The sequence below is a fragment of the Vibrio methylphosphonaticus genome (genome assembly GCF_023634655.1).
Lineage (GTDB): Bacteria > Pseudomonadota > Gammaproteobacteria > Enterobacterales > Vibrionaceae > Vibrio > Vibrio methylphosphonaticus.
The window spans coordinates 1-57,671 of record NZ_JAMKMS010000009.1 but is presented as its reverse complement, the minus strand read 5'-3'; the positions used below and the strand labels follow the sequence as shown (position 1 = coordinate 57,671).

The following is a 57,671-nucleotide window of genomic DNA, read 5'->3' as shown; positions in this document are numbered from 1 at the left end:
TCTATTAGCTCAGTTGGCTGTTCATAAAGAGTTTCATGGCTCAGGGCTAGGAAAGGTCAGTTTGATTCGCGCTTTAAAGTACCTTTGGGAAGTTAATCACCATATGAAAGCTTATGCTATCGTCGTGGACTGCCTTACCGATCCCGCACAAGCATTTTATACGAAGTTTGGTTTTGAAGTCCTGTGTGAAAATAACGGTCGCATTCGAATGTTCTTACCAATGAAAACAGTAGAACAGCTTTTAGTCAATAGGTTACGCATATAATAAATAAGGCACAAGGTGTTGTGCGGCTGTGTTTAGGCGATAGTCAAATACATGGGTGTTGTCTTTTGGTCTTTCTAACTCTGACCCTTTTTCTTATTAGCGAGATTAGATGACCGTACTAATATTTACAGTAAATAAAGGCATGGCCATGAGATTTTACTACCGTCAATCTGAACTGCAAAATTTACAACGATGGACCGATACTGCCCACAGTCAATACAGTCAGCTTACCATGATGGTAGGTCGCCGACGCGTGGGTAAAACCACCTTGCTAAAGCAGGCATTTGCTGGAAAACACGTCGTATACCTGTTTGTTTCCAGAAAGGCGGAGCCATTGCTTCTGGCAAGATCAGCCGAAGTGATATTGAATCGATGCTTCAATATTCAGTTGGGCCACAACTCAAAAAGCTCGAGGAAGAGTTTGATATTATCGAACGAATTGTACCAATTTTGAGCAAACCTGTAGGTCGTATTGTCAAATACCAAATTAAAGATGCATTTCTTAACTTTTGGTTTCGGTACATCCATAAAAACCAAAGTAGTGTTGAAGTGGGTAACCTACGTTATGTTCAGCAGGTGATCGAGCAGGATTTTGAGCACAATACAGTGGAGTATGGTTAGAGCGACTGATGAAGTCTTTGCTTGCCGAGTCAGGAGAGTATAACCAGCTTGGTACATACTGGGAGAAGGGTAACCAGAATGAGATTGATATTGTGGCGGTGAACGACGCCAACAAGCAGGTGGTGTTTATTGAAGTGAAAAAGAACATCAAGCGCTATAGCCAGACCAAGCTTATCGCCAAGTCACAAAAGCTACTGAGTAAGTTTAAAGGGTATGAGGTGAGTTATCGGGGGATGAGTCTCGAGGATTTGAACCTTTTTGCATCTCGATAGAAGTTTTTTGGGAGCCAAGAAGTTTAAGAAGCCGCAATTGGTGATCTTGAACGCCTGTAATGAAGCTTTGACCATTAAATTCGAGTGTGTCGATGCCTTTGAACTTTAAGAATACCCAGCGTGCGGTCGGTTTTGCTGTTGTCTTGTTTTCCACCATGCTCGGGAAGAACTCTTCGGTATTAGCGAGTTGCTCACGGGTCTTGTGCTCTAAGCTGGCGTAGACGAGAAGGCTAAGCGTCATAATCATCAGCGTCAAATATATATGTCCTGTATTCTTTTTTCTGTATTTTTTCTGATGGATGCCACCGTTTCTTTTACTCACAAAATGGTCTACACTAAGTTACTTATTAAGTAATTTAGTGTAGACCAGTGACTAAGGTAGAAAAACTAATTTCAGCTATGGCTGAATCAAGTAAATTTGGCAAAGGCGTATTCAGTAAGGCTGAACTTGCCTACCTTCTCAATGTCGAACAAACACCCCGTTTTAACAAATTTCTGTACGACTGTGTTAAAAAAGGCACCATTAATCGGATCGCTAATGGTCTTTTTGAAAGCACAATCACCCCTCCAAATCCCCGAACTGCAATATATGAAGTCGCCCGTAAATTAAGGTCTGGTTACCTAAGTTATATAAGTTTAGAGAGTGAATTATCACGTACTGGAGAGATATCTCAAATCATTATGGATCGCCTGACTCTAATGACTCGGGGGCGAAGTGGGACATTTAAAACTCGCTACGGAGTGGTTGAGTTTACACATACTAAGCACAAAGTATCACAGCTTGAAAATGACCTATTCTTCGACGAAGAGGTGAAAATGTATCGAGCTATGCCTCATCGAGCATTAGCCGATTTAAAAAGCTGTAAACGAAACCTACAAATGATAAATCACTAACTGGGCTCTCTACTATGCTAAAACAAAAAATAGACGAAATTCTAAAACGTAACCCTGAGTTAGCACCCGTTATTGAAGTGATCGAAAAAGAGATACTTCATCATGATATTTTGCATGTCATGACAGAACACGGGGCACTACAAAGACTCACCTTCATTGGCGGTACCTCACTACGCCTTTGCTACAACAGTTCTCGGTTATCTGAAGACTTAGACTTTAATGGTGGTCATGATTTTAAGCCATCGATGTTTGATGGGCTTGAGGATGAAATACAGAGCTTTTTGCAAAAGAAATATGAAATACCTGTATACGTCAATAAACCTAGCCCAGACAAGCAAGGGAATACATCATCGTGGAAAATCAGCATCGAGAAAGAACCAAACCGTGCTGATCTGCCCAGACAGAAAATGCACATTGATGTCTGTGCTTTACCCTCTTTCGATTTGACAAATCGAGTGCCTATAAATCACTACGGAATCGACACACCAACAGAAGGTATGCTGATCCGTTGCCAAACAATGGACGAGATTTTAGCTGATAAATTCATTGCTTTAGCATACAGGGCAAGGCGAATTAAGCCCCGTGATGTGTGGGATATTGTGTGGCTAAATCAAAGAGGCATTGAGGTCAATAACCAGTTAATCAACAACAAACTAGAGGCCCGCGACAAAGAGCGTGATGACTTTTTGATTGCGCTGGGCAGGCAAATGAAAAACCTAACTGAAAATGATGCAGTTAAGGCAGACTTCAACAGCGAGATGAGTCGATTTGTACCTAAAACATTGCAAGCAAAAACGCTTGATGTACCTGAGTATTGGGACTATGTGAGAGAAACGATTAGTAGCATGGGTAAGAGAGTTTCACAACCAAGCTCACCAACAAATAAATTTGATATGAGCCTTTAGCTTGTTAAACATCATCTTCCGTCAAAATTTAGAGGTTACAATACTTCATTAAACACTTGGCTTAGCAGGCGCATCCGTTCAACCGCCACACTCTACGGTGTAACTCAATAAAACCTTTTTACATCTCGATAGAAGTTTTCATGGGAGCCAAGAGCCATAAGCTCTAAAGTGACCGTACCATCTTCGTAACTATAACCGAGCAAAGTGAGCTGCTTGACCATTTTAAACTTATGTACACGTAGGAAAGAGAGATCGCCTTTCTTTTGCTCACCCAAGTGCGGATCTTTCATTAGCTCCCTGATAGCATGATCGAGATCTTTTTTTTGATTTTTGTGTAGCTTCTTTACAGCTTTCTTAAAACTAGGCGTTTGGAGTACCGCTGTGATTTTAGTCAAAGCTGTAGGTCTCTGACTTACCAGCTTCTTTTTCTGCTTTCGCAATAATGGCTTGCTTTACAAACTCGTAAGGCAGATCGGGGTTGTCTTCCATCATTTCACCAATCTTCGCCCAATGCTCAATCTGCTTAGGTGTAGTTCGGTTGAGTGCTTTTGCCATAATCGCCGCTTTTTCAAAAAGCTCTTGATCAATGCGAACGCTTGCAGTTGCCATAATATAGCCTCATAAATAGATTCAACTTACCACCATTGTAGTAAGTTGCGACAAGCGTTACAAGTGGGGGGGGGGCATTCATTTACTATCAAGCTTAGCTGACGACTTACATCAGAGACTTGTCAGACAGTAGGTGAAGAGTCCTGCAATTTTTTGATGCTAGTATTAGTGGTACTAATTTAATAGTGGTAACGACACGAAATGATCGTTACCGCGAGATCATCGACTGCGTAAACAAGCCTGTTGGTGTCGTCAATACGGCGAGACCAAAAACCAGATAAGTTCTCTTTTAACGGTTCTGGTTTACCAATACCCTCAAATGGAGAGCGCTTAACATCATTGATGAGTTTATTGATTCGCTTGAGTGTTTTCTTATCTTGAGTTTGCCAATACAGGTAGTCATCCCAAGCATCATCAGTCCACGACAATAAACGTTGACTGCTACTCATCAATTAACTCTCGTGCTGTTGTTTTACCAGCACGGTACTGTTCTATCGAGCGGTTTAGGTGTTCAGCGTTTTTGGGAGAGCGTAGTAAGTGCACTGTCTCCATAAGGCTATTGTAGTAGTCCAAAGACATAACCACTGCATCTTCAGAGTCACGACGTGTAATCACTGTTGTATCAGCATCGTTAACAACACCGTCTAAAACGGCTTTAAGACCATTTCTAGCTTCAGTAAAAGATACGATTCTCATAAGAACCTCCACATGTACATTTAATGGGACAAGTATAGTCTTCACCACTCTACTTGTACAGTAAGTTGACCATGCGGAGTTTTTGGAAAAGAAAGGGTATCCAATATTTACTTTTCTTTAAGATTGACAGATAACTTCCATCGAAGACTTACCTGATACCCAAGAACGGTTGGTGTGCAACGCGTAGCTCTTGAGCTCTGTGGCAGAGCCAACTGCACAGCGAAATTTACCCCCAAAGCTTTCGGATAATGTAAACCATTCATCAGCACTCATATTTAGCCGCGTTAGCAGCATACTGTGCCTCGGTGGAATATAACCACGCTTGCGTTGCCGTACCACTTGGCCTAATTCTTCTACTAACGCTAGATAATCCAGCAAAGAAAATTCAATCCCAAAACAGGGCTGCACTTTTCTCTCATTACCTAAAAAACCAGCCAGGCCTTTTGTGGGTAAAGACGCGAGCTCGCCTTTGCCTTTGTCTTGCTGACACGCCACTGAGTGGATACGCTCATAAATAGAAGTAAACTCCGAAGCTTCAAGTGATTGATCCATGTCAGCCCGAACCGGGTTTAAATCCACGTACGCCATACAGCTAAGCAACGCTTTTTCATCCAGCAAGGCTTGAGACTTAAACCGCCCTTCCCAAAATCGACCTTTGCAGCCCTCTTCTTTATTGGCCTCTCGGGCGACATACTCATTGAGATTACGCATAAACCAAGAGATATCGGTCAATCGTTCACGCCATTCATCAATTAACTCAAGCGTTTTACGCGTTTCAGCTTTGGACTTTAACCCACCATTTAGCCAACGAGTGACTAGCAGCGGCGCTTTGTATAATGTTGTCCAACGCTGAGCCACCTCTTCATCACTCCAAGACCCCGCGGTAGCGGTATCAACATGCAGCACTAGGTGATAGTGATTAGACATAATGGCATACGCACACACATCAATCGCAAACACTTGGCTAAGCAAGCGCATACGCTCCACAATCCAAATACGGCGATGCTCAAAGCTTTGACCTGAATAGGTATCTTCGCCACATAAAAAAGCACGGCGTACACACCGTGAAATACAGTGATAGTACGCCGTGTCTTGAAGGGATACTTGAGTTGAACGCGCTTGAGTCATCATAACCACCAGTGAGCAAACTTTAAACAAATGAAGTAAGCCTAGTTGTGGAATGGAGACTCGTCAAATATATGGTTGTCCTGTATTTTGAATTTTTGTTTCTGTATTTTTTTGTTTTGAAATGACGCCACCGTAACCGTAAAACAAAACCCAACGATGGAATGAAAAATGCCATGTGTTGGGAATCGCTCTTAAATGCTTGTAACCATTCAGTTTGAAGTGTGGTGATGGGCTACATTTTCAAGCCTTTCAGCTAGCCAAACCTTGATGATTGACTGTCGTGTAACACCTACTCGACTTGCTTCACGGTCTAGTGACTCTAGCATCCAGGCAGGAAAATCAACATTGACTCGTTTCTGTTTTTGCATTGGACGTTTAACTTTAGATAAATCTAGATCACCTAAAATATCATCGTCACTTTCAAATTTGGCATCAAACTCATGCGCTTTCATATAAGTTCACCTCCGCTTTGCGTGAACGTCTGACTGAAATGATTCTAAGATTTAACCCACGATATGTAATGACACTAGACCAATGCTTGCCATTAAGCATACCGATAGCTAAATATCTTGGCTCATCGCTTGTATTTGCAGGGATTTCGATAAGATCAGAATCGTTCCACAAACCTTGGGCAGTATAGAAATCAATTCCATGTTTCTCAAAGTTTGGCCTGCTTTTATTTTCATCAAATTCAAATTTAACCACGAGTAAAAACTACACCCTTTTTACTCATTTGGCAAGTTGTACATTAGCTGAAGATTTTGGGAACGGCTAACGCTGATTAGACGGCTACGAACCAAGGCAGAGTAATTGTCGTTCAATACTCAGCTGATGGCTAAATCGCAAAAGTTGTTGGCGAAGTTGAAACAAATACATGGGTGTCCTGTATTTTTATTGAATCTGCCAACTTGGATTTAAGCGTATCCCCTCCATGCCCATAGACGAGGTTAATAAGATTTGCTCATTAGAGCATATGAAATGTGATATCTGCGTAAACGGTTAATAGATTGTAAGCAGCGGTTCTTTTTACAAGTAGACCCATTCTATTGCTTTACTTTAAGAATGACAGGCTACTTCCATCAGGGATTTACCCGATACCCAAGAACGATTTGTATGCAGCGCATAACTCTCGAGTTCTTGAGCTGATCCGACTGCACAGCGAAATTTACCCCCAAAGCTTTCCGAAAGCCTGAGCCATTCTTCGGCATTCATCTCTAACCGTTCAAGAAGTGTGTTTTTACTGGAATGAATATAACCGCGTTTATTCGGCCTCATCACCCGCCCTAACTCTTCGACCAACGCTAAGTAATCCAACAAAGAGAACTCAATGCCAAAGCAGGGCTGTGCTTTTCGCTCATTACCTACAAAGCCCGCTAACCCTTTCGCAGGTAAAGAAGCAACCTCACCTTGACCTTTATCTTGCTGACAAGCAACCGAATGAATACGCTCGTAGATGGAAGTAAATTCCGACTCTTCAAGCGATTGTGCCATATCGGCTCGAACTGGATTCAAATCCACATAAGCCATACAACTTAGCAGCGCTTTTTCATCCAATAAGGCTTGAGATTTAAAACGCCCTTCCCAAAATCGACCGGTACAGCCCTCTTCTTTATTGGCTTCACGGGCAACATGTTCATTAAGGTTGCGCATAAACCAAGAGATGTCTTGCAAACGCTCACGCCATTCATCAATAAGCTCAAGTGTTTTATTGATTTCAGCTTTAGATGTTAACTCACCACCAAGCCAACGACTCACAAGCAAAGGCGCCTTGTATAACGTCGCCCAACGCTGAGCGACCTCTTCATCAGTCCAAAACTCAGCATCAGCCGTATTAACATGCAGCACTAAGTGATAGTGATTGGACATAATGGCATAAGCACATACATCAATCGCGAACACTTGGCTAAGCAACCTCATACGCTCGACCAACCAAACACGGCGATGCTCAAAATTTTGCCCAGAATACTTATCCTCGCCGCATAAAAAAGCACGGCGCACACACCGTGAAATGCAGTGATAGTACGCCGTGTCTTGAAGGGAGACTTGAGTTGAGCGAGCTTGAGTCATCTGTCAGCCTCCTGAGGTTGAGGTATTTCAGTTAAGTTTTGCCCCAACAAATAGAGTGTATCGTAACTAAAATCTTGCTCGTTCGGCCATTCAACCGAACCAAACGCAACCGAAACCCGTTTGAAGTAGCTGACATCTTTGAGCTCTTGAAAGATACCTTTATCAAGATAGGGTGAAACATCAAAGAGCTTCATATCACTATTGTCAAAACTGATAATAAGCTTGTAATCATCCGTTGGTTGCACAGAAACTACGCTAGGATTCATCATTGCCTCCTACTTTAAAGGGTCGATTTTAAACACCGATTCACCATTGATAGCTAGCTCCCAGTCGGCCATTAATTCATCTTTGTGAATTTCAACCCACGCATCGACAAGCTTTTGCTTGTTCGAAGGGATTCCGCCCTCAAGAATACGCCCACTCGGTATTTCAACAATAACAGAATCCCCTTGATAGTGAACGTGTATGTGAGGTGCGCTATGCTGCTGGTTATCAAAGTAATACATTCGAATGATGATGCCATAGAACATTGAAATAGTTGGCATAGCATACCCTTATTGTAAATCGTGACTGATGATTTAAGCGTAGTCAGTGTTTAAGCAAGAGTCAAATACATGGGTGTCCTGTATTTTTCTCTTAATTCAATTTTCTACTGACTTGATTTAAATTGCTAACTAGACATCATTGAACACTTTCCTGCCACCCAGGCTCGGTTGGTATGCAGCGCATAGCTTTCTAGCTCTTTGGTTGTGCCCACGGCACAACGAAACTTTCCTCCGAAGCTTTCAGACAGTGTTAACCATTCCTCAGCACTCATATTTAACCGTCCAAGAATCGTATCACTACATGGAGAAATATAACCACGCTTGTTTGGCCGCACCACTTGGCCCAATTCTTCTACTAGCGCTAAATAATCCAACAAAGAGAACTCAATGCCACCCATTTTAGAAAACACTGAGGGCCGCACTTCTCGCTCATTACCTAAAAAGCCTACTAAGCCTTTCGCAGGTAAACTGGTAACCTCTCCTCGCCCAGCATCACCTTGACACGCTATCGAATGAATGCGCTCATAAATGGAAGTAAATTCAGAGTCTTCAAGGGATTGCGCCATATCAGCCCGAACAGGATTTAAATCCACATAAGCCATGCAGCTTAGCAGCGCTTTTTCATCCAACAACGCCTGAGACTTAAAGCGCCCCTCCCAGAAGCGGCCTTTACACCCTTCTTCTTTATTAGCCTCGCGGGCGACAAACTCGTTAAGGTTACGCATAAACCAAGAGATATCGGTTAAGCGCTCACGCCATTCGCCAATAAGCGCCAGAGTTTTGTTAATTTCAGCTTTGGACTTTAGCTCACAACCAAGCCAGCGGCTTACCAACAACGGCGCTTTGTATAACGTTGTCCATCGCTGCGCGACTTCTTGGTGGCTCCAAGACTCTGCCAAAGCCGTATTCACATGCAGCACTAAATGATAGTGATTGGACATAATGGCATACGCACACACATCAATGGCAAACACCTGACTTAGCAAGCGCATGCGTTCTACCAGCCATAGCCTGCGATGCTCAAAACTTTTTCCTGAGTAAGCATCTTCGCCACACAAAAAAGCACGGCGCACACACCGTGAAATACAGTGATAGTGCGCCGTGTCTTGAAGGGAAACTTGAGTTGAGCGAGCTTGCGTCATCCGAACCACCAAGGTGAACTAAATCTAAACCGATAAAGTAAGCCTAGTTGGGGATTGGGAGGGCGTCAAATATATGGGTGTCCTGTATATTCATTAATCATAAAAGACGTTGTCCATAATTCTAAATAGGTCTTATTCATTGACCTTTGATTCATACAAAAAGAGCAACGGAGTAATACGCCGCTGCTCTTTCATTAATAAGTTAAGTTTTGTACTTTGATTCTACAGCCGCAGTCAATGACCGTGTTACTTATCACCGTTAAACAAATCACGGGTATAAACTTTGCTTTCAACGTCAAGAAGCGCCTTGTCCATTCGGTTAGAGACAATCACGTCAGACCGAGATTTAAACTCAGCAAGATCAGTCAACACCTCTGAATGAAAGAATTCCCTCTCTTTAAGTACGGGTTCGTAGACCACCACTTCAATACCCTTCGCTTTAAGGCGCTTCATAATGCCCTGGATGCTTGACGCTCGGAAGTTATCTGAACCAGACTTCATGATTAGACGATAAATACCGACGGTTTTAGGGTTACGTTTCAGCACGCTATCAGCAATGAAATCTTTACGGGTTGTATTCGCATCCACGATGGCGCGAATAAGGTTATTCGGCACTTCTTGGTAATTGGCAAGCAATTGCTTGGTGTCCTTAGGTAGGCAGTAGCCACCATAACCAAACGATGGATTATTGTAATGACCACCAATACGAGGATCTAAACCGACGCCTTCTATAATTTGACGGCTATCTAAGCCGTGTGACTCTGCATAGGTATCCAACTCATTAAAGTATGCAACACGCATAGCAAGATAGGTGTTTGAAAACAGCTTAATGGCTTCGGCTTCTGTTGAATCCGTAAACAATACGTCGATATTTTCTTTCTCTGCGCCTTGCACCAACAGGTTAGCAAACACTTCTGCTCGTTCACTGCGCTCACCGACAATAATACGAGATGGGTGAAGGTTATCGAAAAGCGCCGTACCTTCACGCAAAAACTCTGGAGAGAAAATGATGTTCTGCGTATCAAACTTTTCACGTACTGATTGAGTAAAGCCGACGGGCACTGTCGATTTGATAATCATCGTCGCAGCTGGGTTCAACTCAAGTACATCAGCAATCACTGACTCTACGGACTTGGTGTTGAAATAGTTCGTTTCAGGATCGTAATCCGTTGGTGTTGCGATGATCACATAATCCGCATTATCGTATGCCTGTGCTTTATCGAGCGTGGCAGTAAAATTTAGCGTTTTTTCTTCTAAAAATGCTTCTATTTCTGCATCCACAATCGGGGACTGTTTATTGTTGAGCATCTCAACTTTTTCTGCGATCACATCCAGCGCCACCACTTCACAGTGCTGAGCAAGAAGCATCGCATTAGACAGGCCTACGTAGCCTGTGCCTGCAATGGTAATTTTCATTAATGAATTATCCAAACTGTTAAGGAATATAATTTGAAAAGAGAATTTCTCTTAAAAATTGAGAGCTCAATACGCCTCGAATCCTTTGTACTTGGGCATGTACATGAATTTCCCCTGCCCTGCCACGCTTACCTTGTTTGTTTTGCTTCCAATCGGTTATCGTTTCCTCATCAATCCAGAAGATCAGAGAGCCACGGTTGATTAGCGCTTTGTGGAACTATTTCCAGTTGGTTGTTTTGTAGCGAGGATTAGGCATGAGGCTACAACGATTAAAGGGTGTAGCCAGATCAGATCGTAGTTTCTTCATTTAGTTCCATTGATTTAAACAACAAAACTACACCAAGTCGAAAAATGGTAACTGTCACATCAGGTCTGAATTAGTAACATTATTTGAATTGATACTTCTTAACACTCGTCCAATCTACAGTATCAACAGCTTTATCAAGTGAAACAAATTCATTCTCATCCAAAATTAATTCCAATTTAGCTAAAGCACCATTCAGACCCACGTAACTCTTGAAGCGCCTAAGGAAATTAAGTCCTTCAAGCACGGGTTGCTCTGGATCAAAGTCCCTAGGGTGGAAGTAAGTCATTATATAATCATCATGCGAAAAACAATAGCGAAGAAACTTCTCAGGAAAAAGTCTGAAATACCCTCCACCCGAATAGATAAAGGAACGTCCTAAGAAAGATTTAGAATTAATAGGGAATAGCTTTAACTCCTTATTAAAAACTGAACCAATACATGGTTCACTACTTTCAAAGTCTGGTAATCCCCCATGGGAACGGTTCGCGGGAAAAATACTACTATCTACTTCAATCCCGTTTTCAACCAAAATTTCAAACGCCCAAGTATTGTTTTTAACAATTGAGAAACCAGGGGCACGATAAGCTTTAACTTTTTCACCCGAAATATTTTCTAGAATTGCGATTGATTTTCCTAAATCCTCTCCAAACTCTTGTCTAGATTGATTGTAAGCGAGCTGGTGCCCGTATGAATGTGTACCAATTTCATGTCCACTATCAATAATTCTATGAACTACTTCGGGGTGCTGTTCTGCTACCCATCCCAAAATAAAAAAAGTTGCTTTTTGATCCCTATCTTCAAGTGCATTCAGTATTCTATCTACACTGAGAGACAATCTTGATTCAAACTTTTTCCATTGATCTATTTCTTTCGTGGAAGGGTTATCAAGTATGTGGAACCAATCTTCTATATCAAAAGTTAGTACTTTCACTAGTAAAACCTCCCTCCTACTCTCCTAAATTCTTCAACATCTTTTGACGTTGGAAAACCATAATAAGACTGTTCAAAATCGGAATTAGGTATTGTATCAAGACTGTCCGCACTTATTTTATCAACAGCTTCAACTATAGCATCCATACCCAACTTTTTGCTGTATCTGATTAGCTTTTCTTGACTTAGTCCTTTCAGAGAAAACTTTTTTTGAACAAGGATAGGACCGCTGTCAATGCCTTCATCAACAAAGAACACTGAAACACCAGAATATTCTTCTTGGTTTTTCAGAACCCAGAAACTCGGCATCAACCCCCTATACTTAGGCAACAAGGCTGTGTGCAGGTTAAGGCAACCTTTCGGTGCCAAATTTATCAAAGGTATTTTAAAAATCTCGTTACCAGCAATAGAGATCAACAGGTCAGGACGGTTATCTCTCAATTTATTTAATGACTCTTGTGAGTTGATTGAACCATTTAAGACAATTTCTGGAACATTATGTTTACTTAATACACTGCGAATATTGTTGCTGGGATTAACTTTGGAAATTATATATCTTAAAGCATAACGAATGAAAAATTCAACGCCGAATATTCTTAATGTTTTCAATGCCTTCTGGGTGAGGCTTTCTTTTTTACCAAATGGAGAAACAGAGGATACAACACATCCTACTACTTGATGCTCTTTCCCTAATTCATTCAATAGGTAATTGATATTCGTCGAAAGGTAAAAAGGATCATCTTGGGTTATGATTATTATTCTCATTTTTTATCCTGAAAAATTAATGCTTGCGAGTATTTGATCACCTACCGTTTGGACAGAAAATTCATCTTTTAATAACCTATTGGCATTATCACCTAGTTTCTTTCTAAATTCTCTATCATGTAACAAAGCAAGCGCATTCTTGTAAAGAAGGTCATCCTCTCCATTAATTGTGATTAAGCCTGATTTATTCTCATTAATTATTTCCGTAAGATCATTATTAGGGTTTATACTACCTAATATCGGTATTGATTCGACCATATAACCGAGTAATTTACCAGGAAAATTGTGCGATGTATGTAGCGATGAAAGTGAAAACAGCCCAACATCTATTTCAGTTAACAACCTCTTAAACTCCATTTGATCTACCGATGGCAAATATGTGAAGTTATCCAAATTCCATTTATTTGCCAAGTCAAGTATTAGATCTACCTCATCACCTTGACCAACAAATAAAAAATGAGCATCTTTGTGAGGTTTCATTTTTCTAACTAACCTCATCAAATTTTCCATATCTTGATTATAACCTATATTCCCACCGTAAAAATAAATCGTTTTTCCGACTAGTTTTAAAAGATCCCTATGAGTCTTACATTCACCTTCTGAAGCATAGGGCGTCAAGTCAGACCAGTTCCTACAGACCATCGTTTGATATTTAGACTTGGTGGTATCATTAAATACTTTCTGATTACCCTTTGACATCAAACCGATAGTATCTGAACAATTGTAAGTTTGCTTTTCAAAAACTCTAAAATAACGTTCAATTACAGAGCCTTTCTTAAGGATACCGACATCAATAGCCCATTGTGGAAATTGGTCTCGAAGTACTAAGTATGCTTTGCACTCACAACGTTTTTTTATTTTCGAAACTAAACCACCTAAAAATATTGATGGCGAATAATATACAACCGCATCAAAACTATCTCTTCCAATATACTCAGACACTGAATACCAAGCGCGAAAAGATAGCAGCGACTCATTAATAGCGCGCTTAAATTTTGAATTACTTTTAATTAATCCACTTTTGTAACGCCAGACTTTTACACCATCAACTTCCAAAAACTCTATCTTCTCCCGTATATTAGCGGAAGGAGTTATAACAGTAACCTGGTGACCTATAGATAAATAATAACATGCTAATTCATGAAACATCTTAGCGCCGACTCTTGTGCTATCTGGCATATAGTCATCAATAACAAAGACTAGTCTCATTGATATTTCTTCCATACAACTCGATTAACATAATCAGTATAAGAATGAACGATTCGAACCACCTTATCCGACACATTTGGCATTGAGTAGTCATACACTTCTCTGAGCAAACGCTCTTCTCCACTCGGTTGTGACTCGAGTATCGCTAATCCTTGCAAAACGCGTTCAACCTCAAGACCCACCATCATAACAAAAGCCTCTTCCATGCCCTCTGGGCGCTCGTGTGCTTCACGAAGGTTCAATGCTGGGAAGTTCATAATTGAGGACTCTTCATTAATGGTGCCACTGTCAGACAAGACCGCCTTGGCGTTCTTTTGAAGGTGGTTATAATCATGGAAGCCGAGTGGCTTAAGAAGCTGAATGTTAGAGTGAAATTCCAACCCTTGCGCTTCAATGCGATTACGCGTGCGAGGATGCGTTGATACGATAACCGGCAAGTCATAGTGCGCTGCCACAGTGTTTAGCGTCTCCGCTAGTTTAAGTAATTGCTTCGGGGAATCTACGTTTTCTTCACGATGCGCACTGACCACGAAGAAGTGGCCTTTCTGCAACCCCAAACGCACTAATACGTCAGAACTATCAATCTTTGGCATGTAGTGGTTTAATACCTCAAACATCGGGCTGCCAGTCTTGATAACGCGGTCCGCAGGCAAACCTTCAGCAATCAGATAGTCACGCGCAATGGTACTGTAAGTGAGGTTAATGTCCGCCGTATGGTCAACAATCTTACGGTTAGTCTCTTCCGGTACGCGTTGGTCGAAGCAACGGTTACCCGCTTCCATATGAAAGATTGGCACTTTGCGACGTTTCGCCGGAATCACAGAGATACACGAGTTCGTATCACCTAAGACAAGCATAGCACTTGGTGCCACCTGCTCCAAGACCTCATCAACCTTGATAATCACCTGGCCAATGGTCTCAGCCGCATTCTTACCCGCAGCGTTCAAGAAGTAATCTGGTTTGCGAACGCCAAGGTCACTAAAGAACACTTCGTTCAATTCATAATCGTAGTTTTGACCAGTGTGAACCAAAATGTGCTCACAATGCTCGTCCAGTTTCGCCAATACACGTGACAATCTGATAATCTCTGGACGCGTGCCTACTACCGACATAATTTTAAATTTATTCATTCTTGTTCTCGTCTCGATTACAGTGGTCTCGTAATGGTATCCGGCGCGTTTCTGTCGAATATCTCGTTAGCCCACAGCATCACAATCAATTCTTCTTCGCCAATATTGGTAACGTCGTGACTCCAACCTGGCACTGTTTCCACCACAGTGGGTTCATCAGAGCTCACCGTGAGTTCATAACGCTCGCCAGTAACGACATGCTCAAACTTAAACACCGCCTCACCTTTAATCACCAAAAACTTCTCATTTTTAGAGTGGTGATAATGACCGCCGCGTGTAATTCCTTTATGGGCGGTAAAGAACGAGAGCTGACCCGAATCTTTGGTCTTCAGCATCTCGCAAAAGACCCCACGCTCATCACCATATTTTGGCAAGGTGTAATGGAACTTAGAAGGTACGAAGTAACTCAGGTAAGTAGAGTACAGCGCGCGAGTCAAACCTGAACCCACACACTCCGTAATCAGATTATTGCGACTGGCTTTGAATGCAGCAAGGAGGTCAGCCACCTCACCTACGGTTGTGTTGTATTCAACCGGGACTTGTTTGAATCCACTCTCTGACTGGGCATCAAGCAAATCCACCAGCGCCTGACACACATCGTCAATATACACCAAGGTCACAGGCAAACTTGGGTCATGAATATTGATGTCGATATCGTTCACAATGTTGTGACAGAACGTGGCCACGAACGAGTTATAGTTCGGTCGGCACCATTTACCAAACACGTTTGGGAAACGATAGATGAATGTGCTCGCCTCCATATCAAGACCATACGCCTCAATAAGCTCCTCTGCTTGCGCTTTACTCGCACCATACGCGTTGTTCAAACTCGCTTGAATCGAAGAACTCAGCATGATGGCAGTATTGCGACCGTTCGCTTTCAGTTGATTGACAACGTTCTCAGTAAAGTTCGTGTTGCCAGTGACGAACTCAGACTCATCTTTTGGACGGTTAATACCAGCAAGATGAAAAACAAAGTCGGCCGTCGAAAGTGCTCTCTCGATATCTACTTGAGGGGTATCTCGGTCAATCTGAGTGACAGAGTCGTACCCTTTTTCTGACAACATCACGCACAAGTTTTTACCAATAAAGCCTTTGGCACCGGTCACTACAATGTTCATTTATACACCCTCTGGTACCACTGTGCTACCCGCTTCAATCTCACGAATGAAATTAAGTTTACGAAGAAGTTCAACCATACCCTCAGTATCTAAGCGATCGGTATTGTGTGAGTTATAGTCTTCAACCGCAGACAGGTCCTCCTCACCCTCTTCGTTGAATTTTGAATAGTTCAGGTCTCTGTTGTCCGATGGAATACGATAGTATTGGCCTTGGTCTTCAGCCACAAACATCTCTTCACGACTGCACAGTGCTTCATACAACTTCTCCCCGTGACGAGTACCAATGACATTTACCGTATGCTCCGGTTTGTCGGCAATCTGAAGCAGCGCATCTACTAGGGTTCGGATGGTTGCTGCTGGCGCCTTTTGCACGAAGATATCACCGTTAGCGCCGTGCTCGAATGCATGAATCACTAAGTCAACCGCATCGTCTAATGTCATCATAAAACGCGTCATATTCGGGTCCGTGATGGTAATCGGCTCATAACTGAAAATCTGACGTAGAAACAGTGGAATTACCGAACCGCGCGACGCCATTACGTTACCATACCGCGTAGCACAAATAGTGGTGTTGGTGTGCTCTAGATTACGACTCTTGGCCGCGATAACTTTTTCCATCATCGCTTTAGAGATGCCCATTGCATTGATTGGATAGACGGCTTTATCAGTGCTTAGGCACACTACACGCTCTACATTGTTTTGAATCGCGGCTTCAAGCACGTTTTCTGTACCAAGCACGTTGGTTTTCACGGCTTCTAGTGGATAGAATTCGCAAGAAGGTACTTGCTTAAGTGCAGCTGCGTGATAGATGTAGTCGACACCACGCATCGCATTATTCACGCTTTGATAGTCTCGAACGTCACCGATATAAAACTTAAGCTTAAATGAGTTGTATTTCTTTCGCATATCATCTTGTTTTTTTTCGTCACGAGAGAAAATTCGGATTTCTGCGATATCAGTTTCAAGGAATCGGTCCAATACAGCATTCCCGAAGGAGCCAGTGCCACCTGTTATCAGTAATATTTTATTTTTAAACATAGTCTTTCCAAATAAAGAGTAAAACAGACTTATTCATTCCTACAGTAATCACCAAATCTTTGTGGTGATAAGCTTAAGACTTTTTCGTGTTTGTCAATTTCTTTGTGCGAGTCGAAGCGTTTCTTGATCAATCTCGCGGGCACACCGCCAACAATGGCATAATCTGGTACATCTGCTAATACTAAACTTCCCATAGCAATAATGGCCCCATTACCGATTGTGACCCCAGCCTTTACAGTACTGTTTGCACCTATCCAAACATCGTGACCAATTTTTGTCTTCTGTGTCTTTGGTCGACCCGAAAATATAGTAGGCATCTCGGGGATATTGTAATTGTGATCATTGCCAGCCACTGTAACATTAGGACCGAACATTACATAATTACCACATTCAACATGACTAGCAATGAAAGAGTTTTTGTTTATGAAAGAATATTCACCTAAAACAAAATCTTTGGAAATATAACATGGAAGCACGATTCTAGATGTATCTCCAATGTTATCAAGTCTCAGGTAGAAGCAGATAATCTTCTTTTGAAGCATACGAAATAAAGTTAAAGCTCCATCTGTTACACGATAAAAGTATTTATTTTTCATACGAGGACTCAGTGTAATTGCTCAAGTTCACGAAGTATTATTCTTGCTTGCGCTTCTGGGTTGTAATAGCACTCAATTGTGTTAACCGCGTGCTGGGAAATACTTTCTTTTTGTTCTATAGTGTTGTAAGACCATTTTTCAATAGTGCTCGTAAGTGATTCCAGTGAATTATATTCAAAGAAATCTCCGGTAATACCAGGTTGTATCGCTTCAAACTCTGGCATCTGCCTGCAAAAATTATTATGTGTAATAACAGGGGTCCCATAAGAAAGGCAATGTATAGCGGTCAATCCCACATTTCCAGGAGACACACAGAAGTCACTAGAATAAATAAGTAGTCCCAATTTATTCTCGTCATAACACTCACCTATAAATATAACCTGATCATTCAAATCTTTATATTTCACTAGGTCTTCAAGTTTTTCTTTCTCTGGCCCCGTACCAACAAAAATAAAGTTAATTAAAACCCCTCTATCTCTAAGCAAGGCAATACTATCAACAATCATACAGAGATTCTTTACCGACGTGAGCCTACCGACAAAAATACCAGTGCTTAAACTTTCATTACTTTCAAAAAGTTCATTAATAACCATTACTCTATCTTTACATGTAAGAGTATCACGTATCTCCTTGTGTTTATCGTAGTCTAGGCTATTATATATTACGGCAATCTTTTCTTTACTTAAACCAGACTCTATCATTAACGAACGAGCATAATCACCATATACTAGGAATAGGTCCGGTATCTTATTAAAATTCATTCTTAATAACTTTTTAATTCCTTTCTCATTACCGTAATACCCATGCCCCCAGTACAAAATCTTGACACCTTGGCTTCTAAAATATAAAGAAAAGATAACTGTAGATATATAGCTAAATTGCCCTAAAAATATTATATGCGTAGGTTTAATTCTCTTGATCGTTGAGTATAATTTTTTTTGCCACAACCACTTACCAAGCCAAATATTTTTCAAAGGGCAGAATGTTAAATTCTCTCCAAACTCCATTGTAACAAGCGCAGGTTCATTCGCTAGGTCATCCGCTGAGAAGTAAACTTCATATTTAGGTGACAGTAACTCGTTAATACTATTCAAAACAGGGGATCTATAATGAGCGAAGTAATGATAAACTATTAAAACTTTACCTCTCATAGTAACGACGCCTCACTGTACGAAAATTTATAAGTAAAATCAAAACAAACACAAAAGCATGAGGACAGCATGAAGCAAACCATGACTTTAACATTTGCCTGCCTGTTAATTTGGATTTTTTAAGTAATCTGTTATATGTTTTATTCTTTGAAATAGATATTGCCTCATGAAAACAACCTTCTCGTACAAGGTTGTATATAACCTTAAGGATATGCTCTGGAATATACTGCCTGTAATAGCTGGATTTTAATTTACATGAAAAATCTCTCGAAGTAATAAAATCGTTGACTCGAAGTAACGCAGAAATTGCTTGAGCACGTTCTAAGCCAACCTTAGAATTAACAGCAGAGTCAGTTCGAAAAACATAGTTGAACATCGCATCAGGAACAACAGATATGTTATTTATTGAAAACATATATTTATGATAAAACTCTAAGTCTTCACCATAATGAGTGCCTTCATCAAAACCTAACTCTAGTCGTTCAATAATATCTCGCCGAAATATTAAAACACACATATTCAAATAAATTTTTCCCACTATATATTCTATTATAACTTTAGGTGCCCTTACATCTATAACCTTGTTAATGAAAGAAATCTTTTTAGACCCCATCACCTTAGTGTAGCTAGTAATATACAGTTCCGTACTTTTATCATAGGCGTTCATGACATGTGAAAAAAAATCATACGATATATAATCATCACCATCCAAAAAATAGATAAGCTCTCCTTTCGCATGTTTTATTCCATTGTTTCTAGCTGCGGAAACCCCCTGATTTTCCTGAGATATTACTTTAATATTCAAACTTGAATTTTTTCTTCGATAGTTATTAATCACATTTAAAGTATCATCAGTCGAACCGTCATCAATAATGATAACTTCAAACACTTCTGGCAACAACACTTGATTCTTAATCGAGTCTAAAGCTCTCACTATAAAAAGTTCTATGTTGTAAGCCGGTATTATAATACTAAATTCCATCTATGGCCTTATAATTTCTTTCACAATTATTTGAGTCTTTCTCGCCAAAAAAAAATCTAGACCTATTTATATACTCCCTGTCGCTGATAGCTTGTTGAGATAGTGTCAATTTCAAATCCTCGATTAGCTCAAAAGAATCTACATGGACAGGCCCAAATCCATCCCTATAATAATCAAAGTAACCTTTAAGAAAATGCCTAGCGTTATATTCATTCTGATCAAACTGATAGTAAAAAACCGGTTTTTCCATATATGCAAAGTCAAAAGCGACACTAGAAAAATCAGTTATTAAGATCTTAGCCCTTATCATCAAATCTTGAACATCATAGTCTTGCTTATTTGCGACAATTACACGACTGTACTTTAAAGAAAAAAGATGGCTAAACTTATCTTGGAAAATGTCATGCAAATATAAGTAGACCGTCATGTCATGTTTTTCTAAGAGAACATCTAAATCTGAACTGTTTAGAAACCTATATATATTATTGTAATATTCAGATTTCAAAAACTCTTCTTCAGTATAATCTGAAATCCATGACCTCCATGTAGGCATAAAGAAGATAATATTTTCCTTTCCCGCTCCGATGGGAAGATTATCATGTCTCGCAAACCCAATTTTACGTGCAACCGTAGATGGATAATCCAACTCATTTTGCACGAATGCACACTCTTCTTCAGCAGCGCAAACAAAAAGATCAAACTTAAACCGATTATTATAAGCGTAGTGAACTTGCTTTTCTTTAGTAACACCATGCTGTATGAAAGCAGTTTTCTTTCTCAATAGTTTCATTCTATATGCATACCAGATTAAAATGAAGTCAGGGAAAGTACTTTTTTCAAATGGTAATATTAACTTTTCTGCCTCAAAAAAAAGAACATAATGCTTTAGACTATTAAATTCAATTACTTTCCCTAAAGCATCAACTTTAGTTTTTTGAGTTGATTTTCTTTCGATAACGTAATATATGTTTTTCTCTGGGTAATTATTACGAATATAACGAAATAAGTGATATCCATTATCTTTAGCTTCACTTCTTCGCTCTCCAATCAACCATAAATCGACATTATTTTTAGAAAAAGCCTTTCTAAAAATAAACACAATAAAAGCTACCAAGAACTTAATAAGGTTCTTCGTCAAGTCCATCTAAATCCTCTGTCTACGTTCTTTTTTATAAACCATGATATTTGTAGCACCTATAACTATAAACATCCAAAATGACATTTCCCATAGATATGAGCCTGTCACAAGTAATTTTGTATTAATCATTAATAATAATACAAAGAGCCAGCCACTGGAAGGTTCTATATACTTCAGGTTAAAATATATAAGCATTATGATAGATATAATGATGCCAACTCCACCAAAAATTCCAAACTCCAATACTAATTGAATAAAAATGTTGTGCGGATAGCGAAAGAGACCAAAGTTTCCTTGTAGTAGATCTTTGTAGTAACCATAAACGCCAACTCCAAATGGGTTGTTTTTTATGACTTCTAAGCTGATGGTATAAAGAGAATCGCGTCCTGTACTTATAGCTAAACTATCACTACTAACCATCTTCAGTAGTCGGTATAGACTTGTCGGTTGTAAGTCGAAGAGCTCCGTAATGCTAAGTATAAAAAGAAGCACATTCTCAAGATTAATTGCAATCACAGAGGTAGTAACTAAAACAGCAATAATAGTCACAACCGCAATTTTTGTAATCCCTTTCATATAGATGTATAAAGCAAAAGAGCCGAACACAAAGCACACAGACGCAAATCTACTTCCAAAAAAAACTATAAAAACTCCGGCTAAGACGGCCAATACTAACATCACTCTATCATCATGCATAATATATAACAATGAGAATACTAATGCCGATGTTAACATCCAATAACCATAAGTCATATAATTCATAACATCCCTATCTAAATACAACTGAGGTAGGAACAAAGCCATATATGCAAGTAGCATAAAGTTAAGTAGTGAAAAGCTTTTAAGATAATTTAATAGCGTTTGTTTACAGATAGGTATGGCTGATACTATTGACGTGACAAATCCGAAAGGGATTATCAGAGCCAAAGTATACGTTATAGTTTCCATTTCAGAATCTGTTATGAGTATATTAAAAGAAACCCAAACTACTAGAAACAATGGTACTATTAGTAGAACAGGACTAAATCTAAGTCCATTTAGTAAGACAGGTAATGATAATACAGCAAATATAACACTTACGGGTAAGTTAGGTAGAGGGAAGATCTTAAAAATCAACGATACCAATGAATTAAAAATGAAAATAGCGATCAAAAAGCTATTGTATTTAATAATGTTCAATTTTTTCGCCTTCAGTTAAACTATATCTCTACACTTATAAAAACATGACATTTAAACCTAAACATCGAGGTTACGCTAATCGCTCTATTTGTAGAATGATGACAAAAAACTGTAATTAGATAGTCTCGTCTCTAGTGGATCTCGTCCGCTCAAGCTTAATGCCACCTTTAAAAGCGATTTACTCTCTAATAGTTTGAACATACCTGCCTGAGCCTTGCAAATCCATTGCACAATAATATTTCATCATACAAAAACTACAGTAACAAGATACAGAGTCAAGAAAAGTGCTTGTAAAATTGGCCCCTCTTTGACTAAAGGACATTATTTACCTATCTGTTTAGATCGCTGGCTTGAATACAAGTTTTTGACAATCTCAATCTCAATCTCAGCCTATTTTCCTAGCAGGAGCACCTGCAACTATAGTCCCTTCCTCCAAGATCGACCTTATAACCACAGAATTGGCGCCTATAGTTGTATTATTTGCGATAGTAACATTACCAATTATTTTTGCACCTACACCAAGAGTAACATTGTCTCCTAAAACTGGGACTTTGTCATCTATTCCATTGTTACCAATACAATTATTTCCATGTAGATTACAACCACTACCTATTATTGCTTTGCCGTGAACGACAATACCACTAGAATGATATATTTTTAAACCTGGCTTAAAGCAACCATCGTAAATCTCTATATTAAGTCGCCTACCTAACCTATTATACTTCCTTCTTGATAAGATATACGCAACCTTGTGATATATGGAGTTTTTATTAGAATGATACTCTGCCCTTCTAAGACTTGATTGAAACCTAAATATTTCATAAGAAATTTCACTCGTAAACTTTCTAATAATCCTATTTTTAAGATTGGCGCTTATATATTTACATCCTTCTTGAAATAAAATAGATTTTAGTTCAGACTTAGATCTAATCATCACTTATCCCCGTATCATTTTCTGGACCATACGCTAGTAGTCAAAAACTCGTTCAATCTCGCTAATCAAACGACTTGTCTCAAACTGTTTACCTCTATCTCTAGCAGCTTTGGTCATCTCAGACAACAGAATTTCATCTACAAGCACCGATTTCACTCCTCGATACAAGCTATCTTCGCTATTTTCGACGATTAGACCTGCTTTGGTATTTCCAATTAACTCTTCCATCCCAGAACATTCAGTTGTAACTAGTGGGGTACCCAAAATTATAGACTCAGTTGTCGCTGTGCAAAATGCCTCATACAAAGAAGAGCATACAAACAAATCACAGCTTGCTATATACTTATATGGATTGCTATCATAACCTACTAATTTTATCGTTTCCTTTAAACCTTTTCTATTGATTAATTCATTTAATTTACTCTCTTGCGGGCCATCACCAACAACATATATTTTGAATTTGAGACCATCTTCCATAAGCTTTTCTGCTAGGTATACTAGCCTATGAAACGCTTTCTGTTCAACAAGTCGACCCACACTGCATATATTAAACTCCGAACCATCGATAAACGGTACTCGTTCTAATGATAATTCTCTAATTCTAGTTTCATCATTTAAATTGTATTTATATGCTACTTTACTTGGAGGGATTTTTGTTTTATTGATAAGGCCTTTACGAGCAGACTTTGCTACACAAACAATTTGGTCACATTGTTGAAATATATTGAGTCGTGTATAACTAATAAACCTTGCAATTATCCCTTCTTTATTTTTTAGTTCTTTTATTTCAGGGAACATATCAACAACAGCGAAGTCCGTGTGAATCCATGCAACTTTCTTTCCTTTAACTCCTTTAAGGAAATACATCATAGGCTCATGAAAAGAAATAACAACATCATATTCATTCAACCTCAACAAACGGCTTAGCATAGCTCCAGGAATTAGCATTAAACCATATTTGTAGAGTCTAGATATCACCTTCCCTTGTTTTCTTGGGCTCTTTTTGAATATATATCTAACATTGACTTCATTTGGAATTTCTTCATCCCATATTCCCTCATTTCGCAATAAAACAGTAACATCATACTTATTGAAGTTTATATTTTTAAGAAGCGTCAATAAAACACGTTCAACTCCTCCCATACAGAACTCAGGTTGCATAAACAATAGTTTCTTTTTCATAATTTAACTCTAGGGTTATATATAGGCACGATTTGATAGATAATAATAATATTGTAGATATAAACATACGAACTATAACATTTTCACTACAAAGCAATGAATTAATATGCGCCAAATCTATATAGTTCTATTTTTCACAAATTTCACAATTTTAAAGAAACTGGCATTTCTTATTATGATTGATAGCAGTATATATACTGACAATCCTAAAACGCAAGAAACTATTATTTTAGGCAGTGGACTACCTGGCAAATGAGAGTTCATAAGAAGACAAACCACTCCCATAATTAATGAACTTAATAAACTTGGCATAATATCCATGAACTGTTCCACTGTACTGTATTTTGACAATTTACCTGCGTAATGTGAGTCAATGATTGCATTAACGAATCCTAGCAATACCTGCGCGAAGATCATATATATCACTCCAAGCTTGAATGTACATATAAGTCCAATTACAAGGAGTGTTTTTTTTACAATTTCCATCTTTAGGTAAAGATCTGATCTCCCGAGAGATTTAATTAACTCAAGATTCAATCCTTGCAATGGTAGGAAAAAGCAAACAAATGTCATTAATTGCATATATGGGACTATAGGTAACCACTTTTCCGTTAATAAAATTTCAACAAGCGGTTCTGAGACAACAATTAGACCTATTGAAAGAGGACAGATAAAGAAATATATCATTTTAAGCATATTCCTTGCTGTATATTTCATCTTTTCTATATCATTATTAATCTTTGAAAACAATGGAAACATGATCGATGAAACTATACTAGAGGATGTATTTAAAACAACCCAAGGTAGTTGCTTACTACGACTGTAGAAAGCAAGATCTGTTGGTGTGTATACCTTACCTATACATAAAGTGTATAGGTTATTAAATACAGTACCAATAAGTCCGCTCAACATTAGTTTGAACCCAAACTCATATAACTCTCTAATAGAAGATAAATTCAAGACAAAAATAGGCTTCCAATGGCAAACTAACCATAGTAATAGTGATTTAATAGTGGCATTAATAATTTGCTGGCTTATTAGTGCCCAAACTCCATAATCTAAATACGCAAGAATAACACCAGTAGCACCTGAAATAAATATTGATATGGTATTTACTTTTAGAATCGCTTTGAAATTAATACTTTTAGTTAACAACGTTAAATGAATTTGACCTACGGCATTAATAACAATGATAATCGACAAACAACGAATAATATTAACCAATGAATTTTGGTCGTAGTAGTATGCTATATTAGGTGCCGTAGAATATAGTATAATATAGACAAAAATAGATATTATTATGTTTACAAAGAAAACCGAGCTTTCTTCTTCAATAGTTGTATTTTGTTTTTGAATTAAGGCAGAAGGCAACCCAACTACTATTAAGCATGAAAAAATTTGAATAAATACAGTGACTAGTGCTATTACTCCAAAATCTTTTGGTGCAAGTAGTCGAGCCAGTATGATAGATATTATTAGTTGAACCCCTTGAGTTCCTATTAATTCAAGACTTTTATAGAAAACCCCAGATATTACTTTTTTATTTAAATTTTCAGGCATTTTAGTTTATTAGTTTATTAGTTTATTAGCACGGAAGAATCATGAACATCCCCGTAAATAAAGGCTCGCCAGAATCTTCAAAAGGTACTCAGAATCCATCGCACACATCGCTCAGGGCAAGATTACGAAGTCCCTTGCCCTGCAAGAACTTGAGAACACGGAAACCGCATGAAGATCCCCGCTACGTAAGGCTTACAAGAACCTTACTTAGGTAGTTTTCGTCCATTGCACAGTTCATCCGTTTACGTTTGATGCCACCTTTAAACGTGGTCTCACTCTTTAATAGGTTCAAACACATCTGCCTGATCCTTGCAAAAGCCTCTGCTCGATCGTCCGCTCTAATACGAGAGTTATCCTCACAAAATGCGGTATCAAGGGACCAGTGCATCACCTCTACGCCCCAGTGAGAACGAGTTGCCTCAAGTAGCGTTTTAGCTTCTAATTCTTTAGAACATATGTAGTAGCGAATACTTACATCTTGCTCTGTCGCTACAGCCGTTTCTTGGCGAACTGAAGCGACGATACCCATGGACTTCAACTCAGGCCATTCATGTTCAATGTCACCCAAGACCGACAAATCTCGATTCACTAAAGCCACTCTCGTTTCCATTCTTCCGTGACTTTTTTCTTGAGTACTATAAGAACTGCCGTCGAAGTCTTGAAGCATGTCCATTCGAAAATAATCATCAAAGGCTTGCTCAAGCATTCCCTGATTGCCTTTGACCGCTAATAAATAGTCCGCTTCTTTATCGAGGATTCTCTGCGCTATTTTCTTTTGGCACCCCATTGCATCAATAGTAATCAAGCAGCCTTTTACGTCTAGCAAGTCAAGTAGCTTAGGGATCGCCGTAATTTCATTACTCTTACTATCAACCTTCTGCTGACCGATACTCATTCCGTTTGCAGTAGCAAAAGCATTCACCATGTGGATCGTTCCTTTACCCTTCAAGCGGTCATAAGAGCCACGTAATGTTTTACCGTCGATGGCAATAACTTCACCATCCGTCAGTGTATGGCAGTCCTTCATCCAGGCAATAAAGCTTCTTTGCAACGCTACCGGGCTAATCATACCCATCACACGAGACAGCGTATCTGCAGAAGGAATACCAGCTTCAAAATGACCATATCGTTTGAGGAAATCTAAGCGAGCATTGCCAAAATCGATAATACCATCCCAGCCATCATGACCCGACAAAACGCCACAAATTGTCAGCAAAATAATGTCTGATAATTTGTGTTCAACTTTGCTTTCTTGTCGGTAGTCTTTAATGATTTGGAAGTGCATAAATGGGTTGGTTAACTCGCTCATATTTGGGCTCCTATATTATCTAGGAGCCATTACAAAACAACGGAAATGATCTACAAGACGATCTTTAGTTTCATGTGATTACATTTAAAAACTGAGATTAACGAGGCATTAACAACAAATCTTTAGCACTCCGAAGCCCTTATATATCAACGACCTTCATGCGGTTTCCCTGCAAACTTTAGTGAGTCATACGCTTTTGGAGATCCTCGCTTTCGCGAGGATGACGATGTCATGGGAAGGTAGTGTTTGAAAATAGGCTGCTACGCCTATTTTTCATCACTCGTATACGCATAGTTATAATAGCCGTACCCGTAACCACTAGACGCTTTCTTCTCTATCGCATTAAAGATCACGCCTTTTACTTCAATTCCCGATTGTTCAAAGCGCCCTTGCGCGACTTCAATCTCTTTCAGAGTATTTTGGCCATAGCGTGCCACCATTAAGGTTGTGCCTGCTAAGGCGCCAACAATACTTGGGTCGGTGACAGCAAGCACTGGTGGGGTATCAATAATCACGAGATCATAATTTTCAGAGCTCCACTCAATAAAGTCTTGAAAGCGCGGGTGCATTAACAGCTCTGATGGGTTTGGCGGTACTTGACCACGGGTAATGACATGCAGGTTTTCAATATCTGTAGGTTTTACCACTTGATCGGTGGTAAGCTTGCCACTTAACAGTTCAGACAAGCCGTCATCCCACTTTAAGTTAAATTGCTTTTGCAAATAGCCCTTACGCATATCCGCATCCACCAGCAACACTTTTTGGCCAGTTTTCGCAGCTACTGCCGCGAAGTTAGTGGAGATGAAGGATTTACCAATACCTGGCGCTGGACCAGAAATCATTAGAATGTTATTTTTGGCTTCCATCATGGCAAAGTGCAAACTGGTACGCAGGCCACGTAGTGCTTCAATGGATAAATCGGCAGGGTTACTTTCTGCCAACAGTTTATCTTTACCTTTATGACGCTTTGCAAGTTGAGAGAGTTGCAGCTGCATATCCGACTTAGGTACGCTGGCATACACGGGTAGGCCAATCGCTTCAATCTCGTCTGGGGATTCCACACCTTTATGGAACGCTGCTTTTACTAATACAAACGCCACACTTAGCATACCCCCAAGTAGCGTTGCTAGTACTACAATCATTGATTTCTTTGGTTTCACTGCATTGGTGTGTGATTGTGCGGAATCGATAATGCGTACATTACCCACGGTGCCCGCTTTCATAATGCGCAGCTCTTGTACTTTATTAAGCAGCTGCACGTAAATTTGTTGATTTACTTCTACATCACGCGTCATACGTAATACTTCACGCTGCGTTTTTGGCAATTTTTGAATCTGTTTGTTTAGGCGCTCTCGCTCACCAAGCAAGGTTTCACGCTTTTCTAATAGCGAGCGGTAGGCCGGGTGATCTTTAGTGAAACGCTGGCTAACTTCACTTTCTTTGAAAGTCAGTTCATTAAGCTGTGCCTCTAGCTCCACCATCACTTTTAGCGTGGATTGTGCTTCTAATCCTAAATCGATCGACTCGTTGTCTTGGCGAAATTGATTAAGGGTATCTTCCGCAGCCGTTAAGCTAATTTTAATATCAGGTAAATGGCCTTGTAAAAACTCTAAGCTTTTTTCAGCTTCTGCCGACTGGCGTGCCACATTTTGCAAAAAGTAGTTTTGGCTTATGTCGTTAACAATGCGCTCGATAATAGGCTTATGCTCGCCTTCCATAGAAAGTTGCAGTATACCCGTTTGTTTGCCGCGCTCAGAAATTGCCAAAGCTGATTGCAGGGAGCCGATGGCGTCAATTCTTGCACGCTTACCTAACGTATACTCTTGCCCTTGCTTACCTTCTAGGTAAGTGACAAACACGCGGTAGCCATTGCCTTCTGCTAATGCTCCGGCTTTACCCGTTAGTAGTACGTTCTCTTGCGCATCACGCAGTTCAAAGCCTTGGTTGTTGTCATCGGTTTGAACCAGTAATAACGTTTTATCATCCAAGTAGTGCCAACGTTCAGATACATCTAAGCGGCCAACATCAATATACGCTTGCTCACCCATTAATCTTGCAAGGCCTTTTCCAATTTTAGGTAAATACTTAGGTTGTGCTACCGTAGTTAGGTTAAGTTTATCCACCGTTTGGCCTAACACCATGCGCGACTTAATTAATTCAATTTCTGTAGTCGCAGACGATTCTTGCGCAAACATGTCACCTAAGCCGTCACTAAGCAATGAAGACATACCACCGCTTTTTTGTTCTACCTGAATCAGCGCATCCGCTTTATAGATAGGCGTGGATAGCAACGCAAACGCGATACCGAAGCAGGTGAATACGAAGGTGGTGACGATGATGAGCCATTTGGCGTCTAGGAGGATGCCGAATAGTTTACCTAGATCGATTTCGTCGGAGGAGGAGGTAGACATTTGCGGTGTATTTTGGTTTTGCATTGGGGGATAGGTTCCGATTAAAGCGTTGAAAGTTTGGTCCTTGGTCCTTGGTCCTTGGTCCTTGGTCCTTGGAAGTTCTATTTGATTTCAGTGATATAGTCTGGTTCTTCTTCTTTTACTGAACCTCGACGAATCTTAATCATCTTAGCTAACATCGCTGAGATGTGTTTTGCTTCATTTATAAACATCTTCGCTTTATCTTTTTCAATATAATTTAATTCTGCTGCAATATAGAGTTGTGTGATCATTTCACCACATGACCCTTTCGCTATGTAAAGAAAACGGGCCGATTCTTTTATCGTCTCTCGTTCTTCACCTTCTGCAATATTAGAAGGTACAGATAGTGAACTTCGACATAACTGATCTTTTAATCCGTAGTTTCGACAAGACTCGAGTTGTCGGCAAATGTCTACACAAAGCCTTGAACTTTTCTTCCATACTTCTAAACGTTCGAAATCCATTTCTGGTCCTTGGTCCTACAGGTTGTGTTTTTAAAGTTATTTTTGTCCATCAAAAACAATCACAATAACGGTCATTATCGACTTACTTGAAGCCTTCACCACCTAGGATCTAGGGCCATCTTTTCCTAGGACCACTCTTATCTATAACTTCTTCACCCATTCCTTCGCGCTCTGCTCTATCAACTCATACGCATAATCGAACGCTTCGCGGCTTTGGCGGTAGGGATCGGGGATATCTTTTTGTCCTATCCATTGGCCGAAGAGCATGGTTTTACCGCGTGCTTCTGGGGCGATACTGGTTAGGGCTTCTAGGTGGCCTTTTTCCATGACTAGGATTAAGTCGTAGTCTTTGCACAACTCGCTTGTTAGCTGCTGTGAAGCGTGGTTTTCTACGTCTACACCGTGCTCGGCGGCCACTTGGATGGCGGTTTTGTCTGCGGGTTTACCGACTAGGCCGCTTTTAGCGCTCGCGATGCCTGCGGAGGCCACGGTTTTGTTGGGTAACAGTTGCGCCAGCATGCGCTCGCCTATAGGGGAGCGGCAGATGTTGCCTACGCAGACGACTAAGATTTTGTTAAACATTTTTAAAAGCGGTCCTGGTTAAAAGCGGTTCTGTGGTTCTGTGGTTCTGTGGTTCTGTGGTTCGAGCAAAAACCAAGCGCACAGCATGTCAAGCACTTACACCTCTCGACATGCCCTTCCCATAGGGCCATAGCACCACAGGTCCGCTCCTAAACACCCGCTCTTAGTTCCTAATTCCCCCACGCTCGGTATGAGTTGCCTGTATCAGCTATATTCTTCATGCCTGTTAGCGTTGGCAGTAGTTGGGTCATTAAGCGGTTCCAGCGCGCGAGTGGGGTCGCGGTGACGTAAACTACGTCGTAGGGCTGGAGTTCGAATTCGGTGCCTAGAAACAATGCGGTGGCGTCTTGCATGTTCAGCTGGTAGATGTTGGCAATTTTGTCTTGTTCATCAACATTAGTAGGACGAATCACGAAAATACCCGTTGCGGCTGCTGCCACTTCATTAATACCGCCTACCGTGCTTAGCGCTTCGGTTAGGCTCATACCGTTGCGATCCATTTTGAGTGTTTGTGGTTCGCCCACTTCACCCATAACAAAGATTTTTTGTGCATCGTTACGTGGTACATGGATGATGTCGCCCGGCTGCATTAGGCGGTTTTGAGTTAGGTCGCCTTTTTGCATCAATGCATATAGCGAAATATGTTCTTCTATTCCATTTCTGGTAAGCATAACATTACGCCAATCGGCATCTGACTCTAGGCCACCAGCCAAATTGATGGCATCTAATACGGTCATAGAGATATTTGTCACTGGCTGCTGACCTGGTTTATCAACTTCCCCGGTCACATACACCTTCTTTGAACGAAATGCTGCGACGTTGACATCTACTTGTGGGCTTTCAATAAACTGCTCTAAACGCTTAGCCATTTCGATGCGAATTTCTCGCACTGTTTTACCTTCAACGTGCATTAAACCAATATAAGGATAAAAAATTGTTCCGTCTGCATTAACCCAGTTACCAGCTTCAGAAGAACTACGATAGGAGCCTGCCGGAATAGTCAACTCAGGATGATCCCAAATAGTCACGTTCAAAATATCACCAGGACCTACACGGTACTGGTATTTAGCAATTTCTAAATCAAGCTCTGGGTTTGATTGGGCAACAGGCTCCGGAATTTTAAATGACGCCACGCGCTCTGGCGTGAGTGGGTAAACATTCACTAACTCAGATAAATCGGTGGTTTCGCCCTCGGCTTGAATGACGTTTTTGTCGCTCGTTGAAATGTGGCCGCCTGGTAAGGTGCAGCCAGCAAGTAGCAACGGGAAAAGTGCCGTGATGGTGAGTTTTTTAACGTTATTCATGTGGCGTAATTCGTTCCTGGGATGAGGTTCCTAGTTCCTGGGATATGAGCAAAAGCTCTTGATTCCTGGAAATATTGTCCTTTGGGGTCTATTGTTCTGGGGATGGTGTGTAGAATCAAGGGCTACGTGATATTTGCTTACCGTTTTGGGCAGAAAGTCATCCTGTTGGTCAGGAGATCATTGTGCTTTCAAAGACGCTACCGCCCGTTGGTGTTAAGCATATAACCCTATTATGCATCCGTTCTCATTGTGTCACTGTTTACGTTCACCACTTACGGTAACGAGCACAGTGCTGTCCTGTTAATGTAAGTCATAATCATGACGCCAATGTGTCATGTACTTACTCGCTGTAAAAAGCGTATAAATCGCTACTTCATTAAAGAAACTATCGATTTTTATCATTTTTATATGTTTTAGAATGGCGCGCGCGGGCGCACTTTCACATGAGCCCGTATTATCCACATTGAAAACGCCATTACAATCAATAAGTCACTGATTGCCTATCGTCTTAACCTATAGGTCTTACCTTATTTACATCCACAACACACCGTTTACAGCATGATATCTTTTTGTTGCTGGTTACTTTTCTTTTTTGTTCTTTCAAATTCTAAAAAGCAGGCAGTTTATGGCGCTTTCATTTTTGTAGGCAATTGTAAGAGGGTTAGGAAATCCTTGGTCCTTGGTCCTTGGTCCTTGGTCCTTGGTCCTTGGTCCTTGGTCCTTGGTCCTTGGTCCTTGGTCCTTGGTCCTTGGTCCTTGGTCCTACAGAATTGTGTTTTTTAAGCGATCTTTGTCAACTACGACAGAAAGCTTCCTGTGTCTTTTTCGCGAGCGCTGGCTAATTAGTAATAACCAATTTTACAACGCTACCGCCCTTCGGTGTTTTACACATAACCGTATTGCGTTTTATCTATAATTTTTGTTTAAAACTGGATGATGATATTGATGTTTTTAACTGACGTGTGGAGAGGGCACTCGACAATCTGCTTTCATATGTTTTAGAAAACGGTATTGTCTATCGAGAACGTCACTGTTCCGCACCGATGCTTAATGCATTCTTATCTTTGAGTCATATCCATATGGCTAGCTATTGTTTTATAAATGGATGTCGAATAGAAGTAAAATTTCGACACAAACTTGGATCAAGATCGCACTTTTTAATTTATCATCATACAGTACTGTATAACGTGAAAATTACGATAGGCGCATTAATCCGCCAAGTTAATAAAAAAAACCGTTTTACATAATTCACACTGGCATTTTATTTCATGGCGTCGGAAGAAGCGCTTTTCTAGTGCGGTACGCGAGAGTCTAACCAAGCGTTTTTCTTGCTCGCAAGCGGGGCAATAATTTACAAAAACCATTTTTATATCTGACCTTTACTCTCATTCAAATCGCATCTCTGTCTATTTTTTGACATTAAAAACCGCATCAAACAGTGCCTAACCCCATTAAGTATGCAATACTGTTTAAGGCGAGTATAGTTCAGCGTTGATAATGGCTGTTACTTTATTGAGTACGCGAAAGATAATGAGTAGATTAACTGACGTGTTAGATTTTAACTTCTAGGGGTTAATAAGCCATCCCATCATCTAGAAGTTAACCAAATTAATTGCGCTCGAGTCTGGCCTTTTCGGCTCTAGTGTTCTCTAAGTGCCCGGTTATTATTTCTGAATTGATATTACATTGGTAGTACATTTTTAGCACGAAAAGGGATCAATATCACACTTTGACACTGCACTGACTTTACCCGCGCGAATAACATTCACCCAAAAAATACCTACTACCACTAAGAAACACCACCCAAATAAAAGCCCAGTCAGCCCTGAATAATTGCTTACATTTAAGCATAAAACCTGCTTTCCCCAGAAACCGGGGACGCTTTAAATTCGTTCTTCTCTGCGCATCACCGTCGCTTTGGTATCAGAGTCTCGCCGACTCTGACACCGGGTATGGTGGGTGCTGGTATGGTGTATTGGAATCAGGGGGGTTTAATCTGTTGTTCTCTGCGCATTCACTGTCGCTTTGGTGTCAGAGTCTCGCCGACTCTGACACCGGGTATGGTGGGCGCTGGTATGGTGTATTGGAATCAGGGGGCTTTTAATTCGTTCTTCTCTGCGCATGCACTGTCGCTTTGGTGTCAGAGTCTCGCCGACTCTGACACCGGGTATGGTGGGTGCTGGTATGGTGTATTGGAATCAGGGGGAGGTTAATCTGTTCTTCTCTGCGCATTCACTGTCGCTTGGTATCAGAGTCTCGCCGACTCTGACACCGGTACCGTGCCCAGGACCTAGGACCGCTCTTAACCCGCTCTATTCCCGCTCTATTACCCCATTCGGTCTTTGCAACCACGGCGAACGCGCGTCGGTTAGATTGAACAACTGGTATTTACGGCTTAGCATCTGGCCGCCATCACGCGTGATGGGCTGCCATGAGATGTTGGCGCGGTTGGCGCTTGGTTTGACTGTCATGATATCGAAGGGGATCGAGACATAAAATCCTTTGGTGAAGCTGCCTTCGCCAAAATCTTCGGCGCTCATATTGGTGAAGCTAGCATAGGCGCCAGCGATCACGCCGCTATCAAACTGCTTAGAGAAATCTACGCGTGTACCTAAGTCACCAGCGAGGAATTTACCCACGCCCACTTTTAGTAAGGTGTTATCAATAAATTGCCATTGCGGCATGTAGTAACCGGTTAAGAAGCCTGTTGTGCCTTGCGGCAGTACTTTGTAGTAGCGGCCATCGCGTTCGCTGTATTGCTGCTCTTCGGTGAACACGCCAAACCAGCTATTGGGATCTCGCTGCGAAATAAGGTTAACATCCGCGCCAATGGCCCAGTTTTGATTCAGTGGGCGATATAACACCTCGCCACCCGCACCCGCAAACATACTTTCTAAGTAGCCACCATAGGCTTGACTGTAAAAGCCGCTGCCGAGTTCATCTAGCCAGGTTAACTGCAAATTATTCATGCGCACTGGGTTATCTGTGACGTACGAGCGGAATAGGGTTCGAACTCGTGGTACATCGGTGCCATCCGGTGGCACTTCGTAGTTAAAGCTGTCGTAGTTATCCACCACATTAAAGTGAATGCCACCAGACACGTTAATATTGCGAGTTAACCAGTACTCCGCGCCTACATCCACACCAATTTCAAACAGGTAGAAGTTCTCCGCCGAACCAAAAGATTGCGCCAACGTGGGTGACACGTGGTAATCGAAGGCATCAAAGCCGTCATACACGGTTTTCTTGCTGGTGCTGTCGCTTAAATCAATTTCTTCTCGCCCTGTGGCGGCGTCACTAAAGCTTTTATCAATACTTTGATTAATGGCGATGGTTTGGTAGGTTTTCGCATCAATAGTCGTGGACATCACTGGGATGTTTTCTGCGGTTTCGACAATATCATAACGCTCTACACTGCTTGGCAATGCATTACTTAGAATCGCGGCGGCGCGTTCTTGCGCTTCGGCTCTGTCTCGGTATTTACTTTGGCTGGCGGTAATAATGGCTTTATCGCCATCCACTTCAATGGTTGCATCTTTATAACCGGCGTTACTGGCTAGCTGGTCCGCCACTTTTTGCCAATCCACGTCTTCTACGCTTTTTGCAGCATCTGTGGGTCTGGGTTGTACTGCTGGCTCATCTAACCACACGGCTTTCATGTCGTTGAAGTTGGTGCGAAGGGTAAAGCCAAGCGCTAGCGAGTTACCGCGCTGATAGCTAACTCGAGCGTCGCCCCAGTCGCCCAAGCGATACAATGCCCCAACGTTCCACGGCGTAGCGGGAGTCATATTCACGCCAGCTCGCTGCACCGGGAAATCTTGCGAGTAGTCGTTGCTGTCATACTCTAACTTTAAGCGTAGAGGTTGCCATGGGGTTTGGTATTCTACACCACCAAACAATGCTGCAGGACCTTTAAACCAGCGCTCATAATCCACCATGCCGCCTTTCCCTTTTAGATCCGACGGGCGATTACAAAATTCATCACTGATCTTACAAAACGGGTTGGCAATGTTATTTCTGGTACCGAGGTACCCCCAGCCCATCCCTAAGGTAATATCTAGGCTGCCGTAGCGTTTCGTGGCGGCGACAAACTCGCCATCAAAGAGCCCGGTCCCCCCAAAGTCACGAAAACCAACCGAGGTTTCCGGCAGATAATCGCCCTCTTGCCACAGGCGAATTTTAAAATCGATGCCTTTGTCGGTGTATTTTGTGTCACCACTAAAACTCGGATCTGAGCTGTAAAATAGATCCTGCACCAAGGTATAGCGCACCGTGGTTTCTAACCAAGGCATGACCTGCATGCTGATGTTGTATTTATGGTATTGCGAGTTCCAGTCCCCGTTAATACTGAATTCCCCTTCACGCGCCATCCGCCCTGTGGGCATTTGCATTAAGCCTACCCCACCAAAATCTGATTGCGATGGCGTGAGGGTTGCGGGCTCAAAAGGGTCGGCGAATACCGCGCTGCTCAACACACTGCCCGTTAGCGCCGATGATATAGCCAAGGCCAGTAAGGAAGGGGCTTTATTATTCATTATTATTCATTACCTTATGACGAAGCAGTTGCGCTATTTCTTGGTTGAGTGAAGCGTATTGAGAAGGCAGTGAGTCAAACGGTACAAATACCGTCGCGCCCGGCGCAATAAAATGCGGCTTGAGATTCCAATTGCCATAGTGAGCAGTATTAATATGGCCGTCTGGCTGGATGACTAACGCTAGGCTGGTACTGGCGCTGTCGAGCCTTAACTGACCAAGTACTTTAAAGTAGTCCGCCAAAAACCACTGCGAACGGTGCAATGGTTGTTCTACTTGTTTCACCGCGCCGAAGAAATAGAGGTGCGGGTCTCTTGTTGCCATGTTCAGTTGGTACTGCCCATCTAGCAATGGGTTACGTTTTAGCTGTGATTGCACCACGTCGTAGTCGAGTGACGTAAATTCACGGTACTTAAATTCTGCAGCGTTAATTTGCGCGATCAGCTTATCGGCACCAATTGTTGGTTCTTCTAAATTCAACTGTTGTAACTGAGCCAGCACTTCGCGCTTTTGGGATTCAATTTGCGGCTGTTTGTTCACATCAAACAACTGCGCTTGTAATGACTCGAGTTGATGTTGTTGATTACTGGCTTGTTTGCGCGTGTCTTTCAACACTTGCTCTAGGCGCGTCGGTTGATTGTAGTCCAGACGAAGGCTTTGCTGCGGTAACGATACCGACAAACCAGCAGACAGATCCGTCGCGATAGAAGGAAAAGCTAGGAGAAGTAAGGCACTAGCGGTGAGGAGTTTTTTACATCCTTGAAGCATGGGGGATCCTTGAGAGTTTATTATTTGGTCCTGTGGTCCCGTGGTCCCGTGGTCCCGTGGTCCCGTGGTCCTGTGGTCCTGTGGTCCTGTGGTCCTGTGGTCCTGTGGTCCTGTGGTCCTGTGGTCCTGTGGTCCTGTGGTCCTGTGGTCCTGTGGTCCTGTGGTCCTGTGGTCCTGTGGTCCTGTGGTCCTGTAAAATCATGTTTTTAAAGCCGTTTTTGTCAACCAAAAACAAGCCATTTATTCTATATTTGCGATAAGAGCCACCCAAAAGCTAGAAATCGCTCCTCCCTAGGGCCATAGAACCATAGGACCGCTCTTAACCCGCTCTTATATCGTCGGCACTTTCAACAAGGTCATTTCAACCGTGGTCATTTCTGGCCCTAGCTGTTCAATGCTTTTTATAACATTATTGGTTTTTATATCTTTCCAATAGGTATTCACTAGTTTGCCGTCGATGGCGTCAAACGTGACGGTTTCTGTGAGCTTTTGGGTGTTGTAAGTGCTTAAATCTGTGGTAACCGTTTCACTGCCTCGATTTGTTTGCAATGCAATACCCTTGTAGCCATAGCGGTATTTCGGCATCCAGTCGTACGTGACCTGCCAAGAGGTGTCGGTTTGTTGCTGGCGGCTGATGCTGGCTAAGTTGTCGCCATACAGACCAATCGTTTTTACTATGCGGCCGGATTCGGTGATGATTACGGCGCGATCTGAAGAAATCCATTTGTACTGCATGATACCGTTTTGAGTATTAGGTTCGGCAAACGCTAATACCATGAAAATCTGTGGTCCTTCATTAATTCGAACATAAGCGCTGGCATAAGGAAGCTTTCTGATGTTTTCGGCGGTGAGGGCGGCATCATCAGCACCAAATAAAGCTTCGGCCATAGTGGCATTCACGTCTTGAAAGCGTTGTGAACAAGCGGTAAGGAAAAGTACAGCACACGCGAGTAGGTACGGCTTAAAATTCACACTAACGTCCTTGTGAAGGGAATAAATGGGTTCTGTGGTTCTGTGGTTCTGTGGTTCTGTGGTTCTGTGGTTCTGTGGTTCTGTGGTTCTGTGGTTCTGTGGTTCTGTGGTTCTGTGGTTCTGTGGTTCTGTGGTTAACAAAAAGGCATACACCACTACAAGTCAAACACTTAACAACTAAAAATTACAACTTATCGTGCATTCCCACAGGGCCATAGGGCCGCTCTATCTCTTCTACCATAGGGCCGCTTTTAAACCCCCCTTACGATACAACATGCAAGAGGAGCTTATTTATTACTGCAACAGCTTAGTTAGCTGGAGCGGTAACTGTTGTTGCCGTGCTGTCATCTGAAGATGCAGCTGCAACTACTGTCACTGCCGCAGCAGCGCCTACAGCGATAGCACCGGTTGTTGCCGCGCCAACACCAGCACCAGCGCCAGCACCAGCACCCGCTGCACCAGCACCTGCTTCTGCTTCCGCAAACGCTGGGCTAGCCATACCCGCTGCAATCGCCATAACTAATGCGATTTTTTTCATGATTATATTCCTTTACTAAATTATCGATAATTCAGTGCACTCAGTTGAGCACTCTGAATTGTTATGTTAGTAGAAAGTATAAAGCGTTGTAAATGAGTATTTTTTTACAATTTGCTGACAAAGGGGGGAAGAGCGGTGTAAGAGCGGAATAAAAGCGGCCCTGGGACCTAGAGGGGGAATACGTAATTTGTGGCGAAAATAGAACCAAAGTCACTACATGACAAAGCAATACAATAAAAAAACATAAGCAAAAGATCTAAAACACTTCCATAGACAAACTCTTCCCGACTCTGACACTGATATCGTGCCTAGGACCCAAGACCGCTTTTAATCCGTTCTTTCCCTACATATTCACCGTCGCTTTGGTATCAGAGTCTCGCCGACTCTGACACCGATATCGTACCTAGGACCCAAGACCGCTTTTAATCCTCTCTTCCCCCTACATATTCACCGTCGCTTTGGTATCAGAGTCTCGCCGACTCTGACACCGATATCGTGTCTAGGACCCAGGACCGCTTTTAATCCGCTCTTTCCCTACGCATTCACCGTCGCTTTGGTGTCAGAGTCTCGCCGACTCTGACACCGATATCGTGCCTAGAACCTAGGACCGCTTTTAATCTGTTCTTTCCCTGCGCATTCACCGTCGCTTTGGTATCAGAGTCTCGCCGACTCTGACACCGATATAGTGCCTAGGACCCAGGACCGCTTTTAATCCGCTCTTTCCCTATGTATTCACCGTCGCTTTGGTGTCAGAGTCTCGCCGACTCTGACACCGATATCGTGCCCACTCTTCTCCAGGACCCAGGACCATAGGACCGCTCTTCACCCGCTCTTATTCCCCCTTCCCCTCAAATCTTATATACTCAAACTAATTATCCTATTCAAATGGAAGAGTTTTATGATCATCGTAACTGGCGGTGCTGGCATGATTGGCAGCAACATTATCAAAGCGCTAAACGCAGCAGGCTTAAACGACATCCTTGTGGTAGACAACCTTAAAAATGGTCGTAAGTTTAAGAACTTAGTTGATCTAGATATTACCGATTACATGGATCGTGATGACTTCCTGACTCAGGTCATGGCAGGTGATGACTTTGGTCCTATCGAAGCGGTATTCCATGAAGGTGCTTGTTCTGCAACAACTGAGTGGGATGGCAAATATGTCATGCTCAACAACTACGAGTACTCAAAAGAGCTACTTCACTTCTGTTTAGAGCGTGAAATCCCGTTCTTGTATGCCTCTTCTGCCGCGACTTACGGCGAGACAACCGTCTTTAAAGAAGAGCGTGAATACGAAGGCGCATTAAACGTTTACGGCTATTCAAAGCAGCAATTTGATAACTACGTTCGTCGCTTAACCGCAGATGCTGAAGCACACGATGAAACACTGTCGCAAATTACGGGTTTCCGTTACTTCAATGTTTACGGCCCGCGTGAACAGCACAAAGGCAGCATGGCGTCGGTGGCGTTCCATCTAAACAACCAAATGAATGCCGGTGAAAACCCTAAATTGTTTGCTGGTAGCGAACAGTTTATTCGTGATTTCATCTACGTGGGCGATGTAGCGAAAGTGAACCTATGGTTCTTGGAAAATGGTGTGTCTGGTATTTTCAACTGCGGAACCGGTAATGCGGAAAGCTTTGAAGTAGTAGCTGAAGCGGTTATTAAGCACCACGGTAAAGGCGAGATTGAAACCATTCCGTTCCCAGAACACCTAAAAGGCGCGTATCAAGAATATACCCAAGCGGATTTAACCAAACTGCGCGCCGCTGGTTGCGATATTGAGTTTAAGACGGTTGCGGAAGGTGTGGCTGAGTATCTGGCGATTGTGAATAGCTAATGGGTCCTGGGTCCTGGGTCCTGGGTCCTGGGTCCTGGGTCCTGGGTCCTGGGTCCTGGGTCCTGGGTCCTGGGTCCTGGGTCCTGGGTCCTGGGTCCTGGGTCCTGGGTCCTGGGTCCTGGGTCCTGGGTCCTGCAGGATTGTGTATTAAAGGCGACACCTGTCAACGACAACCAACGGTTTTTCGTATATTCACCACAAGCACCACCTAGGGCCTAGGAACCGCTCTTCCCTAGGACCATTTTTAGTTTTAAGGATATCACCATGAACATTCTTATGGCCCTCTCCCAGCTTGAAGTCACGGGAGCGGAAGTCTACGCCACGACGGTTGGCAATGAATTAACCGCCCGAGGCCATAATGTGTTTTATGTGTCTGACACACTGACCAAACCTCATGATGGTCCATTTTTTTCACTGCGCTTTAATAAACGCAGTGTGCCCCGTCGCTTTTGGCACGTGGGGTATCTTATTTACCTTATCAAGAAGCACAATATCCAGTTGGTACATGCCCACTCTCGCGCGTCAAGTTGGAGCTGTCATGTAGCGTGTAAGCTCACTGGCACGCCAATGGTGACCACAGTTCATGGTCGTCAGCCGGTGCATGCAACGCGCAAAAAGTTTCACGCGATGGGCAATAAAGCACTGCCGGTTTGCGAAGCGATTCGTGACCAATTAGCGAATGAGCTAAATGTGCCTTTAGAGCAGATGGAAGTTAGCCGAAATGGCATTGAGACGGAGCGCTTTCAATGGTGCCCTGCCCCTGAAAATGCGAAGCCGGTGATTACCATTGTCGGACGATTATCAGGACCCAAAGGTGAACTTTGTTATCGCCTATTAGATGAATGCTTGGATTTGGATCGCTATCAAGTGCAAGTGGTATCGGGCTCGACGTTTGAATCTCGCTTCGAAAAATTCAAAGATCAGGTCACCTTTACTGGCTATACCCATGATGTGCCCAAAATGCTCAGTGAAGCTGATTTGGTCATTGGTGCCGGGCGTGTAGCAATGGAATCTTTGCTATGTGGTCGTCCTACTCTTGCCGTGGGTGAAGCGCAGTGCATCGGTATTGTCGATCCCAACAACGTTACTAAGGCCATGGCGAGCAATTTTGGTGATATTGGCCCGCAAGACTTGGATATCGATTTTACCGTGATTCCAAGCATGATCGAGCAAGGGTTATCGACGCCACATTGCGATGAAGCCACCAGCCAAACCATTCGCGATAATTACACGCTCACTAAAGTCGTCGATCAAGTTGAGCGGATCTATCAAGATGTGTATATCGATACACTGCGCCGTGAAATGCCGGTGATCATGTATCACCGTTTTATCAACGATGACAGTGGCAAAGGCGTGCATGGCACTTATCTTCACATCGATATGTTTGAAAAGCACCTTAAGCTACTAAAGCGCATGGGTTTTGACAGCCTAACCTTTGAAGATTTGCAAGATGCTCGCCTTATCCGACGTTTGGAAGCAGGAAAGCGCTACATCATGATCACTGTGGATGACGGCTACGTCGATAACCTTGAACTAATGCTGCCAATGCTGGAAAAATACGGCTTTAAAGCGGTGGTTTATGTGGTCACCGGGGAAACTTTTAACCGATGGGATGTTGAAAACCCAAACAACCCTGAAAAGTCTGTGCCGCTGATGAATGCCCAGCAAGTTAAGCAGCTTTCGGCCTCACCCCATATTGAAATTGGGGGTCATACCCTAACGCACCCTAAGTTAGATACGCTCAGCGATGATGCGCAGAGAGTAGAAATCTTTGAGAACAAACAAACGCTCGAAACCTTGTTAGGTAAGCCGCTAACGTCATTTGCCTATCCATTTGGTGAGCACAATCAAGCGTCAAAAACTATCGTTGAAGAACTAGGTTACCAATACGCGGTGGCGACCAATTCTGGCTCATTGCGTTTTCATGAAGACCCGTATCAAATTCGCCGTATTGCGATTTTCCCAAGAACTGATGTGCTCGGGTTGTGGCGTAAAGTACGTGGCAATTATTTATTTAGAAAGGTGAAGAAGTCATGACCGTACTTCTTCATTGCTGGAGCGATCTTAAATGAATATACACAAAATTAAGTCCCTCATTACCCTCAAGCTGTTTAATAAACTCAGGTTTAAAAGCACAGCGAAGGTCAATATTTCACCTTTCGCTAAGCTACGTGGCTGCCGCATTCAGATTCAGGGTAAAAATAACACGTTAACCATTGAGGCCAATACCTACCTGAAAAACACCTGTATTGAGATTGTAGGTAATAATTGCCAGGTTCATATTGGCCATCATGTCCATATTGGTGATGATTGCTATCTATCCGCTCGTGAAGCAGGCACTATATTATCCATTGGCAACCATACTTGCCTCTCTCGCAACGTTAAGCTCATGACAAGCGATGGTCATGATATTCTCAAAGACGGCGTTCGAATTAACCAAGCAAAAAGTATCAAAGTAGGCCAGTCAGTTTGGATTACTGACAACGTGACGGTCTTAAAGGGCGTCACGGTTGGAGATGGGGCTATTTTAGGAATAAACTCAACGGTCACTAAGTCGGTGGGCGAAAAGGAAGTCGCGGTAGGTAACCCCGCTAAAATCGTAACCGATAACATTGAATGGAAAGCCAGCCTTACTTATTAATTCAGGCCTAAAATAGATGAAAATACTGATTATTGGTCCCTCTTGGGTCGGTGACATGGTGATGTCACAAAGCTTGTACACTGAGTTAAAACACCGCTACCCTGACGCTACTATTGATGTGTTGGCCCCAGCTTGGTGCAAACCCATCTTGCAGAGAATGCCGGAAGTAAATAACGCCATTGAAATGCCGATTGGCCACGGCGCTTTTGATTTAAAGGGGCGCTGGAAGATTGGCCGTAGCCTTAAAAAAGAGGGCTATACTCACGCCTACATTCTGCCAAACTCGGCGAAATCTGCACTTATTCCTCTGTTTGCGGGTATTCCTAACCGCATTGGTTGGAAAGGTGAAATGCGCTACGGTCTGTTAAATGACTTGCGCCCAAACAAGCGTATCTTCCAATATTACGTAGAGCGTTTTGTTGCGCTAGCATCACAACGCGATAAGATGCTTGATGAGGTCTCGCTTACGACATGCCCTCGCCCTAAGCTTTCTATTGATAGTGCTATTCAACATCAGGCGTTGGCTAAATTTCAGCTCACCGTCCAGTCAGCCCATCAGCAAACAGCCGGGCGCACCGCGATTGGTATGTGCCCTGGAGCAGAATTTGGCCCAGCAAAGCGTTGGCCTGAGCAGCACTATGCTGAAGTGGCCCAGCACATTATCGATAATGGTCAACAAGTCTGGCTGTTTGGTTCAGCCAAAGATAGAGAAGTCACAGAAAAAATCAAACAAAGCCTAACCGTTCAAGCCCAAGCGCATTGCTTTAATCTTGCAGGAAATACCTCGCTAACCGAGGCCGTCGACTTACTGGCGGCATGTGATACGGTAATTAGCAACGACTCTGGTTTAATGCATGTTTCAGCGGCTGTTGGTTGTAAGATCATCGCCATTTACGGCTCAAGCTCTCCCGATTATACACCGCCGCTGAGTGACCGCGTGCAGGTTGTGAACACCGATATTGAATGCCGTCCATGTTTTAAACGCGAATGTCCTTTAGGACATATGAACTGTTTAAAACAATTGTCGCCAAGTACGGTTATTGACTCGCTTTCTCTTAAGTCGTGAACTTTCCCAAACAAATACGCTCCAATCAAGCATCAGTGCTATGGTTTACGCTAATCTCGATAGAACAACAGATAAGGTAATAAAGATGACCTCTCCAACAGTCTCAATTGTTTGCCCCTGCTATAACGAAGAACAAGTCGTCGAGCTATTTATGGAGCGGATCAGTAAAGTCCTTTCTGACTCCCAATATAGCTATGAAGTTATCCTTATTAATGACGGAAGCAAGGACAACACCCTAGCAACCATCAATGAACTTCAGCAACAATATCCAGATATTCGTGTTATCAATTTATCCCGAAACTTTGGTAAAGAAGCCGCCCTTACTGCTGGTATTGATAGTGCACGCGGTGAAGTACTGATCCCTATTGATGCAGATCTACAAGATCCACCAGAACTCATTCATGACTTTCTTCGTAAGTGGGAAGAAGGCTATGACGTGGTGGTTGCAAAACGAGTCGATCGTAGTACCGATTCTTGGGCGAAAAAATTCTCTGCAGAGTTATTCTATAAGTTCCATAATGCTGTAGCTCAAGTTGAAATCCCTGAAAACGTTGGTGACTTTCGCTTAATCAACCGCCGTGTTGTTAATGCTATTCAGCTACTTCCAGAAAACCAACGGTTCATGAAAGGTATTTTCTCATGGGTCGGTTTTAAAACTGCCGTCGTTGAGTACAAGCGCGAAGCGCGAGAAGCTGGCGAAACCAGCTTTAACGGTTGGAAATTATGGAATTTCGCACTCGATGGTATTACCAGCTTTAGTACGGCTCCACTGCGCATTTGGCTATATGTGGGTGGGTTTATCTCCGCTCTGTCTTTTATTTACGGTAGCGCGACCATAATCAAAACCCTGATCTATGGTATCGATTCTCCTGGTTACGCCTCTTTGATTACCGTGATGCTGTTTTTAGGTGGCGTACAACTGATTGGTATTGGCGTGATGGGCGAATACATTGGGCGTCTTTACATGGAATCAAAACGTCGTCCCACTTACATTATTGAAGAAGACAGCTTGAAAAAGCCACTAGACCAAGGATCTAAGTAATGCGTTCACTGCTAGATAGGCTACTGCAATATCGTATTGTTCGCTTTGCTCTAACGGGAGGGATGGCAACCGCTATACATCTTGTGGTTGCTTTTAGCTTTCTGCACCTCATTCGAGATAATGTACTGCTTGCCAATATCGCAGGCTTCTCTTTAGCCTTTATTTTTTCGTATTTCGCCCAGACGTTAATCGTATTCAAAAACAAGGTGAATTGGGGCAATGCTCTGCGATTTTTCATGGTGCAGTTTGGTGCTTTGTTAGTTTCTCAAGGGATCAGTGAGCTATTTTCTGATCTCAATAGCTATGTCCGAGTCGTTATGGTCGTAGTTATCCTACCTATTGTGACGTACGTGATTCATAAGGTTTGGACATTTTCAGACAAAACCGCCGCCTAGTTTTGAACGTCGTCATGTATTATTTCATTAAGAGAACACCGCTATGCTGCGTTTAATTTACAGTTTACTCCTTGCTCTCGTGGCTCCAGTGTTCCTATATGGCTTATTCAAACACAAACCCGGTAAGCCAGCGGTTGGCTCCCGCTGGAAGGAGCATTTTGGCTATACGCCAGCTATCGACTCTACCGTAACTGCCAGCTCAACAGTCATTATCGACACTGCAACTAGCCACAATACAACAGCCAATAGCAGTAGCAGTAGCAGTAGCAGTAAAAATAAGCCCGTTGTATGGTTTCACGCAGTTTCTGTCGGCGAAGTGATTGCGGTTACCCCGTTAATTAAGCGCTATCTCACTCAGCATCCAGACAAGCAAGTGCTACTGACCACCACCACACCAACTGGTGCAGAGCAAGCTGAAAAGCTTGCTCCTGAGGTTATCCACCGCTACATGCCGCTTGATTTCTCCTTTGCTGTCCGAGGCTTCCTCGCAGCCATTAAGCCTGTAAAATTCATTATTGTCGAAACCGAACTTTGGCCCAATACGCTGCATGAAGTCGCCAAGGCAAATATTCCTATTTCCGTCATCAATGCACGCCTTTCCGAGCGTTCATGCCTGCGTTATCAAAAGGTTTTACCGATATTTCGCTGGCTATCATCAAAGTTAGACCGAGTACTCTGCCAACATGCCGATGATGCCTCTCGCTTTCTAAGATTAGGAATGAACCAAGAAAAAGTGCACGTCACGGGGTCAATCAAGTTCGATATTTCAGTTGAGACTGATGTTCTTTTTAAAGGGAAAAGCTTACGAGAAGAGCTTGGCACTAATAGAGCGGTATGGATAGCGGCTAGCACACACCAAGGTGAAGACGAACAAGTACTGTCTGCGCATAAAAAACTGCTGGAATCACATCCTAATGCGTTGTTAATTTTGGTACCTCGACACCCTGAACGCTTTAATCAGGTTGCAGACTTATGCCAAGCACAGGGTTTTTCTTTAGTACGCCGTAGTGAAAAAAACAATGCACTCCATTCCGGAAGCGCTGTATACCTGGCCGATACCATGGGGGAAATGATGATGCTTCTCGCCGCTAGTGATGTCTGCTTTATGGGTGGCAGCTTAGTCGGTAAAAAAGTCGGCGGGCATAATTTGTTAGAGCCTGCGGCTGTAGGAGTCCCATCCATAACGGGCCCTAGCTATTACAATTTCAGTGACATCACCGCACAACTTGTGGCTCAAAACGGCAGCGCTATTGTGTCCAACATAGAAGAGCTGGCAACCTTACTTGCAGATTGGCTTAAGCAGCCGGAGTTACTTAGAAACATGGGGGTAAATGCGCAGCAGGTTGTTGATGATAACAAGGGGGCATTGGCTCGTACCCTCAACGCTATTTAAATATTAATTCTGCGTCACCTGTACTGATGTTCCTCATTTTAAACAGCCTCATCTAGCCCTATAAATAGGGGCGAGATGAGGCACGTTGAAAGCACTGGTTAATGTTATTCCGGTAAAGTATCTAAGCCAAATTGGGTATAAGCGATTTTTTCCTCTTTCACTTTCGCGAATAAAACATCATTTACCGGTAGTCGAGGCAACTCTTTATGATAGATATGAACTTGATTAGCTTTATAGAAACAATTATGGATTTCGACGCCTAATAGTTGCAGTCGAAAATCAATATCGCTGTCTTCCCCTGTCCCCGCTGCTTCATAGCGCATATCAAAGCCGTTAATGCGTAACAAGTCAGCCTTGTGCAAAGAAAGATTACAGCCGACAAGTCCTTTCTTTTTATTTTGAAGTTTTTGTCTTAACCACTCATTTGATAGTCGGTAACCCTTTTCTACATTCTTTCCCTGACCTCGCAAACCATCAACAACCATTTTTCCAAAGTTATCAACAACAAAGCGTTCGGGAGAGGAGGACGCTACAAGTAATTCACTGCAGCGAGGAGAAAGATCTGCTCGTCGTCCATTCACGACTCTATTCAGCTTGGCTTCACTGAGATGATCTTCAACAAAATGAGTCTGAGGGACGCAGTCACCGTCAATAAAAATTAGATACTCGCTGCGGCTGGCTTTGATACAAAGATTCAAGCAACGATTTTTTCTAAAGCCAGCGTCTTCATGCCACACATGTTGAATGTCTAAAGGCGAGTCGGCAATTTCAGCCTTTAGGTTAGCGACGACGTCCTCACGAGATCCATCATCAGCTATGATGACCTCAAAATGCTTTTCGCTCTGACTCTCTAGAGCTTTCAATACCACTGACAATACATCTAGGTTGTTGTAAAAGGCGACAATAATGGACGCTTTATACATGTTGATTTTCCTTACTAGAGGCTTCTGCATCACTAAATCGAATCGCAAGGCAGCACATAAAGGCAGCCATTAAGGTTTGGTAGTTGAGTTCATTACTATAAAACACACCGATCACTAAAAATGACATAATAATCAACATCGCAGAGTGTAACCATGCACTGTTCGGCGTTGCTATATATCGGCTCCAAAGGGCACGACAAACCGCATAGAGCCCAACACTCATAACCAGCAAGTAAATCACCCCCATTCGATTAAGTACGTTGAAAAAGGCATTATGAAGATCACTCAATGACACCGTTGTATTGACAGAATTCATATAACTTTCCATCTGATTAGTGCTTTCTAAATAGGCACTAAATGGTCCAATTAAATTTTCAAATCCGCTCCCAAAAAGGATTAACCTCCAATCATTACTTAGATTATGTAAAAAATACTCGATACCGTGGGACCACATGCTAAAACGAGCTAAGTTTGACAAATTATTCTGCAAATCAAAAATTGACACAAAGCTTGTTATTGAATTCTCAATAACAGAAGGGTTCCACAAGTAGGTGACCACACCAAAAAACACTGAAAAAACGATAAAATACGGCAAATATCGACGGTTGAGTAAAGAGAAGTACACCGCTAGAACTAACGAAATACCCAGAAGTGCTCCTCGCATTCCAGAAATAAGTAATGTGAAAAGCAAAAGGAAAAAGACACTACCATAAAGCAATCTTACCTTGAGTGAAGCGTTCCCAAAAAGCAGTGGGAGAAACATCGCAAGCGCATAGCACAAGAACTCCCCCCAACGACCTAAATCCCAAAAACTGGCTATTCTTTCAATTTCACCTGATTCCATTAGAGAGCGCAGATAAAGGGAGTATATACACGCAATCACACTACCAAATATAAAGAAGTAAAAAGCATTGGTGCGCGTTTTCCGATCTTCCAAGCAAAACAGGCAAACAGGCAGGAGTAACAGCATACTCCCTTTGCTCACAAAGTCTTTTGCGCTATTTACACCGCCATCGGATAGTAAAGAACAAAACACACCCACAAAAAATAGACTAATCAATGCCTTGTTTACTGAACTAGTGTTATAGAACGACACGTTGGCTCTCTGCTGAACGATAACCACCAACATTAGTAAGAGTGTTAAAATAGTAAATATCCCAACCCCTGCTTTAGATACCCCCAAAGACAAGGCTAAACCTGACATACACCAACCTAATACTGCCATTGTTTTTTTTGAAGAGTCTCTCTGTAGCACGCCAATGCCCTCTAAGCTTATACTTGTGTCGTTACACGAGATTTTATAGTGATTTGACTTTCGAGTCATTACTTACCCTTTGAGAGTCATGCTCACCGAAGCATAACACACAGTAATGTGAACTTTTTCGTCAATTAGCACTGTCTTGTATCCACGTGTATCAAACCACAGTCACTATTATTCCAATTGATGTTTAGTTTGAACTTTTTTGTGAAAGAACGCTTTAGACGTTCATAATTGTCCACGTGCTTCTACTGCTTGAAAAAAACATTGTCTCTAAATGCTAAATATATACACCTGGTTTTATATGCATTGTAATCTCAGACATATCGTTTTTGATGTACGAGCGCCAGTCCACATTACGGCGACCATAGTGTCTAATGAATATCTCGATATCAAAATCAAAAAATGGTCATACTAAAATTTTACAAGAGTTCAACTCACCTGCATAATCTTGGCATCTCCTTTATCGATGAGCATTCATGGTGTTATTTGCCCATTCAACTCAATATCTCTGCATACGTGGGCTTTCCTCTAGTGGTGATATCTGTAACACCACCATTTTGACGCACTGTTATACATTCCGTACACCTTTCGTGCGTGTATTGCGACTTTGGAAATGAAAGCTATGTACAAACAGGACTTTGATGGCGACACTCCATTGAAGGAACAAACAATAGATGCAATAAAACAGACCCTATAGGTTAATTATGTCTAAAGCGAACCCGACTATTTCCATCGTCTGCCCTTGCTACAACGAACAAGCCGTGCTTAACATTTTTATGGCACGTATCACCACTGTGCTACAACAAACAGAGTACAGCTATGAAGTCATTTTAATTAACGATGGTAGCAAAGACGATACGCTCAGTGTCATGGAATCGTTGCGAGAGCAAGATAGCCACGTTCGAACTGTCAATCTATCTCGAAATTTTGGTAAAGAAGCGGCGTTAACCGCTGGACTTGATTTAGCACGCGGTGAAGTCATAATTCCGATTGATGCAGACTTACAAGATCCACCAGAACTTATCCACGATTTTTTACAAGAGTGGCAAAAAGGCTTCGATGTGGTGGTTGCTAAACGAGTTGATCGCAGCACAGACTCATGGGCCAAAAAGCTTTCCGCCGAGCTTTTCTACAAGTTTCACAATGCCGTCGCACACGTCGAGATCCCAGAAAATGTCGGTGATTTTCGTTTGATCAACCGCAGAGTCCTGACAGCAATTCAACTGCTACCCGAAAACCAACGCTTCATGAAAGGTATTTTCTCTTGGGTTGGCTTCAAAACATCGGTTGTTGAGTACAAACGTGAATCTCGTGAAGCTGGCGAAACCAGTTTTAATGGTTGGAAGCTTTGGAACTTTGCGTTAGATGGCATTACCAGTTTCAGTACCGCCCCTCTACGTATCTGGTTGTATGTGGGGAGCGTCATTTCTGCCTTTGCTTTTCTTTATCTCAGTGTCACCGTTATTAAAACGTTGATTTTTGGCATTGATTCTCCCGGTTACGCTTCGTTAATCACTGTGATCCTCTTTTTGGGTGGTGTGCAGTTGATTGGCATTGGCGTATTAGGGGAATATGTTGGTCGACTCTACATGGAATCAAAACGACGTCCCTCCTATATTATTGAGAGTGACAAGTACCAAGGAAAAACACAAGAAGACAACCAAGCGCCATAACAAGATAGCGAATGGGGTAAAGCAGCTCGCTTTTTATGGTGCAGCTTTACTCTCTGCTGGTGGCTATTTAAGGCATCCCTGAATCGTTTCAGATTTAAATAGCCACATGAGTGCATCATTGTGGTCTTGATTCTACCCATCATTACTTATATCGTTCATACGTTGTGGACTTTTTCTAAGTCAAAGCAATCTACACTTAATCAATAACTAGGTATCTGAGTCTTCAAATGTTCTCAAAATCGTTTTTAGAAAAACACTTCTCAAGTCTGTATTTTATTGGCCTCCTAATCGGGCTTGCATTTGCTTTTACTTACGCTGACCACCAAATTCTTTCGGGCGATCAGACACAGATGATTGAGAAAGGCTACTTAGGTGCCTATGCCGATGTCTGGCTTAACTTTGGTAATGGTGCGAGTGCCGTGGGTAATGTTCCCGGCTCTCTATCCACCTGGCTAGTTGGAGGCCCATTACTCATTTGGGATTCACCTTGGGCGCCAGTATTACTGCTGTTTGTTATGCGTATCGCTTCGCTATTCCTACTCGATTCAGTACTTAAACACGTTTTTGACAAACCTGTTCGTTTAGCATTTTTAGCTTTGTATTGGCTGAATCCGTGGCTGCTTTACGATAGCCTACTCTACAACCCGTCTTACTTGTGTTTCTTTGCTTCACTGCATTTGTGGAGCGCATTTAAGATGCGAGAAAAAACATCGTTTATTTATACCTTTTTGCATATTCTCTCTATCGGCTTAGCCATGCAGCTTCACTATTCTTGGCCAGTACTCGCGGTACTATCGCTCTATATGCTCTATCGGGGAATGGGCAATGTATCGTGGACTGGCTTTGTTGCCGCTCTACTGGTTTTAGCTGCATCACTCATCCCTTATACCCTTGAATATTTGGCAAATGACCAATTGAGTAGAGACGACAGCGACCGCTATATTGGTTACGGTCTAGTGCACGTTTATCCCGTGTTAAAGGCTCTGCTGTACTGGGTCCGCTATGCTTCCCTCTTGTTTTCCAACAAAGTGATTGCCTACAGCGAGTTCCACTGGCTAACCAGTATTGATTTTCTAAGATTGGCAGCGCTTTATCTCTGGAAAGGCATCATCTTCATTATTGGCGGCTTATCCGTTGTGGTTTCTGCCAAAGTAAGTTGGGACTGGTGGAAATCCATCAAAGGCGATATTAAGCGTGAAGCCGGTATCCCAGTAAAAGAAGACCTAGACAAATGGCTTAAACTCTATGCCTTTGGCGCGGTAATTGGTGTGTTGGTCAGTGCAGCGCTATCCCCTATCACGTTCTCTTACTGGCATCTTATCTTGATTTATCCGTTGGCGTTAATACCGATGATGTTTGCTATTCGACGCTACGCAGAGAGCCATGGGGCATTAGCAGCAAAAGTTGCGCCGTTCATTGTAGGCTACCTACTACTGATTAACCTATTGGCTTCTCATGACAGTATTAAGTATTCCTACACCCTTGATTTCTCACAGCAAGTTGAAGAGTATTTATTGGAAACCCCTCAACGATTCAAGCTAGACCAACACGACGACTTTAAAGATGCCTTATAGCTATGCAGCGCTGGCCCCGCTTTTTTATACTCAGCTTAGTTGCTCCACTTTTACTATATGGATTGGATAAACATTAGCGATAAAAGCATAGTAGAATTAGATCAAGGCGCACTGCGTAAAACTATTGATTACATTACTCTTAGTAAGATACGGGATAAAAAATGAAGCGACTAATTGTTGATTTAGATGGAACGCTCACTCAGGCAAATACGAGCGATTACCGCAACGTACTACCAAAAGAAGATGTCATCCAAAAACTGAGATCATATAAAGAGCAAGGTTTTGACATTACCATATCGACAGCTAGAAATATGCGAACTTATGAAGGTAATGTAGGCAAAATTAATATCCATACTCTGCCAATAATTACAGAGTGGCTTGATAAACATGATGTCCCTTATGATGAGATTTTAGTCGGCAAGCCTTGGTGCGGTCATGATGGCTTTTATATTGATGACCGCTCGGTGAGACCATCCGAATTTGCCGAGCTTTCGTTTGACGAAATTAACGAACTATTCGATAAGGAAAAAACATGTTCCTGATCATGTCAGCAGCCTATGTAGGTCAAGAACTTCAATCGGAATTTGGTCGAATCCCTCCAAGTTTTTTACCTCTTGGAAACCGTCGCTTATTCCAGCATCAAGTAAAACTCGCTCCAGAGAAGGCTGCTGTTCATCTCTCTATCCCTGAATCTTTCAAAGTTTCAACCACTGACTTAAACTGGCTCAAAGAAAATAATGTAACACTTATAAAAACACCAGATGGCTTAAGCCTTGGCGCTTCCTTAGTCGCAGCACTAAACTTGACTGAGCACTCTCTTGATTCACCTCTTCATGTGCTGTTTGGTGACACTTTATTTACTGAACTACCTCAGGGTGATGATATCATCTGTGTTTCCGATGTGACCGATAGCTACAACTGGGCTATCGTGACCAATGACGACTTTCAGTGGTTAAAAGATGGTGACAACAATCTAGAGTCTGGCTCACACAACATCGTGAATGGCTACTTCAAATTTAGCCAGCCGAGACAACTAATGCGAGCAGTTACTCAAAGTAATTGGTGTTTTTTTAATGGGTTAAATCGCTATCACAACACTATTGGGCTGACCAGCGTCTACTCTGAAAAATGGTTGGATTTCGGTCATGTGAATACATATTATCGTTCCAAAGCACACTTCACGACTCAACGAGCATTCAATGAGTTAATGATTACTTCTGACTGGATAGAAAAGTCTTCAATCAAGAACAGTAAGATAGCGGCCGAAGCAAACTGGTTTGCCAAACTGCCATTTTCTCTGCGTGGCTATATCCCTCAATATCTGGGTCACAAAAGCAGCAATGGGCGAATTTCATACCGTTTAGAATATTTACATCAAACAGCATTAAATGAACTCTACGTGTTCAGTGAGCTACCTGTCACTATTTGGGAAAAGATCATACAAAGCGCTGTCGGGTTCTTAAAAAGCTGCCTCTCTGAAGCCGCACCGATAAATGTACCAGCCAATAGTATTGAAACTCTATTCAGCCAAAAGACCCAATCTAGGCTTACAGAGTACTGCCAGCAACACACTATTTCATTGACTGATCTTTGGACGTTTAATGATGAAGAGCCGGTGTCATTAAGCACACTGTTAACCGAGAGTGCAAAGCACTTACCAAACGACAACGATGATTGGCCTAGTTCCATACTCCATGGGGATTTTTGTTTTAGCAATATTCTTTATGACTTTCGAGCCGATAGAGTAAAAACTATCGATCCTCGAGGTACAACCCCAGAAGGCACCGAAACTCTTTATGGCGATATACGATATGATATTGCTAAGCTGAGTCATTCTGTACTTGGAATGTATGACTGGATCATTGCCGGTTACTTCGAGGTGTCGATTAGTCATGATCAGATAACCTTCAACATCGAAGAAAGTCCACAACACCAGATTATTCAACAGCGTTTTATTGAACTTATCGAAAAAGAATTCAATATCTCTGCTGTGACATTAATGGCTATGCAAATCCAATTGTTTTTATCGATGCTTCCACTTCATAGCGACGATAAAAAACGGCAAAAAGCACTGTTTTCTAATGCATTTAGACTATACAACAAAATGAAAAGGTTAGAGAAATGATAGTTATCCCTATGGCAGGACTAAGCTCCCGCTTTTTTAAGGCTGGCTACAAAGAGCCAAAGTACATGCTAATGGCGCATAACAAGACTCTTTTTGATCATGCGGTTGGCAGTTTTTCTCAGTACTTTAAAACTGAGAGCTTCCTGTTCATCGTTCGTGATGTGTACCAAACACCTAAATTCGTCGCTGAGCAAGCAAAGAGTATGGGAATCGATAACTTTCATATCGTTAGTCTAGATCAAGAGACTAGGGGACAAGCGGAAACCGTTACGCTGGGAATTGAGAAGTGGCAAGAAGAAACGGATAACCAAAAAGACTGTCCAGTTACCATTTTTAATATCGATACATTTAGGCCTGGCTTCACTTTTCCTCAGCTAAATAAACTAGGAGATGGTTATTTAGAAGTCTTTAGAGGTTCTGGTGATAACTGGTCTTTTGCCAAACCAATCTCCGATGACTCAACTCAAGTAAGCAAAACGACAGAAAAGAATCCCATTTCAGACCTATGCTGTACCGGCTTATACCATTTTCGTTCTCTTGCTCAATACTTAACGGCTTATTACACCTATCTAGATAAGCCAATAGACACTTGGGAAAAAGGTGAACTCTACGTCGCCCCCCTATACAATAATCTTATTGAACAAGGTCTAGAAATTCACTACAACTTAATTCCACGTGACGAGGTTATTTTTTGCGGTGTTCCACAAGAATATACTGACTTCTTACAAACGAAATAACATAGAGTAGAATATGACTTTGACGATACCGGATTCTGATATTACATTTGTTGTTCAAGGGCCTGTTCAAGCTACTGCCGCAAGAACCCAGATTCAAGGGGTTACACATCAATGCCTTGAATCCATTCAACGTTACTTTCCAGGTTCTCCAATAATACTATCTACTTGGCAAGATCAATCAACACACGGGTTGAATTATGACGTTCTTGTCGAGTCAGTAGATCCTGGACCAAACGTAATTATTAATGGGACTACACCCCAAACTCTAAATAATAACCGACTAATCGTCAGCAGCCATGCTGGATTAACTCAAGTCAAGACTCGCTATGCTGTAAAGTTAAGGACAGATAATGTGCTATCTGGCCGAGCATTTCTAACAAGCTATTTGGCTCATTTTGATGTTAAGCGAGATCCTAAAATGAGTTTCTTTAAGCAACGAGTATTGACAAGCAGTGCTTTTTTTATTGGTTCTCACTATGGGAAACCTGTTCATTTCCATAAAAGTGATTTATTTGATTTTGGGCTCACTGAAGACCTCTTAAAAATCTGGTCAGGCCAAAAAATTGGTCAACTTGAATTTCATTTAAAGCCAGGAAAAAAAGAGCGTTATCCTGCCACAGAACAATTTTTATGTCTTTCTTGGTTAAGTGACCTATTAGGGTTGCCATTGCATATTAATAACAAAGCTGGCGATTCAGCGGGGCTCGATAGCACATTTTGGGAAAATTTTCTTGCTAACAACCTAATCGTTGACACTCCTGAAGCGTTGCAACTAGACGTAACTGCACGTTTCTATAAACGAGGGAACTTATCTCTCGAATATGATATTTTGGATTGGAAGGCTTTAACTGAAGGGACAAAAATAAAGTTAGATAGAAAGCGTTTGGAACGTGCTTTTAAGTCTTTAATTGGGAAGCTTTCTCGTAACCTTTGATTTTATTATTTGAGTTAACAGTATTATGCTTATAGAAAGTAACGAAATTAGCTTTGTTCTTCAAGGGCCCATTGTGGAGCATGTGACTTCAACCTCGATATCAAATATAAGAAAGTTATTCCCTAATTCCTATATTATAATTTCAACTTGGAATAATGCAGAAGTCGACAACATTGCTGCCGATAGAGTTATACTAAATAATGATCCCGGACCAACTATCGTAGAATTTGATAAAAAAGGAAATGCACGAACCACAAATGTTAATAGACAAATTGTATCAACTGTTGCCGGATTAAAAGCCGTCAGAACTAAGTTTGCTGTTAAGGTTAGAACTGACAACATCATTAATGGCTGTGATTGGTTAGCCCATTTTGATGAATATACACAACGAAATGAAGAATATTCAATTTTTGAAAATCGAATAATCGCCTCTTCCCTGTATGCAAAGGAAGTAGCCAAAGGGATTTCTGTCCCTTATTTCTATTCCGATTTTTTTCACTTTGGTTTAACCAATGACCTATTGACATTATGGGATATCGATTGTCTTAAAGAACCGTTCTTTAACCCTAGAAAGTTAGGCAAAAAACAACATAAGCAAGCGCCAAACCGTCTTCTTCATATCGAGCAAATATTATTTCTAAAATGTTTAAATAAATTTACAAAAACTAAATTAATGGACGAGTATGGGCAAAGATCTGACATTAAAAAGTCAATAAATTTATTGGTGAATAACTTTATTGTACTTGATAGCAAAGAGCTAGAAATTATAGTGCCAGCCAGACTTAATCAAGTTAACACATTTCCATATAAATTCTCTGACCACCAACGCTGGTTGTGGCTTTATGAAAAAGCATTCAATTTACCACTTACCGGTTCAGTTAAATTCAGAATAAAGTGGTGGTTAGCCAGATTGTTCAAGCTATTCCACAAGGGAATTCGAAACACAATCAAAACTACATGGATTAGACGAAAGACTCGATAACGTTCATCAGGTAATCTGAATGCTTCCCCAAAAAAATCTAATGCCGATCATTTAGACCTTGAATTATTCTTTAAGGACTCTCAAGATCCAAATGAGTTCATCGATGCAGTTCACGTCTGTTGACAAAGGCACTCTTGACCCAAGGCTGATCTATACGTTGTTCATCAATCAACCGTAAGCGCACCATAAACCCCGCATTCTAATCATCCAGCACGAAGAATAAGATCAACTCTCCAGCCCAAAGGAGAGTTGAAATGGCAAAACGACGCACCGACCTAGAATGGCAAGCGCTGTTTGAACAGTATGAAAGCAGCAATATTACCCAGCGCGCTTTTTGCGAAGAACATGGACTGAGTTTATCCACGTTCTTCGCCAAGCGGCGTCAACTCCAAATAGTAAAC

59 protein-coding genes and 2 pseudogenes (1 of these 61 running past the window's edge) are annotated in these 57,671 nt (G+C 41.9%); 22 read left to right on the top strand and 39 right to left on the bottom strand.

Annotated elements, in window-relative coordinates; translation table 11 throughout:
* The 3 genes from M9196_RS12215 to M9196_RS12205 form a co-directional block, all read left to right on the top strand.
* Nucleotides 1–265, top strand: partial view of a GNAT family N-acetyltransferase gene (locus M9196_RS12215; protein WP_250617815.1) — the end only. Its footprint begins 281 nt before the window's first position; 265 of the gene's 546 nt are visible here — the last part of the coding sequence; its start codon lies beyond the left edge, outside the window; the stop codon is at nucleotides 263–265.
* Between the two features lie 372 nt (nucleotides 266–637).
* Nucleotides 638–886 carry a DUF234 domain-containing protein gene (locus M9196_RS12210; protein WP_250617814.1) on the top strand — a complete coding sequence of 83 codons (249 nt, stop codon included), beginning with the start codon at nucleotides 638–640 and terminating at the stop codon, nucleotides 884–886.
* A gap of 8 nt (nucleotides 887–894) precedes the next feature.
* Complete coding sequence (locus M9196_RS12205) at nucleotides 895–1,158, top strand: DUF234 domain-containing protein (protein ID WP_250617813.1); 264 nt, start codon at nucleotides 895–897, stop codon at nucleotides 1,156–1,158.
* Here M9196_RS12205 and M9196_RS12200 read toward each other — a convergent pair.
* Nucleotides 1,091–1,414, bottom strand: a pseudogene (locus M9196_RS12200) (hypothetical protein); the annotation flags it as partial. The gene M9196_RS12205 and the pseudogene M9196_RS12200 overlap by 68 nt on opposite strands.
* Before the next feature lie 113 nt (nucleotides 1,415–1,527).
* On the opposite strand from M9196_RS12200, the gene abiEi reads away from it, so the two are divergent.
* Entirely contained in the window at nucleotides 1,528–2,052 is a 525-nt protein-coding gene (abiEi, locus tag M9196_RS12195; protein ID WP_250617812.1) for a type IV toxin-antitoxin system AbiEi family antitoxin, read from the top strand.
* A 14-nt stretch (nucleotides 2,053–2,066) separates the two neighbouring features.
* Entirely contained in the window at nucleotides 2,067–2,957 is an 891-nt protein-coding gene (locus tag M9196_RS12190; protein ID WP_250617811.1) for a nucleotidyl transferase AbiEii/AbiGii toxin family protein, read from the top strand.
* A 104-nt stretch (nucleotides 2,958–3,061) separates the two neighbouring features.
* Here the strand turns inward: M9196_RS12190 and M9196_RS12185 are convergent, their stop codons facing one another.
* The 24 genes and pseudogenes from M9196_RS12185 to M9196_RS12070 all read right to left on the bottom strand — a co-directional run bounded on the left by M9196_RS12185 (nucleotide 3,062) and on the right by M9196_RS12070 (nucleotide 21,689).
* Nucleotides 3,062–3,352, bottom strand: a complete 291-nt coding sequence (locus M9196_RS12185; protein ID WP_250617810.1) for a type II toxin-antitoxin system RelE/ParE family toxin — start codon at nucleotides 3,350–3,352, stop codon at nucleotides 3,062–3,064.
* Nucleotides 3,345–3,566 carry a ParD-like family protein gene (locus tag M9196_RS12180; protein WP_250617809.1) on the bottom strand — a complete coding sequence of 74 codons (222 nt, stop codon included), beginning with the start codon at nucleotides 3,564–3,566 and terminating at the stop codon, nucleotides 3,345–3,347. Before M9196_RS12180 ends, M9196_RS12185 begins: the two co-directional genes overlap by 8 nt.
* 179 nt (nucleotides 3,567–3,745) lie before the next feature.
* Nucleotides 3,746–4,015, bottom strand: a complete 270-nt coding sequence (locus M9196_RS12175; protein WP_250617808.1) for a Txe/YoeB family addiction module toxin — start codon at nucleotides 4,013–4,015, stop codon at nucleotides 3,746–3,748.
* Nucleotides 4,008–4,262 (bottom strand): type II toxin-antitoxin system Phd/YefM family antitoxin, encoded by a 255-nt coding sequence (locus tag M9196_RS12170; protein WP_096994734.1) that lies wholly within the window; start codon nucleotides 4,260–4,262, stop codon nucleotides 4,008–4,010. Before M9196_RS12170 ends, M9196_RS12175 begins: the two co-directional genes overlap by 8 nt.
* A 117-nt stretch (nucleotides 4,263–4,379) precedes the next feature.
* A complete protein-coding gene (locus M9196_RS12165) occupies nucleotides 4,380–5,393 on the bottom strand; it encodes a transposase (RefSeq protein ID WP_250617807.1) in 1,014 nt (337 codons plus the stop codon).
* Between the two features lie 206 nt (nucleotides 5,394–5,599).
* The gene (gene brnA / locus M9196_RS12160) at nucleotides 5,600–5,842 is read right to left on the bottom strand and encodes a type II toxin-antitoxin system BrnA family antitoxin (protein WP_017051371.1); all 243 of its coding nucleotides are present in this window, start codon (nucleotides 5,840–5,842) and stop codon (nucleotides 5,600–5,602) included.
* On the bottom strand, nucleotides 5,829–6,095 hold the full coding sequence (locus M9196_RS12155) for a BrnT family toxin (protein ID WP_250617806.1): 267 nt from the start codon (nucleotides 6,093–6,095) through the stop codon (nucleotides 5,829–5,831). Before M9196_RS12155 ends, brnA begins: the two co-directional genes overlap by 14 nt.
* A 351-nt stretch (nucleotides 6,096–6,446) precedes the next feature.
* Nucleotides 6,447–7,457, bottom strand: a complete 1,011-nt coding sequence (locus M9196_RS12150) for a transposase (RefSeq protein WP_250617805.1) — start codon at nucleotides 7,455–7,457, stop codon at nucleotides 6,447–6,449.
* On the bottom strand, nucleotides 7,454–7,723 hold the full coding sequence (locus M9196_RS12145; RefSeq protein ID WP_250617804.1) for a DUF2442 domain-containing protein: 270 nt from the start codon (nucleotides 7,721–7,723) through the stop codon (nucleotides 7,454–7,456). Before M9196_RS12145 ends, M9196_RS12150 begins: the two co-directional genes overlap by 4 nt.
* A 9-nt stretch (nucleotides 7,724–7,732) precedes the next feature.
* A complete protein-coding gene (locus M9196_RS12140) occupies nucleotides 7,733–8,002 on the bottom strand; it encodes a DUF4160 domain-containing protein (protein WP_250617803.1) in 270 nt (89 codons plus the stop codon).
* Between the two features lie 125 nt (nucleotides 8,003–8,127).
* Nucleotides 8,128–9,144: a transposase gene (locus M9196_RS12135; protein WP_250617802.1), complete on the bottom strand. Its 1,017-nt coding sequence runs from the start codon at nucleotides 9,142–9,144 to the stop codon at nucleotides 8,128–8,130.
* Between the two features lie 246 nt (nucleotides 9,145–9,390).
* Complete coding sequence (locus M9196_RS12130) at nucleotides 9,391–10,560, bottom strand: nucleotide sugar dehydrogenase (RefSeq protein ID WP_250617801.1); 1,170 nt, start codon at nucleotides 10,558–10,560, stop codon at nucleotides 9,391–9,393.
* 118 nt (nucleotides 10,561–10,678) lie between these two features.
* A pseudogene (locus M9196_RS12125) lies at nucleotides 10,679–10,816 on the bottom strand (IS5/IS1182 family transposase); the annotation flags it as partial.
* A 130-nt stretch (nucleotides 10,817–10,946) separates the two neighbouring features.
* Nucleotides 10,947–11,798 (bottom strand): polysaccharide deacetylase family protein, encoded by an 852-nt coding sequence (locus M9196_RS23630; RefSeq protein ID WP_250617800.1) that lies wholly within the window; start codon nucleotides 11,796–11,798, stop codon nucleotides 10,947–10,949.
* Complete coding sequence (locus M9196_RS12115; RefSeq protein WP_250617799.1) at nucleotides 11,798–12,562, bottom strand: formyltransferase family protein; 765 nt, start codon at nucleotides 12,560–12,562, stop codon at nucleotides 11,798–11,800. The genes M9196_RS23630 and M9196_RS12115 overlap by 1 nt, the downstream gene beginning before the upstream one ends.
* 3 nt (nucleotides 12,563–12,565) lie before the next feature.
* A complete protein-coding gene (locus M9196_RS12110; RefSeq protein WP_250617798.1) occupies nucleotides 12,566–13,786 on the bottom strand; it encodes a glycosyltransferase family 4 protein in 1,221 nt (406 codons plus the stop codon).
* The gene (gene wecB / locus M9196_RS12105; protein WP_250617797.1) at nucleotides 13,768–14,901 is read right to left on the bottom strand and encodes a non-hydrolyzing UDP-N-acetylglucosamine 2-epimerase; all 1,134 of its coding nucleotides are present in this window, start codon (nucleotides 14,899–14,901) and stop codon (nucleotides 13,768–13,770) included. The genes M9196_RS12110 and wecB overlap by 19 nt, the downstream gene beginning before the upstream one ends.
* Before the next feature lie 17 nt (nucleotides 14,902–14,918).
* On the bottom strand, nucleotides 14,919–16,022 hold the full coding sequence (wbjC, locus tag M9196_RS12100; RefSeq protein ID WP_250617796.1) for a UDP-2-acetamido-2,6-beta-L-arabino-hexul-4-ose reductase: 1,104 nt from the start codon (nucleotides 16,020–16,022) through the stop codon (nucleotides 14,919–14,921).
* Nucleotides 16,023–17,060 (bottom strand): polysaccharide biosynthesis protein, encoded by a 1,038-nt coding sequence (locus M9196_RS12095; RefSeq protein WP_250617795.1) that lies wholly within the window; start codon nucleotides 17,058–17,060, stop codon nucleotides 16,023–16,025.
* 29 nt (nucleotides 17,061–17,089) lie between these two features.
* Nucleotides 17,090–17,656: an acyltransferase gene (locus M9196_RS12090; protein ID WP_250617794.1), complete on the bottom strand. Its 567-nt coding sequence runs from the start codon at nucleotides 17,654–17,656 to the stop codon at nucleotides 17,090–17,092.
* Nucleotides 17,657–17,664: 8 nt separating this feature from the next.
* Nucleotides 17,665–18,807: a glycosyltransferase gene (locus M9196_RS12085; RefSeq protein WP_250617793.1), complete on the bottom strand. Its 1,143-nt coding sequence runs from the start codon at nucleotides 18,805–18,807 to the stop codon at nucleotides 17,665–17,667.
* Nucleotides 18,797–19,789 carry a glycosyltransferase family 2 protein gene (locus M9196_RS12080; RefSeq protein WP_250617792.1) on the bottom strand — a complete coding sequence of 331 codons (993 nt, stop codon included), beginning with the start codon at nucleotides 19,787–19,789 and terminating at the stop codon, nucleotides 18,797–18,799. Before M9196_RS12080 ends, M9196_RS12085 begins: the two co-directional genes overlap by 11 nt.
* The gene (locus M9196_RS12075; protein WP_250617791.1) at nucleotides 19,779–20,933 is read right to left on the bottom strand and encodes a CDP-glycerol glycerophosphotransferase family protein; all 1,155 of its coding nucleotides are present in this window, start codon (nucleotides 20,931–20,933) and stop codon (nucleotides 19,779–19,781) included. Before M9196_RS12075 ends, M9196_RS12080 begins: the two co-directional genes overlap by 11 nt.
* Nucleotides 20,934–21,689, bottom strand: a complete 756-nt coding sequence (locus M9196_RS12070; RefSeq protein ID WP_250617790.1) for an O-antigen ligase family protein — start codon at nucleotides 21,687–21,689, stop codon at nucleotides 20,934–20,936.
* A 115-nt stretch (nucleotides 21,690–21,804) separates the two neighbouring features.
* Between M9196_RS12070 and M9196_RS12065 the strand changes: the two genes are divergently transcribed.
* On the top strand, nucleotides 21,805–22,125 hold the full coding sequence (locus M9196_RS12065) for a hypothetical protein (RefSeq protein ID WP_250617789.1): 321 nt from the start codon (nucleotides 21,805–21,807) through the stop codon (nucleotides 22,123–22,125).
* 366 nt (nucleotides 22,126–22,491) lie between these two features.
* Here the strand turns inward: M9196_RS12065 and M9196_RS12060 are convergent, their stop codons facing one another.
* From M9196_RS12060 to M9196_RS12025, 8 genes are all read right to left on the bottom strand, one after another.
* Nucleotides 22,492–23,040 carry a serine O-acetyltransferase gene (locus M9196_RS12060; RefSeq protein ID WP_250617788.1) on the bottom strand — a complete coding sequence of 183 codons (549 nt, stop codon included), beginning with the start codon at nucleotides 23,038–23,040 and terminating at the stop codon, nucleotides 22,492–22,494.
* A gap of 33 nt (nucleotides 23,041–23,073) precedes the next feature.
* On the bottom strand, nucleotides 23,074–24,222 hold the full coding sequence (locus M9196_RS12055) for a glycosyltransferase (protein WP_250617787.1): 1,149 nt from the start codon (nucleotides 24,220–24,222) through the stop codon (nucleotides 23,074–23,076).
* A gap of 117 nt (nucleotides 24,223–24,339) precedes the next feature.
* The gene (locus tag M9196_RS12050; RefSeq protein WP_250617786.1) at nucleotides 24,340–25,782 is read right to left on the bottom strand and encodes a lipopolysaccharide biosynthesis protein; all 1,443 of its coding nucleotides are present in this window, start codon (nucleotides 25,780–25,782) and stop codon (nucleotides 24,340–24,342) included.
* Nucleotides 25,783–25,963: 181 nt separating this feature from the next.
* A complete protein-coding gene (locus M9196_RS12045; protein WP_250617785.1) occupies nucleotides 25,964–27,091 on the bottom strand; it encodes an ISAs1 family transposase in 1,128 nt (375 codons plus the stop codon).
* Between the two features lie 266 nt (nucleotides 27,092–27,357).
* Nucleotides 27,358–29,526 (bottom strand): polysaccharide biosynthesis tyrosine autokinase, encoded by a 2,169-nt coding sequence (locus M9196_RS12040; RefSeq protein ID WP_250617784.1) that lies wholly within the window; start codon nucleotides 29,524–29,526, stop codon nucleotides 27,358–27,360.
* Between the two features lie 77 nt (nucleotides 29,527–29,603).
* Nucleotides 29,604–29,987, bottom strand: coding sequence for a four helix bundle protein (locus tag M9196_RS12035; RefSeq protein ID WP_102471249.1), 384 nt, complete (start codon nucleotides 29,985–29,987; stop codon nucleotides 29,604–29,606).
* 141 nt (nucleotides 29,988–30,128) lie between these two features.
* On the bottom strand, nucleotides 30,129–30,569 hold the full coding sequence (locus M9196_RS12030) for an arsenate reductase/protein-tyrosine-phosphatase family protein (RefSeq protein WP_250617783.1): 441 nt from the start codon (nucleotides 30,567–30,569) through the stop codon (nucleotides 30,129–30,131).
* Nucleotides 30,570–30,739: 170 nt separating this feature from the next.
* Nucleotides 30,740–31,873 (bottom strand): polysaccharide export protein, encoded by a 1,134-nt coding sequence (locus tag M9196_RS12025; RefSeq protein WP_250617782.1) that lies wholly within the window; start codon nucleotides 31,871–31,873, stop codon nucleotides 30,740–30,742.
* Nucleotides 31,874–33,840: 1,967 nt separating this feature from the next.
* Between M9196_RS12025 and M9196_RS12020 the strand changes: the two genes are divergently transcribed.
* Nucleotides 33,841–34,086, top strand: a complete 246-nt coding sequence (locus M9196_RS12020; protein ID WP_250617781.1) for a hypothetical protein — start codon at nucleotides 33,841–33,843, stop codon at nucleotides 34,084–34,086.
* Nucleotides 34,087–34,185: 99 nt separating this feature from the next.
* Here the strand turns inward: M9196_RS12020 and M9196_RS12015 are convergent, their stop codons facing one another.
* From M9196_RS12015 to M9196_RS12000, 4 genes are all read right to left on the bottom strand, one after another.
* Complete coding sequence (locus M9196_RS12015) at nucleotides 34,186–36,408, bottom strand: YjbH domain-containing protein (RefSeq protein WP_250617780.1); 2,223 nt, start codon at nucleotides 36,406–36,408, stop codon at nucleotides 34,186–34,188.
* Nucleotides 36,401–37,174, bottom strand: a complete 774-nt coding sequence (locus tag M9196_RS12010) for a capsule biosynthesis GfcC family protein (protein WP_250617779.1) — start codon at nucleotides 37,172–37,174, stop codon at nucleotides 36,401–36,403. Before M9196_RS12010 ends, M9196_RS12015 begins: the two co-directional genes overlap by 8 nt.
* 330 nt (nucleotides 37,175–37,504) lie before the next feature.
* Nucleotides 37,505–38,146, bottom strand: coding sequence for a YjbF family lipoprotein (locus M9196_RS12005; protein ID WP_250617778.1), 642 nt, complete (start codon nucleotides 38,144–38,146; stop codon nucleotides 37,505–37,507).
* A 307-nt stretch (nucleotides 38,147–38,453) separates the two neighbouring features.
* Complete coding sequence (locus M9196_RS12000) at nucleotides 38,454–38,684, bottom strand: hypothetical protein (RefSeq protein WP_250617777.1); 231 nt, start codon at nucleotides 38,682–38,684, stop codon at nucleotides 38,454–38,456.
* Nucleotides 38,685–39,582: 898 nt separating this feature from the next.
* On the opposite strand from M9196_RS12000, the gene rfaD reads away from it, so the two are divergent.
* The 7 genes from rfaD (at nucleotide 39,583) to waaA (ending at nucleotide 47,061) form a co-directional block, all read left to right on the top strand.
* Entirely contained in the window at nucleotides 39,583–40,524 is a 942-nt protein-coding gene (gene rfaD / locus M9196_RS11995) for an ADP-glyceromanno-heptose 6-epimerase (RefSeq protein WP_250617776.1), read from the top strand.
* A 264-nt stretch (nucleotides 40,525–40,788) separates the two neighbouring features.
* Nucleotides 40,789–42,561, top strand: coding sequence for a polysaccharide deacetylase family protein (locus M9196_RS11990; protein WP_250617775.1), 1,773 nt, complete (start codon nucleotides 40,789–40,791; stop codon nucleotides 42,559–42,561).
* A 31-nt stretch (nucleotides 42,562–42,592) separates the two neighbouring features.
* The gene (locus M9196_RS11985; RefSeq protein ID WP_250617774.1) at nucleotides 42,593–43,165 is read left to right on the top strand and encodes an acyltransferase; all 573 of its coding nucleotides are present in this window, start codon (nucleotides 42,593–42,595) and stop codon (nucleotides 43,163–43,165) included.
* Between the two features lie 16 nt (nucleotides 43,166–43,181).
* The gene (waaF, locus tag M9196_RS11980) at nucleotides 43,182–44,231 is read left to right on the top strand and encodes a lipopolysaccharide heptosyltransferase II (protein ID WP_250617773.1); all 1,050 of its coding nucleotides are present in this window, start codon (nucleotides 43,182–43,184) and stop codon (nucleotides 44,229–44,231) included.
* Nucleotides 44,232–44,316: 85 nt separating this feature from the next.
* Entirely contained in the window at nucleotides 44,317–45,273 is a 957-nt protein-coding gene (locus M9196_RS11975; RefSeq protein WP_250617772.1) for a glycosyltransferase family 2 protein, read from the top strand.
* Nucleotides 45,273–45,668, top strand: coding sequence for a GtrA family protein (locus tag M9196_RS11970; protein ID WP_250617771.1), 396 nt, complete (start codon nucleotides 45,273–45,275; stop codon nucleotides 45,666–45,668). Before M9196_RS11975 ends, M9196_RS11970 begins: the two co-directional genes overlap by 1 nt.
* Nucleotides 45,669–45,711: 43 nt before the next feature.
* Nucleotides 45,712–47,061 carry a lipid IV(A) 3-deoxy-D-manno-octulosonic acid transferase gene (waaA, locus tag M9196_RS11965; RefSeq protein WP_250617770.1) on the top strand — a complete coding sequence of 450 codons (1,350 nt, stop codon included), beginning with the start codon at nucleotides 45,712–45,714 and terminating at the stop codon, nucleotides 47,059–47,061.
* 104 nt (nucleotides 47,062–47,165) lie between these two features.
* On the opposite strand, the gene M9196_RS11960 is transcribed toward waaA, so the two are convergent.
* Complete coding sequence (locus M9196_RS11960) at nucleotides 47,166–47,984, bottom strand: glycosyltransferase (RefSeq protein WP_250617769.1); 819 nt, start codon at nucleotides 47,982–47,984, stop codon at nucleotides 47,166–47,168.
* Entirely contained in the window at nucleotides 47,977–49,188 is a 1,212-nt protein-coding gene (locus M9196_RS11955) for an O-antigen ligase family protein (protein ID WP_250617768.1), read from the bottom strand. Before M9196_RS11955 ends, M9196_RS11960 begins: the two co-directional genes overlap by 8 nt.
* A gap of 761 nt (nucleotides 49,189–49,949) precedes the next feature.
* Here M9196_RS11955 and M9196_RS11950 point away from each other — a divergent pair.
* From M9196_RS11950 to tnpA, 8 genes are all read left to right on the top strand, one after another.
* Nucleotides 49,950–50,918: a glycosyltransferase family 2 protein gene (locus M9196_RS11950; RefSeq protein ID WP_250617767.1), complete on the top strand. Its 969-nt coding sequence runs from the start codon at nucleotides 49,950–49,952 to the stop codon at nucleotides 50,916–50,918.
* A gap of 227 nt (nucleotides 50,919–51,145) precedes the next feature.
* Nucleotides 51,146–52,492 carry a 3-deoxy-D-manno-octulosonic acid transferase gene (locus M9196_RS11945; RefSeq protein WP_250617766.1) on the top strand — a complete coding sequence of 449 codons (1,347 nt, stop codon included), beginning with the start codon at nucleotides 51,146–51,148 and terminating at the stop codon, nucleotides 52,490–52,492.
* A 161-nt stretch (nucleotides 52,493–52,653) separates the two neighbouring features.
* Complete coding sequence (locus tag M9196_RS11940) at nucleotides 52,654–53,034, top strand: HAD-IIIC family phosphatase (protein WP_250617765.1); 381 nt, start codon at nucleotides 52,654–52,656, stop codon at nucleotides 53,032–53,034.
* Nucleotides 53,025–54,617, top strand: a complete 1,593-nt coding sequence (locus M9196_RS11935; RefSeq protein WP_250617764.1) for an aminoglycoside phosphotransferase family protein — start codon at nucleotides 53,025–53,027, stop codon at nucleotides 54,615–54,617. The genes M9196_RS11940 and M9196_RS11935 overlap by 10 nt, the downstream gene beginning before the upstream one ends.
* Entirely contained in the window at nucleotides 54,614–55,354 is a 741-nt protein-coding gene (locus M9196_RS11930; protein ID WP_250617763.1) for a glycosyltransferase family 2 protein, read from the top strand. Before M9196_RS11935 ends, M9196_RS11930 begins: the two co-directional genes overlap by 4 nt.
* Nucleotides 55,355–55,367: 13 nt before the next feature.
* Nucleotides 55,368–56,288, top strand: a complete 921-nt coding sequence (locus M9196_RS11925; RefSeq protein ID WP_250617762.1) for a WavE lipopolysaccharide synthesis family protein — start codon at nucleotides 55,368–55,370, stop codon at nucleotides 56,286–56,288.
* Nucleotides 56,289–56,313: 25 nt separating this feature from the next.
* Entirely contained in the window at nucleotides 56,314–57,270 is a 957-nt protein-coding gene (locus tag M9196_RS11920) for a WavE lipopolysaccharide synthesis family protein (RefSeq protein ID WP_284677167.1), read from the top strand.
* A gap of 254 nt (nucleotides 57,271–57,524) precedes the next feature.
* Nucleotides 57,525–57,671, top strand: a 147-nt coding sequence (gene tnpA, locus M9196_RS11915) for an IS66 family insertion sequence element accessory protein TnpA (RefSeq protein WP_406707681.1), incomplete at its 3' end; no start/stop codon positions are given.

Coding starts and splice junctions, on each gene's coding strand:
- M9196_RS12050 (WP_250617786.1), bottom strand. CDS start 25,782: ATGCCTGAAAATTTAAATAAAAAAGTAATATCTGGGGTTTTCTATAAA.
- brnA (WP_017051371.1), bottom strand. CDS start 5,842: ATGAAAGCGCATGAGTTTGATGCCAAATTTGAAAGTGACGATGATATT.
- M9196_RS12145 (WP_250617804.1), bottom strand. CDS start 7,723: ATGAATCCTAGCGTAGTTTCTGTGCAACCAACGGATGATTACAAGCTT.
- M9196_RS12130 (WP_250617801.1), bottom strand. CDS start 10,560: ATGAAAATTACCATTGCAGGCACAGGCTACGTAGGCCTGTCTAATGCG.
- M9196_RS12190 (WP_250617811.1), top strand. CDS start 2,067: ATGCTAAAACAAAAAATAGACGAAATTCTAAAACGTAACCCTGAGTTA.
- waaF (WP_250617773.1), top strand. CDS start 43,182: ATGAAAATACTGATTATTGGTCCCTCTTGGGTCGGTGACATGGTGATG.
- M9196_RS11935 (WP_250617764.1), top strand. CDS start 53,025: ATGTTCCTGATCATGTCAGCAGCCTATGTAGGTCAAGAACTTCAATCG.
- M9196_RS12055 (WP_250617787.1), bottom strand. CDS start 24,222: ATGAAAAAGAAACTATTGTTTATGCAACCTGAGTTCTGTATGGGAGGA.
- M9196_RS11990 (WP_250617775.1), top strand. CDS start 40,789: ATGAACATTCTTATGGCCCTCTCCCAGCTTGAAGTCACGGGAGCGGAA.
- M9196_RS12150 (WP_250617805.1), bottom strand. CDS start 7,457: ATGACTCAAGCTCGCTCAACTCAAGTCTCCCTTCAAGACACGGCGTAC.
- M9196_RS12075 (WP_250617791.1), bottom strand. CDS start 20,933: ATGGACTTGACGAAGAACCTTATTAAGTTCTTGGTAGCTTTTATTGTG.
- M9196_RS12085 (WP_250617793.1), bottom strand. CDS start 18,807: ATGAGAGGTAAAGTTTTAATAGTTTATCATTACTTCGCTCATTATAGA.
- M9196_RS11950 (WP_250617767.1), top strand. CDS start 49,950: ATGTCTAAAGCGAACCCGACTATTTCCATCGTCTGCCCTTGCTACAAC.
- M9196_RS11930 (WP_250617763.1), top strand. CDS start 54,614: ATGATAGTTATCCCTATGGCAGGACTAAGCTCCCGCTTTTTTAAGGCT.
- M9196_RS11985 (WP_250617774.1), top strand. CDS start 42,593: ATGAATATACACAAAATTAAGTCCCTCATTACCCTCAAGCTGTTTAAT.
- M9196_RS12045 (WP_250617785.1), bottom strand. CDS start 27,091: ATGAGCGAGTTAACCAACCCATTTATGCACTTCCAAATCATTAAAGAC.
- M9196_RS12020 (WP_250617781.1), top strand. CDS start 33,841: ATGGTGTATTGGAATCAGGGGGGTTTAATCTGTTGTTCTCTGCGCATT.
- M9196_RS11970 (WP_250617771.1), top strand. CDS start 45,273: ATGCGTTCACTGCTAGATAGGCTACTGCAATATCGTATTGTTCGCTTT.
- M9196_RS12205 (WP_250617813.1), top strand. CDS start 895: ATGAAGTCTTTGCTTGCCGAGTCAGGAGAGTATAACCAGCTTGGTACA.
- wecB (WP_250617797.1), bottom strand. CDS start 14,901: ATGAATAAATTTAAAATTATGTCGGTAGTAGGCACGCGTCCAGAGATT.
- M9196_RS12070 (WP_250617790.1), bottom strand. CDS start 21,689: ATGAATTATATGACTTATGGTTATTGGATGTTAACATCGGCATTAGTA.
- M9196_RS11955 (WP_250617768.1), bottom strand. CDS start 49,188: ATGTCAGGTTTAGCCTTGTCTTTGGGGGTATCTAAAGCAGGGGTTGGG.
- M9196_RS11975 (WP_250617772.1), top strand. CDS start 44,317: ATGACCTCTCCAACAGTCTCAATTGTTTGCCCCTGCTATAACGAAGAA.
- M9196_RS12090 (WP_250617794.1), bottom strand. CDS start 17,656: ATGAAAAATAAATACTTTTATCGTGTAACAGATGGAGCTTTAACTTTA.
- M9196_RS12035 (WP_102471249.1), bottom strand. CDS start 29,987: ATGGATTTCGAACGTTTAGAAGTATGGAAGAAAAGTTCAAGGCTTTGT.
- rfaD (WP_250617776.1), top strand. CDS start 39,583: ATGATCATCGTAACTGGCGGTGCTGGCATGATTGGCAGCAACATTATC.
- M9196_RS11945 (WP_250617766.1), top strand. CDS start 51,146: ATGTTCTCAAAATCGTTTTTAGAAAAACACTTCTCAAGTCTGTATTTT.
- M9196_RS12000 (WP_250617777.1), bottom strand. CDS start 38,684: ATGAAAAAAATCGCATTAGTTATGGCGATTGCAGCGGGTATGGCTAGC.
- M9196_RS11925 (WP_250617762.1), top strand. CDS start 55,368: ATGACTTTGACGATACCGGATTCTGATATTACATTTGTTGTTCAAGGG.
- M9196_RS12025 (WP_250617782.1), bottom strand. CDS start 31,873: ATGAATAACGTTAAAAAACTCACCATCACGGCACTTTTCCCGTTGCTA.
- M9196_RS12165 (WP_250617807.1), bottom strand. CDS start 5,393: ATGATGACTCAAGCGCGTTCAACTCAAGTATCCCTTCAAGACACGGCG.
- M9196_RS11960 (WP_250617769.1), bottom strand. CDS start 47,984: ATGTATAAAGCGTCCATTATTGTCGCCTTTTACAACAACCTAGATGTA.
- M9196_RS11920 (WP_284677167.1), top strand. CDS start 56,314: ATGCTTATAGAAAGTAACGAAATTAGCTTTGTTCTTCAAGGGCCCATT.
- M9196_RS12115 (WP_250617799.1), bottom strand. CDS start 12,562: ATGAGAATAATAATCATAACCCAAGATGATCCTTTTTACCTTTCGACG.
- M9196_RS12065 (WP_250617789.1), top strand. CDS start 21,805: ATGGCTGATACTATTGACGTGACAAATCCGAAAGGGATTATCAGAGCC.
- M9196_RS12140 (WP_250617803.1), bottom strand. CDS start 8,002: ATGCCAACTATTTCAATGTTCTATGGCATCATCATTCGAATGTATTAC.
- M9196_RS12135 (WP_250617802.1), bottom strand. CDS start 9,144: ATGACGCAAGCTCGCTCAACTCAAGTTTCCCTTCAAGACACGGCGCAC.
- M9196_RS12080 (WP_250617792.1), bottom strand. CDS start 19,789: ATGGAATTTAGTATTATAATACCGGCTTACAACATAGAACTTTTTATA.
- M9196_RS12060 (WP_250617788.1), bottom strand. CDS start 23,040: ATGATTAGATCTAAGTCTGAACTAAAATCTATTTTATTTCAAGAAGGA.
- M9196_RS12040 (WP_250617784.1), bottom strand. CDS start 29,526: ATGCAAAACCAAAATACACCGCAAATGTCTACCTCCTCCTCCGACGAA.
- M9196_RS12010 (WP_250617779.1), bottom strand. CDS start 37,174: ATGCTTCAAGGATGTAAAAAACTCCTCACCGCTAGTGCCTTACTTCTC.
- M9196_RS12210 (WP_250617814.1), top strand. CDS start 638: ATGCTTCAATATTCAGTTGGGCCACAACTCAAAAAGCTCGAGGAAGAG.
- M9196_RS12110 (WP_250617798.1), bottom strand. CDS start 13,786: ATGGAAGAAATATCAATGAGACTAGTCTTTGTTATTGATGACTATATG.
- M9196_RS12175 (WP_250617808.1), bottom strand. CDS start 4,015: ATGAGTAGCAGTCAACGTTTATTGTCGTGGACTGATGATGCTTGGGAT.
- M9196_RS12095 (WP_250617795.1), bottom strand. CDS start 17,060: ATGTTTAAAAATAAAATATTACTGATAACAGGTGGCACTGGCTCCTTC.
- wbjC (WP_250617796.1), bottom strand. CDS start 16,022: ATGAACATTGTAGTGACCGGTGCCAAAGGCTTTATTGGTAAAAACTTG.
- waaA (WP_250617770.1), top strand. CDS start 45,712: ATGCTGCGTTTAATTTACAGTTTACTCCTTGCTCTCGTGGCTCCAGTG.
- M9196_RS12015 (WP_250617780.1), bottom strand. CDS start 36,408: ATGAATAATAAAGCCCCTTCCTTACTGGCCTTGGCTATATCATCGGCG.
- M9196_RS12180 (WP_250617809.1), bottom strand. CDS start 3,566: ATGGCAACTGCAAGCGTTCGCATTGATCAAGAGCTTTTTGAAAAAGCG.
- M9196_RS12030 (WP_250617783.1), bottom strand. CDS start 30,569: ATGTTTAACAAAATCTTAGTCGTCTGCGTAGGCAACATCTGCCGCTCC.
- M9196_RS11940 (WP_250617765.1), top strand. CDS start 52,654: ATGAAGCGACTAATTGTTGATTTAGATGGAACGCTCACTCAGGCAAAT.
- M9196_RS12170 (WP_096994734.1), bottom strand. CDS start 4,262: ATGAGAATCGTATCTTTTACTGAAGCTAGAAATGGTCTTAAAGCCGTT.